The following is a 56,483-nucleotide window of genomic DNA, read 5'->3' as shown; positions in this document are numbered from 1 at the left end:
CACTTGCTGATCACTGGCGGCCACGGCGACGAGCATGAAGTGCACAATCGCCTGTACAGCCGCGACGGCACGCGCCAGACCTTTACCTGCCAGCGCCTGCCCGGCAGCTATCATGGTTCGGGCTGCACGCTGGCCAGCGCACTGGCCGGTCGCATCGCCCAGGGCGAAGGCCTGGTCAGTGCTGTGCAGTCGGCGCTCAACTACACTTGGCGCACCTTGCGTGACGCCGAACAACTCGGCCAGGGCCAGTTCGTGCCGCGCCGTTTGCCGCTGGATTTCTGCTCTTAAAGCACAAGAGGCCTGCCCGATGAAACTACGTGGCCTGTATGCCATTACCGACAGCCAACTGTTGGCCGGCAAATTTCTCGCCTACGTCGAAGCGGCATTGGACGGCGGCGTAACCCTGCTGCAGTACCGCGACAAAAGCAGCGACGAAGCCCGCCGCCTGCGAGAGGCGGAGAAACTGCGCGAGCTGTGCTCGCGCTACAAGACCCAGCTCATTATCAATGACGACGCCGAACTGGCCGCGCGCCTGGGCGTGGGCGTACACCTGGGCCAAACCGACGGCCCACTGACCCCGGCCCGAGCGTTGCTCGGTTCCAAAGCGATCATCGGCGCCACCTGCCACAGCCAGATCGAACTGGCCGAACAGGCCGCCAAGGAAGGCGCCAGCTACGTCGCCTTCGGCCGCTTCTTCAATTCCAACACCAAGCCCGGCGCACCCGCCGCCACCGTTGACATGCTGGCCCAGGCCCGCGCGCGCCTGCAGCTGCCGATCTGCGTGATCGGCGGCGTCACCCTGGAAAACGCCGAACCGCTGGTGGCCCACGGTGCCGACCTGCTCGCCGTGGTGCACGGCCTGTTCGGTGCCGACAGCACTCAGGAAGTCACGCGCCGCGCGCGCGCATTCAACGATCTTCTTAAAATTTCAGTTTAGAGAGCCCGACCATGTCCCGTTCCGAAACCCTGTTTGCCAATGCTCAGAAACACATTCCCGGCGGTGTGAACTCCCCCGTGCGTGCGTTCAAGAGCGTGGGCGGTACGCCGTTGTTCTTCAAGCATGCCGAAGGCGCCTACGTCACCGACGAAGATGACAAGCGCTACGTTGACTACGTGGGTTCCTGGGGCCCAATGATCCTCGGCCACAGCCACCCGGACGTGCTCGATGCGGTGCGCCAGCAGTTGCAACACGGCCTGTCCTACGGCGCTCCGACCGCCATGGAAACCGAGATGGCGGACTTGGTGTGCTCGATCGTGCCGTCGATGGAAATGGTGCGCATGGTCAGTTCAGGCACCGAGGCCACCATGAGCGCCATTCGCCTGGCCCGTGGTTTTACCGGCCGCGACAGCATCATCAAGTTCGAAGGCTGCTACCACGGCCACTCCGACAGCCTGCTGGTAAAAGCCGGTTCCGGCGCGCTGACCCAGGGCGTGCCGAGCTCGGCCGGTGTACCGGCGGCCTTCGCAAAGCACACCCTGACCTTGCCATTCAACGACATCGCCGCCGTCGAGCAGATGCTCAGCGAAGTGGGCCAAGAGGTGGCGTGCATCATCGTCGAGCCGGTCGCCGGCAACATGAACTGCGTACCGCCGGCGCCTGGTTTCCTTGAAGGCCTGCGCGAGCAGTGCGACAAGCACGGCGTAGTGCTGATTTTCGACGAAGTCATGACCGGTTTCCGTGTCGCCCTCGGCGGCGCCCAGGCTTACTACGGCGTCACGCCCGACCTGAGCACCTTCGGCAAGATCATCGGCGGCGGCATGCCGGTGGGTTGCTTCGGCGGCAAGCGCGAAATCATGCAGCACATCGCGCCACTGGGCCCGGTGTACCAGGCGGGCACCTTGTCAGGTAACCCATTGGCCATGGCGGCCGGCCTGACCACCTTGCGCCTGATCAGCCGCCCGGGCTTTCACGCCGAGCTGACCGACTACACCACGCGCCTGCTCGATGGCCTGCAACAGCGCGCCGATGCTGCCGGCATCCCGTTCGTCACCACGCAAGCCGGTGGCATGTTCGGCCTGTACTTCAGCGGTGCCGACGATATCGTCACCTTCGATGACGTGATGGGCAGCGATGCCGACCTGTTCAAGCGCTTCTTCCACTTGATGCTGGAAGGCGGCGTTTACCTGGCACCGAGCGCCTTCGAAGCGGGCTTCACCTCGATCGCCCATGGCGACGCAGAGTTGAAATTGACCCTGGATGCTGCCGAGCGCGCCTTCGCGGCCCTGAAATAAGAGGCCTATCAAGCTGACGTTGCCTTGGGTGACGTCAGAATTTGCTACTTTTCTTACAGCGCTTTCCTGCATTTTTCGAGAAATCACCTGCAATCCGGCAGATAACTTGCCCACGCAGCAGAAAAACGAGTAAAGACTTTGTAAGCAGAGGCCTGCTTATTTCATAATGCGCGCTTATTGGACCCGCGAGGGTCCGCGCGCCCCGTCAGAGGTAAGTCGATTCCCATGAAACGCACCGGCCGCACCCTGGTTCTGGGCTGCCTGTTGCTCCTTCAGCCGCTGCTGGCACATGCACAAGCAGGCGGCAACTCGTTGTTAATCCCAGCGATGGGTCGTTGCACCCTCAATACCCAGCCAGACAGCCAGGCCGAAGCCCTGAGCGCGTGCCAGAAACAGGCCGACGGCGGGGATGCGCAGGCGCAATACGAGTTGGGCGAGTACTACCACGACGACAAAAACCCCGCCCGCGACCTCAACAAGGCCTTGAGCTACTTCGAGAAAGCGTCGTTGCAGGGCCATGCCCAGTCGCAATTCGAACTGGGAAAAATGTTTTTCCATGGCGAAGGCGTGCCGGCCAATAACGTCCAGGCCTATATCGTGCTGAAAATGGCCGCGGTCAACGGCGCTGAAGACGCGCTGGACACCGCCGACGAAGTCGCCGAGCACATGCAGCGTGATGAGTTGGAAGTGGCGACCCAGGTGCTGGGCCAGATCTTCCGCAATTACTTGCAGGAATTGCAGAGTGCCGATGGGCGCTCGCCCTTCTCGCCCCTTCCCTGATTTCAGCTAAACCCTTCTACCGCTATTGCAGACAAGCCAGCTCCCACACTTGAACGCGCTCCAAGATTAGAATGCAGTCGAATCTGGGAGCTGGCTTGCCTGCGATGGGCACACCTCGGTCTAACGCGCTACTTCTCAGGCATCGGCATCGGAAACGGCATCACATTGCTGGTGCCACGCGCTTCGCTGATCTTTGGCGTGCCCAGGCGCTCGACTTCGTCGATGCGCACAATCGAATGCATCGGTACAAAGCTGCGTACCACGCCTTCAAACTGCGCTTTCAGCTTTTCCTCGCCCGGATCGACGACCAACTGGGTGCGCTCGCCAAAGACGAACTCTTCCACTTCCAGAAAGCCCCACAGATCACTTTGATAGATCTGCTTGGCGTACATTTCGAACACCTGGCCCTGGTTAAGGAAAATCACCTTATAGATTGGAGCTTCACGTTTGGTCATGGTGGGCGAATAACACATCGGGGATATAAAAGAGGGCGCGAACTATAGCATGGCACCCGATGCACAACGCTAGGAACCAATGGACATGCCCCCTATAATGCGCGGTTCTTTACCACCAGTTGACGATTCCCATGGCCAAGAAGCTTTACATCGAAACCCACGGTTGCCAGATGAACGAGTACGACAGCTCGCGCATGGTCGATCTGCTGGGCGAACATCAGGCCCTGGAAGTCACCGCCCGCGCCGAAGATGCTGACGTTATCCTGCTCAATACCTGCTCGATTCGTGAGCGCGCCCAGGACCGTGTGTATTCCCAGCTGGGCCGCTGGCGTGAGTTGAAACTGGCCAACCCGGACATGGTGATTGCCGTTGGCGGCTGCGTGGCCAGCCAGGAAGGCGCCGCGATCCGCGACCGCGCGCCCTATGTTGACGTGGTCTTCGGCCCGCAGACCCTGCACCGCCTGCCGGAAATGATCGACGCCGCGCGCATCACCAAGCTGCCGCAGGTGGACGTGTCGTTCCCGGAAATCGAAAAATTCGATCACTTGCCCGAGCCGCGCATCGACGGCCCGAGCGCCTATGTGTCGGTGATGGAAGGCTGCAGCAAGTACTGCACCTTCTGCGTGGTGCCCTACACCCGTGGTGAAGAAGTCAGCCGGCCGTTTGATGACGTGCTGGCAGAAATTATCCACCTGGCCGAAAACGGTGTGCGCGAAGTCACCCTGCTGGGCCAAAACGTCAACGGCTATCGCGGTCAGACCCACGATGGTCGCCTGGCCGACCTGGCAGAGTTGATCCGCGTAGTGGCAGCCGTCGATGGCATCGAGCGCATTCGCTACACCACCTCGCACCCGCTGGAGTTCTCCGACAGCCTGATCCAGGCCCATGCCGAAGTGCCGGAGTTGGTCAAACACCTGCACTTGCCGGTGCAATCGGGCTCGGACCGCATTCTGTCGGCGATGAAGCGCAACCACACGGCCCTGGAATACAAATCCAAGCTGCGCAAACTGCGCGCGGCGGTGCCGGGTATCTGCATCAGCTCGGACTTTATCGTCGGCTTCCCTGGGGAGACCGAGAAAGATTTCGAGCAGACCATGAAGCTGATCGAAGACGTCGGTTTCGACTTCTCCTACTCGTTCGTCTACAGCCAGCGACCGGGCACCCCGGCTGCCGACCTGGCGGATGAAACCCCGGAAGCGCTGAAAAAAGAGCGCTTGAACGCGCTGCAGCACCGTCTGAACCAGCAAGGTTTCGAGATCAGCCGACAAATGGTCGGCTCGATCCAGCGCATCCTGGTCACCGACTATTCGAAAAAAGACCCGGGCGAGCTGCAAGGCCGTACCGAGAACAACCGCATCGTCAACTTCCGCTGCGACAACCCGACCCTGATCGGCCAGTTTGCGGATGTGCACATTGATGCGGCGCAACCGCACTCGTTGCGCGGGTCGTTGGTTAACTGATCGCTCTGACCTGATGTAGATCAAAATGTGGGAGCTGGCTCGCCTGCGATAGCGGTGAGTCAGCCGATACAACTGGCGCTGATACACCGCTATCGCAGGCAAGCCAGCTCCCACATGGGAACCGTGCTGCACTTGGGCTAGATAAGTGCTTTCGCACGTCGACGGCTGGCGTTATCCTCTCTTTCACCTCAACAGCCAAAGGGCGGCTAAAAGCGACCTTGAACGCACCCATAGAACCCCATCGTTTTCTTCTCGAGCCTTTTGAGACTCGCCGTTTCGCCAACCTGTGCGGACAGTTCGACGAGCACCTGCGCCTGATCGAGCAACGCCTGAGCATCGAGATCCGCAACCGCGGCAATCAGTTCGAGCTTATTGGTGAACCCCAGCACACCACGTCTGCAGAAAACCTGCTCCGCCGCCTCTACCGCGAAACCAAGGGTAGTGAGCTGTCGCCGGAGACCGTGCACCTGTACCTGCAGGAATCTGCCGTGGAAGATTTGGCCAACAACCCGGTGGCCGAAGCCAGCGTGGCCCTGCGCACCAAAAAAGGCATGATTCGCCCACGCGGCTTGAATCAGCAGCGCTACGTCAAAGAAATCCTCGGTAACGACATTAATTTCGGCATCGGCCCCGCTGGTACCGGCAAGACCTACCTGGCCGTGGCCTGCGCGGTGGACGCCCTGGAGCGCGAGCAAGTGCGCCGCATTCTGTTGGTGCGTCCGGCGGTCGAGGCCGGCGAAAAGCTTGGCTTTCTGCCCGGCGACCTGGCCCAGAAGATCGACCCGTACCTGCGCCCGCTCTATGACGCGCTGTACGAGATGCTCGGCTTTGAATACGTGGCCAAACTGATCGAGCGCCAGGTGATCGAGATCGCCCCGCTGGCCTACATGCGTGGCCGTACGCTGAACAACAGCTTCATCATCCTCGACGAAAGCCAGAACACCACCGTCGAACAGATGAAGATGTTCCTGACCCGTATCGGTTTCGGCTCAACCGCTGTGATCACCGGTGACGTGACCCAGGTCGACCTGCCCAAGGGCACCAAGTCGGGCCTGGCCCAAGTCATCGAAGTGCTCAAGGACGTGCCGGGCATCAGCTTTACGCATTTCATGCCCAAAGACGTGGTGCGTCACCCGCTGGTGCAGCGCATCGTCGAAGCCTACGAGCGCTTCGACCACAAGGACGACGCACCCGCCAAGGACGTTCGCCGCGATGCTTGAGCTTGACCTGCAGCTGGCCACCGACGCGCCCGCCCCCAGCGAAGAACAGTTCCGCCAATGGTGCACGCTGGCCCTGCGCCAGCGCACCGCCGACTCAGAGCTGACCATCCGCCTGGTGGACGAGCCCGAAGGCCGCGAACTGAATCACACGTGGCGCCAAAAGGATTACGCGACCAACGTGCTGTCCTTCCCAGCCGACGTGCCGGATGAGTTACTGGATATTCCGCTGCTGGGCGACCTAGTGATCTGTGTCGAGGTGGTGGAACGCGAAGCCAAGGAGCAAGGCAAGGAACTTGAGGCCCATTGGGCCCATCTAGTGATCCACGGCTGCTTGCATCTCTTGGGTTACGACCATATAGACGATGACGAAGCGCTGGAGATGGAAACACTGGAACAAACGTTGCTTGCTGAATTGGGTCACCGCGACCCTTATGCAGACGACGAAATCGAAACTACACCTCACTGAAACAACAAAGGATTTAGAGTAATCGCTATGAGCGAAGACCGATCGAGCAACGGGCAGAAGTCATGGCTGGGTAAATTGACCCAGGCTTTTGCCCACGAGCCGAAAAACCGCCAGGAGCTGCTTGAGCTGCTGCGCGAGGCCCATCAGAACAAGTTGCTGGACAGCGAAGCGCTGGCCATCGTCGAAGGCGCCATCCAGGTGGCTGACCTGCAAGTCCGGGACATCATGGTCCCGCGTTCGCAGATGATCAGCATCAAGGCGACCCAGACCCCTCGGGAATTCCTCCCGGCCGTGATCGACTCGGCGCACTCGCGCTACCCGGTGATCGGTGAAAGCCATGACGACGTCATGGGTGTCCTGCTGGCCAAGGACCTGCTGCCGTTGATCCTCAAGGAGAACGGCGACAACTTCAACATCAAGGACCTGCTGCGTCCGGCCACCTTCGTGCCTGAATCCAAGCGCCTGAATGTGCTGTTGCGTGAATTTCGCGCCAACCACAATCACATGGCCATCGTGATCGACGAATACGGCGGCGTGGCGGGTCTGGTGACCATCGAAGACGTGCTGGAACAGATCGTTGGCGACATCGAAGACGAGCACGACGTCGAAGAAGACAGCTACATCAAGCCGCTGCCCAGCGGTGATTTCCTGGTCAAGGCGCTCACGCCGATCGAGAACTTCAACGAGTTCTTCGACAGCGAATTCTCCGACGACGAGTTCGACACCGTCGGCGGCCTGGTGATGAGCGCGTTCGGGCATCTGCCCAAGCGTAACGAGACCACCGAGATCGGCGCCTATCGCTTCCGCATCCTGAATGCCGACAGCCGCCGCATCCATTTGATTCGCCTGACACCTATTGCCCGCTAAGGATTGATATGCGCCGTCTGACCCGCCCCGGCTGGCCCGGTAACTTGCTGGCCGTGGTGGCCGGTGCCATCACCACCCTGGCGCTGGCGCCGTTCGATCTGTGGCCATTTGCACTGGTGGCGGTCGGGTTGTTCTATATCGGCCTGCGCGAGCTGACGCCACGTCAGGCCCTGGGCCGTGGCTGGTGCTTCGGCTTCGGCCTGTTTGGTGCCGGCACCAGCTGGATCTACTACAGCATTCACCATTTCGGCGGCGCTTCGGTGCTGCTGGCTGGCTTTTTGATGCTGCTGTTTACCGCCGCCATCGCCTGGTTTTTCGCCCTGCCCGCCTGGCTGTGGGCGCGCTGGCTGCGCCGTAATGAAGCACCGTTGGCCGACGCGCTGACGTTTGCTGCGTTGTGGGTCGGCCAAGAGGCCTTTCGCGGCTGGTTCCTCACCGGTTTCCCCTGGCTCTACTCTGGCTACAGTCAACTCGACGGCCCACTTACCGGCCTCGCGCCGCTGGGCGGGATGTGGCTGATTTCCTTCGCGCTGGCACTGACCGCTGCGGTGCTGTGCAACCTGCCACGCCTGCTGGCGAGCAAGCGCAACGGGTTCATCGGCGCAGGCCTGGTTCTGCTGGTTGCGCCCTGGGCCATAGGCCTGGCGCTCAAGCACCACGCCTGGACCACGCCCTCGGGCGCGCCCCTGACGGTGGCAGCGATCCAGGGCAACGTCGAACAAAGCATGAAGTGGGACCCCGAGCAGCTCAATGCGCAGTTGGCGCTGTACCGCGACATGAGCTTCAGCTCCAAGCGCGTCGACCTGCTGGTGTGGCCGGAAACCGCCGTGCCGGTGCTCAAGGATTCCGTCGAAGGCTATCTGGGCATGATGGGCAAGTTTGCTGCAGACCGGCACACGGCGCTGATCACCGGCGTGCCGATCCGCCAGGAAGTGCACCACCAGAAGCGTTTCTTCAATGGCATCACCGTGGTCGGCGAAGGCGAAGGCACTTACCTTAAGCAGAAACTGGTGCCGTTTGGCGAATACGTGCCGTTGCAAGACATGCTGCGCGGGCTGATTGCGTTCTTCGACCTGCCCATGTCGGACTTCGCTCGCGGCCCGTCTGACCAGGCGATGCTGCAGGCCAAGGGCTATCAGATTGCGCCCTTCATTTGCTATGAAGTGGTGTACCCGGAATTTGCTGCCGGCCTGTCGGCCCAGAGCGATCTGTTGCTGACCATCAGTAATGACACCTGGTTTGGCCGCTCCATCGGCCCGCTGCAACACCTGCAAATGGCGCAGATGCGCGCATTGGAAGCTGGTCGCTGGATGATTCGGGCGACCAACAACGGCGTTACCGGCCTGATCAACCCGTTCGGGCAGATCACCGCGCAGATCCCGCAGTTCGAGCGCGGGATCCTGTACGGCGAGGTGGTGCCGATGCACAACCTCACGCCGTACCTGCAATGGCGCTCATGGCCGTTGATCATCGTGTGCCTGGGGCTGTTTGGCTGGGCGTTGCTGGCGGGGCGGATGTCCAAGACGGTCTGACAGACAAACCCAAAATCAATGTGGGAGCTGGCTTGTGTGGGAGCGGGCTTGCTCGCGAATAGGGTGCATCAGCTAACGAACAGGCTGACTGACGCACCGCTTTCGCGAGCAAGCCCGCTCCCACATAGGCCCACCGCACCGTTGATTTACGGGGTTATCGATAAAACACCCGATACCCCACCTGCCCCACCGCCTCATTGATCAACTGCCCGCTGCGCCACACCGACACAAACTCGGGCATCCAGCCGCCGAGCGGCCGGGCATTGTCCACGCCCAAAAACCCCACCGGCGCCGGCACCACAGTGAAGCCGGCCTTCTCAAAACTCCACACTGCGCGCGGCATGTGCCAGGCCTGAGTCACCACCACTACGCGCTTGATGCCTTGGGGCAGCAGCATCTCGGCACTCATCTGCGCGTTTTCCCAGGTAGTACGGCTGCGTTCTTCCTTCCAGCGCACCGTCACGCCGAAGTCATCCTGCATCGACACGGCCATCAACTGCGCCTCACTGGGCGGCGTGCCGTAGTGCAAGCCGCCGCTGGTCAATACCGGCAACCCGGAGGCCTTGGCCAGTCGCGCGGCATACCGCTGGCGCTCAAGGCCGATGCCGGTGGGCTGATCACTGCCCCAGGCCGGATCACCGCGTTCGCGCCCGGAGCCCAGCACCACAATGGCATCGGCGCGCTGCGCCAATGTTGCCCACTCCTCACGCGCCAACGGTGGCTCGGTTTCCAGCGCATGCGCCCCCCCACTGCACCATCACCGGCAGGCTGATCAGCCACATCCCGCCCAACCCCACCACAAAGCAAAACCCGGCCAGGCGCGGACGGCTTTTACGAAACCACCAGGCAAACACCAGCAGCAGCAAAAAAATGCCGGGCGGCAAGAGCAATTGTTTAATGAAATAACGAAAAGGCATCGGGCATCTCCAAAGATGCCCGAAGCCTAGATGCAACGGGATTTAGCGACAATCTTTACCCACACATTTCGAGAAGGTCACTGGATAACGCGATGTTTCACCGAACGGCCCGAAACTTTTCGGGGCCGCGACCGGCCGCCACATCCTTCAACCAGATTACCTTGGCCGAACGTGATGGCGCCTGGGCTGGCGGGGAAGCCTGCCCTTGAGAGGCACGTTGGTGATTCAATTCCAGGTAAACCTTGATCAATTCAAGCTCAGCCTGGCTCAAGCCTCGCAACTCCAATTCCAGAGGCCGTTCATCACGCAATCGGCCTGCGGTTCTGGCGGCATCCAATGCCCGACCCAAACGGTCGATCAGTCCTTGGTACAACTGCGGTTTCTTTAAAGTTCGCTGCGATTCAACCATCCCCTCACCTCATTGAAGATAAGACTCACTCCCCAATAAACAGCGTAGTCCCCGTGGCTGCGCCTGCCCGGCGCCGCGACAGACGGCCCTGCCTGCGCAATCAGGGTTTCCCTCGATAGAGTGGGGTCATGTATGCTACGGCGCTTCCTGTAACTCCACTTCCCGCAGGGTTTGGGCACGGACGCGCCGCTTTTTGGTGTCGATCAACCTGAACGTTGCACCGAAGAGGATTAGGCCACCCCTATTCAGTTCAAAAGTAGCCATGCACGAACAATATCAGCCCCGTGAAATAGAAAATGCCGCCCAAACCTTCTGGGACGAGCAAAAGTCCTTTGAAGTCAGTGAACAGCCAGGCAAGGAGACTTACTACTGCCTATCGATGTTCCCTTACCCCAGCGGCAAGCTACACATGGGGCACGTGCGTAACTACACCATTGGCGACGTGATTTCGCGCTACCAGCGCATGCTCGGCAAGAACGTTCTGCAACCCATGGGTTGGGACGCCTTCGGCATGCCGGCGGAAAACGCCGCGATGAAAAACAACGTGGCGCCCGCCAAGTGGACCTACGAAAACATCGCCTACATGAAGACCCAGCTGCGCAGCCTGGGCCTGGCGGTGGACTGGTCGCGCGAGGTGACCACCTGCAAGCCCGATTACTACCGTTGGGAACAATGGCTGTTCACCCGCCTGTTCGAAAAAGGTGTGATCTACAAGAAAAGCGGCACCGTGAACTGGGACCCGGTCGACCAGACCGTACTGGCCAACGAGCAGGTCATCGACGGTCGCGGCTGGCGCTCCGGCGCGCTGATCGAAAAGCGCGAAATCCCGATGTACTACTTCAAGATCACCGCCTACGCGGATGAACTCTTGTCGAGCCTCGACGACCTGCCGGGCTGGCCTGAACAGGTCAAGACCATGCAGCGCAACTGGATCGGCAAGTCCAAGGGCATGGAAGTGCAGTTCCCGTACAACGTCGATTCCATTGGCGTTGCCGGCGCACTGAAAGTCTTCACCACCCGCCCAGACACCCTGATGGGCGCGACCTACGTCGCCGTGGCCGCTGAACACCCGCTGGCCACCCAGGCCGCACAGAACAACCCAGAGCTGCAGGCTTTCATCGCCGAATGCAAAGGCGGCAGCGTGGCCGAAGCCGACGTCGCCACCCAGGAGAAAAAAGGCCTGCCAACCGGCCTGTTCGTCGAGCACCCGCTGACCGGTGAAAAACTGCCGGTGTGGGTCGCCAACTACGTGCTGATGCACTACGGCGATGGCGCAGTAATGGCCGTGCCGGCTCACGACGAGCGCGATTTCGAATTCGCCACCCAGTACGACCTGCCGATCAAATCGGTCGTGCGTACCAGCTCGGGTGATACCAACCCGGCTCCGTGGCAAGACGCCTACGGCGAGCACGGCGAACTGATCAACTCCGGCGAGTTCGACGGCCTGGATTTCCAGGGTGCCTTCGACGCCATTGAAGTGGCACTGATCAAGAAAAACCTCGGTGCCTCGCGCACCCAGTTCCGCCTGCGCGACTGGGGCATCAGCCGCCAGCGCTACTGGGGCTGCCCGATTCCGATCATCCACTGCCAAACCTGCGGTGACGTGCCGGTGCCGGAAGACCAGTTGCCGGTGGTACTGCCCGAAGACGTAGTGCCCGATGGCGCCGGTTCGCCGTTGGCGCGCATGCCCGAGTTCTACGAGTGCGCCTGCCCGAAATGCGGTGCACCGGCCAAGCGTGAAACCGACACCATGGACACCTTCGTCGAGTCCTCGTGGTACTACGCTCGCTACGCCTCGCCGCACTATGAAGGCGGCCTGGTGGAAAAATCCGCGGCCGACCACTGGTTGCCGGTGGATCAGTACATCGGCGGCATCGAACACGCCATTCTTCACCTGCTGTACGCGCGCTTCTTCCACAAGCTGATGCGCGACGAAGGCCTGGTCAGCTCCGATGAGCCGTTCAAGAACCTGCTGACCCAGGGCATGGTGATCGCCGAGACTTACTATCGCCGCGAAGCCAATGGCGCCTACACCTGGTTCAACCCGGCGGACGTAGAGCTTGAGCGTGACAGCAAAGCCAAGGTGATCAGCGCCAAGCTGAAATCCGACGGCCTGCCGGTGGAAATCGGCGGCACCGAGAAGATGGCCAAGTCCAAGAACAACGGCGTCGACCCACAGTCGATGATCGATCAGTTCGGCGCCGACACCTGCCGCCTGTTCATGATGTTCGCCTCGCCGCCCGACATGAGCGCCGAATGGTCCGACTCCGGCGTCGAAGGCTCGCACCGTTTCCTCAAGCGCGTCTGGCGCCTGGCGCATGCCCATGTCAGCCAGGGCCTGCCGGGCAAGCTGGACGTGGCGTCCTTGAGCGATGAACAGAAAGCCATTCGCCGCAGCACTCACCTGGCCATTCGCCAGGCCAGCCAGGACGTGGGCCAGAACCACAAATTCAACACCGCCATCGCTCAGGTGATGACGCTGATGAACGTGCTGGAAAAAGCACCGCAGGCGACCGAACAAGACCGCGCGCTGGTCCAGGAAGGCCTGGAAACGGTCGTCCTGTTGCTGGCTCCAATCACGCCGCACATCAGCCACGACCTGTGGAGCCGCTTGGGCCACAGTGGCGCGGTGATCGACGCAGGCTGGCCGGTACAGGATGACAGCGCACTGGTGCAGGACACGCTGCAGCTGGTGATCCAGGTCAACGGCAAACTGCGTGGCCAGATTGATATGCCAGCCAGCGCCAGCCGTGAAGACGTCGAGGCGGCTGCACGGGTCAACGAGAACGTGCTGCGCTTTACCGAAGGCCTGACGATCCGCAAAGTGATCGTAGTGCCTGGCAAACTGGTCAACATCGTCGCCAGCTAATCGGATCGGGCGCAGGGCTTGGGCCCTGCGCCGAACCAAACCTTTAAGGCCTCGATAAGGCCCACATGGTTTCAAGGGGAGCAACAAAATGATCAAACGCAATTTGCTGGTGATGGGCCTCGCTGTGCTACTGAGCGCTTGCGGCTTCCAGCTGCGCGGCACCGGCACCAATGAACTGAGCATCAAGGAACTGGACGTCAGCGCCCGCAACGCCTACGGCGACACCGTGGTTCAGCTGCGCCAGACCCTGGAAAACAGCGGTGTGCACGTCTACACTGGTGCAACCTACAAACTGGTCCTGGTGGACGAGCAGGAATCCCAGCGTAGCCTGAGCTACGCCAGCGCCGGCCGCGCGTCGGACGTTGAGCTCAATACGGCCGTCAACTATGAAGTACAGGGCCGTGACCACCTGTCATTGATGGCCGACAAGCTCGAAGTCCAGAAAGTTGTGAGCCACGACGGCAACAACCTGGTGGGTTCGGACTCGGAGATCATTCAGGTTCGCAAGGAAATGCGTCGTGAGCTGATCCAGCGCCTGATGGTACGTCTGCAACAGCTGACGCCGGAAAAACTGGCCGCTCTGCAGCAAACCGCCGACAACAAGGCCAAGGCTGACGCCGACGCCCTGAAAGCCGCAAAAGAGTACGAAGACAACACGCCGAAACAATCGCCTGTTGAAGTCCCTGTCGAGTAAGCCAGACGGGGCGCCCCTGGCGCCCCGTTTGCCCCGCCTATGAAGCTCGCCCCCGCCCAACTCGCCAAACACCTGCAAGGTGGCCTCGCGCCTGTCTATATCGTCAGCGGTGATGACCCGCTGTTGTGCCAGGAAGCGGCAGACGCTATTCGCAGCGCCGCGCGCCAGCAGGGTTTCGATGAACGCCAGGTCTTCAGCGCCGACGCCAGTTTCGACTGGGGCACGCTGCTGCAAGCCGGTGCGAGCATGTCGCTGTTCGCCGAAAAACGCCTGCTGGAATTGCGCCTGCCCTCGGGCAAACCCGGGGACAAGGGCGCGGCGGCGTTGATGGAATACTGCTCGCGTCCCGCTGAAGACACGGTGCTGCTGGTCAGCTTGCCCAAGCTCGACGGCAGTGCGCAGAAAACCAAATGGGGCAAGGCGCTGGTAGAGGGACCACAGACCCAGTTCATCCAGATCTGGCCAGTGGACAGCAACCAGTTGCCGCAGTGGATTCGTCAGCGCCTGTCCCAGTCGGGGTTGTCAGCGACGCAAGACGCTGTTGAGCTGATCGCCGCCCGGGTCGAAGGCAACTTGCTTGCTGCCGCCCAGGAGATTGAAAAGCTCAAGTTGATGGCCGAAGACGGGCAAATCACCGTCGAAACCGTGCAAGGCGCAGTGGCCGACAGCGCTCGCTTTGACGTGTTCGGGCTGGTGGACGCGATTCTTAACGGTGAACCCGCCCACGCCCTGCGCATGCTCGAAGGGCTGCGCGGCGAAGGCGTGGAACCGCCGGTGATTCTATGGGCGCTGGCCCGTGAGTTGCGGGTGCTGGCCAATATTTCGCTGCAATACAGCCAGGGCACTCCGCTGGACAAATGCTTCAGCCAGGCGCGGCCACCGGTCTGGGACAAACGCAAACCCCTGATGAGCAAAGCCCTGCAACGGCACTCGGCGCAACGCTGGGCGCAATTGCTGCTGGAAGCGCAACGAATAGACGCGCAGATCAAGGGCCAGGCGGCCGGTTCGCCGTGGATGAGCCTGAGCCGTTTGTCACTTTTGATGTCTGGTCAGCGCCTGTCGTTGCCGGCTGAATAACACCGCTTTCAAAAACACCACAATCCCAATGTGGGAGCGGGCTTGCTCGCGAAGACGGTGTGTCAGTTTATAGATCAGGCGACTGGCCCACCGCATTCGCGAGCAAGCCCGCTCCCACATTTTGATCGTGTACCTTTCCTACACCGCGCCGGGCTTTACAGCGGCGTCACTTCGGCAGATGATTTGCACCGCTTCATCCCACCGACAGAGAGTATCGACATGAGCAAAAAGCCATCCAAGCATGGCCCCAACAAGGCCAAATCCATCATCGCCCAGCCACTGTTCCGCAGCCGTCAGGAACGCGCCGGCAAGGGCAAAGGCAGCTACCGCCGCGAAGCCTTCCAGTCTAATAGCTGGGAGGCTTCTTACTTTCTGGCTGCCTGAAGGCAAGCGCCCCTCCGGCATGATAAGGTCTGTACCTGATTTGTAATCCCTGGACCTGTGCATGCCCTCTAGCCTTTCCCGTCGTTGGCACCTTCGCCAATTGATCGCTGCCTCCAGCCTCATTCTGCTTGTCGCCTGCGCGGAAAAACCCACCGCCGCAGACGCGCAACCCCTGCCAAAACTGCAGACTGTGCCGGCCGTCGCGCCCGCCGTCGTTGCTCCGTTGGCCGTGGACAACCTCGATATCCAACCGACCCAGACCTTTGCCGAATGGCAGGCGGCCTTTCGCGTTGACGCGCTGAAAGCCGGGATCACGCCCGCGGTGTTCGACAACGCCTTTGCCGGCGTCACCCCCGACATGGCGGTGATTCGCGCTGACCGCAGCCAACCGGAATTTTCCCGCCCGGTTTGGGAATACCTCGACGGCGCACTCTCGCCGGTGCGCGTACGCAATGGCCAAGCGTTGCTGATCAAGTACGCCGACATCCTGCAAAGCATCGAACAACGCTATGGCGTCGACCGCCAGGCGCTGGTTTCGGTGTGGGGCATGGAAAGCAATTTTGGCCAGTTCCAGGGCAATAATTCGGTGATCCGCTCCCTGGCAACCCTGGCCTACGAAGGCCGTCGCCCGGCATTCGCCCAGGCGCAACTGCTGGCCGCGCTGCAGATCATCCAGCATGGCGACATCCAGGCCGACCAGATGAAAGGCTCCTGGGCCGGCGCGATGGGCCAGACGCAATTTATCCCGACCACCTACAACACCCACGCGGTCGACTTCGACGGTGACGGTCGCCGTGACATCTGGAACAGCCCAGCCGACGCCCTCGCCTCCACAGCGCACTACCTGCAAAGCTCTGGTTGGCAAAAAGGCCAGCCGTGGGGCTTTGAGGTGCAACAGCTGCCGGCCAGCTTTGATTACGCCCTGGCAGACGGCGGCGTGCGCAAGACCGTCGCCGAGTGGCTGAAACTCGGTATCCAGTTGCCACCTGGCGCGAGCATGCCGCCCAACGTCGACCAACTGTCCGCCGCCCTGTTGCTGCCGGCAGGCTACCGGGGCCCGGCGTTTCTGGTGCTGGACAACTTCCGCGCCATCCTCAAGTACAACAACTCGTCGTCCTACGCGTTGGCGGTTGGCCTGCTGTCAGAGCGGTTTGGTGGCGGTGGTGTGATTCGTGGCGATTGGCCCAAAGATGAGCTGCCACTGAGCCGCTCCCAGCGCATCGATTTGCAGACAGTGCTGAGCGCCAAAGGGTATGACGCGGGCAATGCAGACGGCATCATCGGCGCCAACACGCGCAAGGCGATCCGCGCAGCGCAGCAGTCGTTGGGCTGGCCGGCGGATGGGTATCCGACTGTGAAACTGCTGGAATCGTTGCAGAGCCGATAGACCTGCAATGGTGGCGAGCGGGCTTGCCCCGCGTGGGCCGCGAAGCGGCCCTGATCACGCAGAATACGGTGTATCAGCTGCGCCTGAGTGGCTGGTTTTGGGGCTGCTGCGCAGCCCGACGCGGGGCAAGCCCGCTCGCCACAAAAAAGGCCCGCGCGGTGGCTTTATCACCACGTCAGGGCTTGAACACTACATCCTGCTCCAACACCACCCGCTGCGCCCCCGCATCCAGCCGTACCAATGCGCCCATCGGCAGCGTCAGGTTCGGGTCGCAGTGCCCACTGCGCCAGCCGGACAACACCGGAATGCACAACGGTGCGAAGGTCTGCTTCAGCAGTCGCTCCAGCGCTGTTTTATCCACACCCGCCACATCGCCCACCAGCACACCGGCAATCTGCTCCAGCTTGCCCGCCAGGCGCAGGTGAGTCAGCAGGCGGTCGATACGGTAGATCGGCTCGTTGACGTCTTCGATCAGCAAAATGATGCCTTCAGCGTCAATCTCATAAGCCGTGCCCATCACAGCCGCGATCATCGACAGGTTGCCACCCAGCAAGCGTCCACAGGCGATACCTGGCTCAAGGGTGGTCAATGGGTAGGCCACCGGGTGCGCCACTACACTGCCGGCGCCAAGCTGGCCGCGCAGCATGCTGAACAGCGATGACTCCGTGGGCTGTTGCTTGTCGCCCAGCAAATCGGCGTTGAGCATCGGCCCGTGGAAAGTCACGAAGCCCGCGTAGCGGCTGATCGCCAGGTGCAACGCGGTGATGTCGCTGTAACCCACGAACGGCTTGGGGTTGGCGCGCAGCAGGTCGTAATCCAGGCGATCCAGCAAGCGTGGCGTGCCGTAGCCGCCGCGCAGGCAGAAGATGGCATCGATGTCGGGGTCGGCGAAGGCAGCATGAAGGTCACGCAGGCGCACGTCATCGCTGCCTGCGAGGTAACCGTCGCGTTCGTATACACCTGGGAAAATCCGCAGCTCATGGCCACGGGCGCGCATCCATTGCCCGGCTTTTTCAACGTCGAGGGCGGCAGGGCCGGCGGGGGCGATCAGGCCGATGATGCCTTCGGGGCGAAGTGCAGGTACCGCGGCCGCGAGTTGAGTTGTCATCCATGGGTCTCCCTGTATGACGCGGAACGAAATGTGGGAGCCGGACCCTGTGGGAGCGGGCTTGCCTGCGACGCAAACACCTCGGTTTTCAGTCAAACCGAGGCGATGCTATCGCGGGCAAGCCCACTCCTACATAAGCCCGCTCCCACATTGGATCTGCGGTGTTGCGCACATCGTTATTACGAAACCAGGCTGGCCTTGACCAGCTTGGCCTGCTCGTCAGCGTGGTACGAGGAACGCACCAACGGGCCGGACGCCACGTTCTTGAAGCCCATTTTGTAACCTTCCTCGGCGAACCAGGCGAAGGTGTCCGGGTGCACAAAACGCTGCACCGGCAAATGGCTGCGAGACGGCTGCAGGTACTGGCCGAGGGTCAGCATGTCGATGTCGTGTTCGCGCATGCGCTTCATGACTTCGATCACTTCCTCATCGGTCTCGCCCAGGCCCAGCATCAGGCCGGATTTGGTCGGAATGTGCGGCATCATCTGCTTGAATTTCTGCAGCAGGGTCAGCGACCACTGGTAGTCCGAGCCTGGACGCGCGGCCTTGTACAGGCGTGGCACGGTTTCCAGGTTGTGGTTGAACACATCCGGTGGCTCGGCCGCGGTGATTTCCAGCGCGACGTCCATACGGCCACGGTAGTCCGGCACCAGGGTTTCGAGCATCACGTTCGGCGACAACTTGCGGATCTCGCGAATGCAGTCGGCAAAGTGCTGGGCACCGCCGTCACGCAGGTCGTCGCGGTCTACCGAGGTGATTACCACGTATTTGAGTTTCAGGTCGGCGATGGCGATGGCCAGGCTTTCCGGCTCGTTGACGTCCAGAGGCTTCGGCCGGCCGTGGCCAACGTCGCAGAACGGGCAACGACGGGTACAGATGTCACCCATGATCATGAAGGTGGCGGTGCCGCCGGAGAAGCATTCGCCCAGGTTCGGGCAGGATGCCTCTTCGCACACACTGTGCAGCTTGTGTTTGCGCAGCAGGGCCTTGATACGGTCGACTTCCGGCGAAACCGGGATGCGCACGCGGATCCAGTCAGGTTTTTTCGGCAGTTCGGTGGTCGGGATGATCTTGACCGGGATGCGTGCAACCTTCTCGGCGCCGCGCAGCTTGACGCCGGCTTCCACCTTGGCACGCGGGGCCGGACGCTCGGTGATGTCCAGCGTCGGGATCATGGTTTGCACTGCATCAGTAGTCATAATCAGTCGATTCCGCCCGTAAGGGTCGTCTGCTCAGCATAGTCGAGGTGTTTGACGAGCTGCGCACGCAGCCGGGCACTTACCTCGGCAAATTTAATCGGTGTGGCGTGATCGCTCAGTTGGGTCATCGCCAACCCTGCATAACCGCACGGGTTGATGCGCCCGAATGGCGCCAGGTCCATGTCCACGTTCAAGGCCAGGCCATGAAAGGAACAACCGTGGCGGATCCGTAAACCGAGGGAGGCGATTTTCGCGCCGTCCACATACACACCGGGTGCATCGGGCTTGGCCGCGGCGCTCACGCCGTAACTGGCCAACAGCTCGATCAGGCAAGCTTCCATGCGGCTCACCAGGTCACGTACGCCAAAACCCAGCTTGCGCACGTCCAGCAAGAGATAAGCAACAAGCTGACCCGGCCCATGGTAAGTCACTTGACCACCTCGGTCGACCTGCACCACCGGAATATCCCCCGGCAGCAGCAGATGCTCGGCCTTGCCAGCCTGGCCCTGGGTGAATACCGGCGGATGTTCCACCAGCCAGATTTCATCCGGGGCCGAGCTGCCGCGCTCGTTGGTGAAGCGCTGCATGGCATGCCAGACCGGCTCGTAGGCCATCTGGCCGAGCTCGCGAAAGCCCAGGACCTGAGACATCACAGCACCATGTGCACGAAGCCGGTGGCCCGCAGTTCGCTGTTGATGTCGTAGAGCTGGTCTTGACCGGTCGCAACGATGTGCAACTGGATCGTGGTGTACTTGCCGTTGGAGCTCAAACGCTCGTCCACACGGTTGTCGTTGATCGTCGCGTGTTTACGCACGATCTCCAGAATCTTGTCTTTGTTGCCCACACCCGTATCGCTGATCACCTTGACGGGATAGTCCACGTTAGGGAATTCGATCTTTGGCGCCTTTACTTCTACTTCTTTATCGGTCATGGCGTAACGGCCTCGTAAGCGTAAGCCGTGGCGACGGGCAAAGCCCCGCGTCAGGTCGACGCGGGGCTTTGCAGGTGCACACTTATCAGTTGAACAAGCTGTAGAAGAATAGACGGATGCTATCCCACACGCGGCGGAAGATACCACCTTCGTCGACGGCGTCCAGCGCGATCAGGTCGGCGCTGTGCACCACCTTGTCGTCCAGCTTCACTTCGACTTTACCGATAACGTCACCCTTGGCGATTGGCGCAACCAATTGCGGGTTCATGGTCATGCTGGCAGCGAGCTTTTTCAGCTGGCCTTTAGGCATGGTCAACGTCAGGTCATCAGCCAGGCCGGCTTTGACTTGGTGGGTAGCGCCTTTCCATACCGGGGCTTGAGCCAGCTCAGCACCCTTCTGGTAGAAGGTCTGGGTTTCGAAGAAGCGGAAACCGTAGGTCAGCAGCTTTTGCGTCTCGGCCGCACGGGCCTGCTCGCTGTTAGTACCGAAGACCACGGCGATCAGGCGCTGGCCGTCACGTACAGCAGACGACACCATGCAGTAGCCGGCTTCGTCGGTGTGGCCGGTTTTCAGGCCATCGACGGTCTTGTCGCGCCACAGCAGCAGGTTGCGGTTAGGCTGCTTGATGTTGTTCCAGAAGAACTCCTTCTGGGAGTAGATCGCATAGTGCACCGGGTCGACGCGGATGATCGCGCGGGCCAGCAGCGCCATGTCGTGAGCCGACGAGTAGTGCTCCGGGTTCGGCAGACCGGTCGGGTTCATGAAGTGGCTGTTGGTCATGCCCAGGTCGCCGGCCGTCTTGTTCATCATGTCGGCAAAGGCGTCTTCGCTGCCGGCGATGTGCTCGGACAAGGCCACGCTGGCGTCGTTACCGGACTGGATGATGATGCCGTGCAGCAGGTCGCTGACAGTCACCTGCGAACCCACCTTGATGAACATCCGCGAACCGCCGGTACGCCAGGCGTTTTCGCTGACGGTAACCGGGTCGTTTTCGCCGATCTGGCCGCGACGGATTTCCAGGGTCGCGATGTACGCCGTCATCAGCTTGGTCAGGCTCGCGGGTGGCAGGCGCTGGTCACCGTTGTTCTCGACCAGCACGTTGCCGCTGGCGGCATCCATGAGGACCCAGGCCTTGGCGGCCAGTTGCGGGGAAGCCGGCACCATTTCAACCGCCCAGGCGGCCGGGGTGATGATCAGCGAAAGAAGCAGGCACGTGCGTTTGGCTAAGGTGGTGATGTTCATCCGTCTCTCGAAATTGCTTATGGAAACTTGCCCTCGCGGGCAAAACTATTCAGACAGCCCGCTGCCAGACTGTCACGTGTTCGGTTGCCCGCTCACCCCTTGCCCCTGGGTTTTTATTGTTCAACGAGCCAACAACCAGGGCCCAGACCCGCGCACGCGCCTGAGCCATCAATCTTTCTTATTCGGCGGTGACCACGCTGGGTTGCCCCAGGTTGGCCAGGCGCACGCTGTTCTGTACTTGCGCCACTTCACTTGGCGAACCAATTGGCCCCATGCGCACACGGTGCAGGGTCTGCTGGTTACGCACGATGGAGCTGATGAAAACCGGCGCATTGACCATGCTGCTCAGCTTGGACCTTAACAGTTCTGCCGCATCCGGGTTGGCGAAAGCGCCGACCTGCAGGTACTGACCGCCCACCGTGGAAGCGCCCGGTGCTGCGTGCGGCACGACCACCGTGTCCGGTGCGTGCTGCGCCGGTGGCGGTGTCCACTGTTCGATCTTGCCGGTTGACGCGGTCACTTGCGGCTGTGGCGTTTGCGGCTCGTTGAGCATCAACGGCGCTGGTTTGCCACGCTGGGCCCAGTACTGCGCCGGGTCGATGCCTTCGACTTTGACGCGCGCGGTGCCGATTTCGGCGTAACCGAGTTTCTTCGCGGCGGCGTAGGACAAGTCGATGATCCGGTCCGAATAGAACGGCCCACGGTCGTTGACCCGCAGGATCACCGTGCGGTTGTTGTCCAGGTTGGTCACGCGTACGTAGCTGGGCAGCGGCAGGGTCTTGTGGGCCGCGCTCATGCCGTACAGGTCATACACTTCGCCGTTGGCGGTGTTCTGGCCATGGAACTTGGTGCCGTACCAGGACGCCGTGCCCGATTGGACGTAGGTCTTGGAATCCTGCAGCGGGAAGTAATTCTTGCCCAACACGGTATACGGGTTGGCCTTGTAAGGCCCGGTGTGCAGGGTCGGCGTGGCATCCGGGATTTTCGACACGTCGACATCCCACCACGGCGCGCCGTCTTTGTGCGCGCGGTTGATGTCCAGGCCCGGCTGGGCGCGGACGATACCGCCACCGCTCTTCTGGGCCGGCGCGCGGCTTTTGGTGGTGGTGGAAGAGCAACTGACAACCAGCAAGGACAACGCGGCAAACGCCACCAGCTTGAGCGGTTTATTGAACGGCGATGCCCGCATTACTTGTTGCCCCGTGCTTGGACCAGCATGTCTGACAGCTGATGCACGGCCATGGCGTACATCACACTGCGGTTATAACGCGTGATTGCGTAAAAATTCTTCAGGCCCATCCAGTATTCCGGGCCGTTTTCGCCTTCCAGGCGGAACGCCGTCACCGGCATATCATCGCGTGGCGCATTCTGACTCGACCAGCCCAGGGCTCGCAACTCCCCGACGGTCTTGAGCGGCTCGATTCCCTGGGTCAAACCTTCGTCGGCGCGCTCCCCGGTAACATCGGCCCGGATCACCACCGGCTCGCCGGACACCCAGCCATGGCGCTTGAAGTAGCTGGCCACGCTGCCAATGGCGTCATCCGGATTGCTCCAGATATTGATGTGGCCGTCGCCGTCGAAATCCACCGCGTAAGCACGGAAGCTGCTCGGCATGAACTGCGGCAAGCCCATCGCACCGGCGTAGGAGCCCTTGAGGGTCAGCGGGTCGACTTGTTCTTCGCGGGCCAGCAGCAGGAATTCGCGCAGCTCCTTGCGGAAGAACTCGGCGCGCGGCGGGTAATCGAAGCCCAGAGTCGACAAGGCGTCGATCACCCGGTAACTGCCGGTATTGCGCCCGTAAAAGGTTTCAATGCCGATGATCGCGACGATAACCTGGGCCGGCACGCCGTATTCCTGCTCGGCGCGGGCCAGCACGGCTTCATGCTGGCGCCAGAAGTCCACACCCCGCGCCACGCGGGCGTCGGTGAGGAACATCGGGCGGTATTCTTTCCACTGTTTGACGCGCTCGGCGGGACGCGAGATCGCATCAAGGATCGCCTGCTTGCGCTGGGCTTCGCGGAACACGCCCATCAGCTGTTCACCAGCGAAACCGTAGTCGCGGGTCATTTCACCGACAAATTCGGCGACCTGGGGTGAGCCATCGTAGTCACCGGCCTGCGCCTCTTGCGTCGCGCCCAGCAGCCCAATCAGGCTCATCCAGGACGCATGCCGAGTCGCCCAGCCGCGCATTACTTGCATTGACATCTTCACCTTATTCAAACCTGTGCGATCCACTTGCGATGCGTGTGAATCGACATCAAAACCCCAAACGCTGACAGCAATGTCACCAGCGAAGTTCCGCCGTAGCTAATGAACGGCAACGGCACCCCAACCACCGGCAGCAGGCCACTGACCATACCGATGTTGACGAAAACGTAAACAAAAAAAGTCATGGTCAGGCTGCCGGCGAGCAGTTTGCCGAACAGCGTCTGCGCCTGCGCGGTGATCACCAACCCGCGACCAATCAACAGCAGATAAATCAGCAACAGCGCGCAAATGCCTACCAGGCCGAACTCTTCGCCCATCACGGCAATGATGAAGTCGGTGTGGCTTTCGGGCAAAAAGTCCAGGTGCGACTGCGTGCCCAGTAACCAGCCCTTACCAAATACTCCGCCGGAACCGATCGCGGCCTTGGACTGGATGATGTTCCAGCCAGTGCCCAGCGGGTCACTCTCCGGGTCGAGGAACGTCAGGATCCGCTGCTTCTGGTAGTCGTGCATAAAGAAGAACCACATGGCCACGGCCACGGGGATGGCGGCCGCGAGCACGCTGAGGATCCAGCGCCAGCGCAAGCCGCCCATAAACAGTACGAACGCGCCACCCGCGAGGATCAGCAACGAGGTGCCGAGGTCGGGCTGGCGCACGATCAGGATGAACGGCACGCCAATCAAGATCAGGCTGATGCCCACGTGCTTGAGCTGCGGCGGCAAGGTGCGCTTGGACAAATACCAGGCGATGGTTGCCGGCATCAAAATCTTCATGAATTCCGACGGCTGGAAGCGAATCACCCCTGGAATGTTGATCCAGCGCGTCGCGCCCATGGCGTTGTGGCCCATCACGTCCACCACCACCAGCAGCAATACGCCAGCAACATAACCAAGCGGCACCCAGCGCGCCATGAAACGCGGTTCGAGCTGGGCGATCACCACCATCGACAACAGGCCCAGGCCGAACGACGACGCCTGCTTGATCAGCAGGTCCCAGTTCTTGCCGCTGGCCGAATACAGCACGAACAGGCTGCCGGCCGCCAGGGTCAGCAGCAGGATCAGCAACGGGCCATCAATGTGCATGCGCTGCAATAACGTCGCGCGGCGACGCATCACATCCTCGCTGGAGAGGATGCGGTCAAAATTACTCTTCACGGGCCGTAACCTCGGTGCTTGAAGGGGGGCCGCCATATTCGGGCTTGAGCCGGCCGTCGTCGGCCAACAGCCAGGCGTCCATGATCTGGCGCACCACGGGCGCAGCCACGCCGGAGCCGGACTCGCCGTTTTCAACCATCACCGCCACGACGATTTTCGGGTCGTCTGCCGGGGCAAAACCGACGAACAAGGCGTGGTCGCGGTGGCGTTCCTGAACCTTGGAGCGGTCGTATTTTTCGCCCTGCTTGATCGCCACCACCTGCGCGGTACCACTCTTGCCGGCAATGCGGTATTGCGCGCCGGCCGCCGCTTTGCGCGCGGTGCCACGAGCGCCGTGCATCACTTGCTGCATGCCGTGGTTGACCTTGGTCCAGTCGGACGGGTCACGCAGCACGATGTCGGGAATCGGGTTTTCATCCACAGGCTTTTCGCCTTCGATGGTCTTGGCCAGGTGCGGACGGTTCCAGATGCCTTTGTTGGCAACCAGCGCCGTGGCCTGCGCCAGCTGCAAAGGCGTTGCCTGCATGTAACCCTGGCCGATACCAAGAATCAGGGTTTCGCCCGGGAACCAGGCCTGGCGACGGGTTGCGCGTTTCCACTCCCGCGACGGCATCAGGCCGGGGGATTCTTCGAACATGTCCAGGGAGACTTTCTGACCCAGGCCAAACTTGCCCATGTAGGCAGACAGCCGGTCGATGCCCAGCTTGTGGGCCAGGTCGTAAAAATAGGTGTCGTTGGAGCGCATGATCGCGGTGTCCAGGTCGACATAGCCGTCACCGGTGCGGTTCCAGTTACGGTATTTGTGATCGTAGTTGGGCAGCATGTAGTAGCCCGGGTCGAACACACGGCTTGACGCGGTGACCACGCCCGAATCCAGGCCGGCAATCGCCACCGCCGGCTTGATGGTCGAGCCCGGCGGATACAGCCCGCGCAGCACGCGGTTGAACAGCGGCCGGTCGATGGAATCACGCAGCTCGGCATAGGCCTTGAAGCTGATGCCGGTAACGAACAGGTTGGGGTCGAAGCTTGGCTGACTGACCATCGCCAGCACTTCGCCGGTTCTCGGGTCCAGCGCCACCACCGCGCCACGCCGGCCGCCGAGGGCCATTTCGGCCGCTTCCTGCAACTTGATGTCCAGGCTCAACACGATGTCTTTGCCCGGCACCGGGTCGGTGCGCTTGAGCACGCGCAGCACGCGGCCGCGGGCGTTGGTCTCGACTTCCTCGTAACCCACCTGGCCATGCAGCTCCGGCTCGTAGAAACGCTCGATGCCGGTTTTACCAATATGGTGGGTGCCGCTGTAATTCACCGGATCGAGGCTTTTCAGCTCTTTCTCGTTGATGCGCCCCATGTAACCGACGGAGTGGGCAAAATGCGGCCCCTGCGGGTAATGCCGCACCAACTGCGCCACCACTTCCACACCAGGCAGGCGGAACTGGTTCACGGCGATTCGCGCGATCTGCTCTTCGGTCAGCTCGAACAGGATCGGCACCGGCTCGAATGGCCGGCGCCCCTGCTTCATGCGTTTTTCGAAGATCACCCGGTCTTCCGGCGTCAGTTGCAGCACCTCGACGATCACGTCGAGGATTTGCTGCCAGTCACCGGAACGCTCGCGGGTCATGCTCAGGCTGAAGCTGGGCCGGTTATCGGCCACCACCACGCCATTGCGGTCGAAAATCAGCCCACGGGTCGGCGGAATCGGCTGCACATGCACCCGGTTATTTTCCGACAGCGTGGAGTGATAGTCGTACTGGATCACCTGCAGGAAATACAGGCGCGCAATCAGCACACCGATCAGCCCCACCACCAGAAAGGCGCCGAACACGACCCGCGCGCGTACCAGACGTGCGTCTTTCTCGTGGTCCTTGATGCGGATCGGCTGGGTCATCGGCAGGGGCGCAGATTATTTGTGGTAAGGGTGCCCGGACAGAACTGTCCAGGCGCGATACAGCTGTTCACCGATCAGAATCCTTACCAACGGGTGCGGCAGCGTCAGCGCTGACAGCGACCAGCGCTGGTCCGCCCGCGCACAGACTTCCGGCGCCAGCCCTTCGGGGCCGCCGACCATGAAATTGACCGTGCGCGAATCCAGGCGCCAGCGATCCAGCTCCACCGCCAATTGCTCGGTGCTCCAGGGTTTGCCGTGCACCTCGAGGGTGACGATGCGCTCGTTGGGGCCGACCTTGGCCAGCATGGCTTCGCCTTCCTGACGGATAAAGCGCGCCACGTCGGCATTCTTGCCCCGGGTGTTGAGCGGTATTTCCACCAGTTCCAGCGACAGCTCAGCGGGCAGACGCTTGGCATATTCGTGCCAACCTTCTTCCACCCACTTGGGCATGCGTGAACCGACAGCGATCAGACGCAGGCGCACAGCCGTTCCTTATTCCTGGTCTTTGTTGAGCTTGTCGAAGTGCGCGTGGCCCACTTCCGGGCTGTGGTGCTTGCCATCAGCAGCACGGCTCTGCTCGGCGCCTTTCCACAGACGCTCCAGGTCGTAGAACTGACGGGCGTTGGACGTCATCATGTGAACGATCACGTCGTCCATGTCCAGCAGCACCCAGTCGCTGTTGCCCTTGCCTTCTTCACCCAGCGGCTTCACGCCTTGGGCTTTGACGGCTTCGCGAACCTTGTCCAGCATCGCGCCGATCTGGCGGTTGGAGGTACCGGTGGCGATGATCATGAAGTCGGTGATGCTTTGCTTGTCGCGCACGTCCAGCACCTGAATGTCCTGGGCCTTAACGTCTTCCAGGGCAGCCACGGCGACTTTTACCAGCTCTTCGCCAGCCAGCTCAGGGCCGGTGTGCGCTTCAACTGGCAGCGGGGCGCTTTTGAAAGTGCCTTTGCGCTTAACTTTGCTTACGTCTTTGTTCGTCATATAAAACTCGTTTTGCTCGTATGTTCGGGCGCTTGCTGCACGACTGTGCGTGCGATCAAGCGCGCCTTTTCAGTTCGACGCACGGTAAAGCCCGTGCGCATCGATGTAGGCCAGGACCGCGTCAGGCACCAGGAAACGTACCGACTTCCCGCTGGCCAGCAGTTGACGGATCTGGGTGGCGGACACCGCAAGCGGGGTCTGCCAGACGAATGCAATATTCCCGTTCGGCCCGGTCAGGGCCAAGGGGTCACTTACCGACCGCGCGGCCAGCAGGTTGCGCAAGGCATCCGGCGGTTCGCTGTCGGCATCCGGGCGTTGCAAAACCAGGATGTGGCAATGCTGGAGGAGTTCCTCCCAGCGATGCCAAGAGGGCAGGCCGCAAAATGCGTCCCAGCCCAAAAGCAGAAACAACTGGTCGTCTGCGGCCAACTCGGCACGCATCAGTTCCAGGGTATCGACAGTGTAGGACGGTTTATCGCGCTTGAGCTCGTGGTCGTCCACCACCAGCGGCGCAATGCCGTCTACCGCCAGGCGCACCATCTCCAGGCGTTGTTGCGGTGATACCTGCGGCGTATCGCGATGCGGCGGCCGCGCGTTGGGCATCACCCGCAGCTCATCCAGCGCGAGGGCGTCCGCCACTTCCAGGGCACTGCGCAAATGGCCGATGTGCACGGGGTCGAAGGTACCGCCGAGCAGCCCGATGCGTTTAGCCATCAAGTGCGCACGTGACCGTCGCCGAACACCACGTACTTCTCGCTGGTCAGGCCTTCAAGGCCAACCGGGCCGCGTGCATGGAGCTTGTCGGTGGAGATGCCGATTTCCGCCCCCAGGCCATATTCGAAGCCGTCGGCAAAACGCGTCGAGGCGTTGACCATCACCGAAGCGGAATCCACTTCGTTGAGGAAACGCCGGGCATCGCTGAAATGCTCGGAAACAATGGCATCGGTGTGCTTGGAGCCGTATTTATTGATGTGCTCGATGGCCTGGTCCAGGTCGTCGACGATGCGGATCGACAGGATCGGCGCCGTGTATTCGGTGTACCAGTCCTGCTCTGTCGCCTCGATCACGTCCGCGCCCAACAGCGCACGGGTACGCTCACAACCGCGCAGTTCCACGCCCTTGTCACGGTAGATGGCAGCCAGCGGCGGCAGCACGCGATCGGCAATGCCGACGTGCACCAGCAGGGTTTCCATGGTGTTGCAAGGGGCATAGCGGTGTGTCTTGGCGTTGTCGGCGATGCGGATCGCCTTGTCGATGTCGGCGGCGATGTCGATGTACACGTGGCACACGCCGTCCAGGTGCTTGATCACTGGCACCTTGGCATCGTGGCTCACGCGCTCGATCAGGCTCTTGCCACCGCGCGGCACGATCACGTCGACAAATTCCGGCATGGTGATCAGCGCGCCAACGGCGGCACGGTCGGTGGTTTCCACCACTTGCACCACTTCGGCCGGCAACTCGGCCACGGCCAGGCCCTGCTGAATGCAGGCGGCGATGGCGCGGTTGGAATTAATCGCCTCGGAACCGCCACGCAGGATCGTAGCGTTGCCCGACTTGAGGCACAGGCTCGCGGCGTCGATGGTCACGTTCGGGCGCGACTCATAGATGATGCCGATCACGCCCAGCGGCACGCGCATTTTGCCGACCTGGATACCGGACGGCAGGTAACGCATATCGCGGATTTCACCGATGGGGTCAGGCAACTTGGCCACCTGACGCAGGCCTTCGATCATGTCGTCGATACGTGCCGGGGTCAGCGCCAGGCGGTCGAGCAGGGCTGGCTCCAGGCCATTGGCGCGGCCATTGGCCAGGTCCTGTTCATTGGCGGCGGCCAGCTCGGAGCGCGAAGCATCCAGAGCATCGGCGGCAGCCAACAGGGCACGATTCTTCTGCGCAGTGCTCGCACGGGCGATCAACCGCGAGGCCCGCCGGGCAGCGCGACCCAGGCGGGTCATGTAGTCAAGAACGGACTCAGTCATGGTCAGGGAGTCTTGGCAAAGAGGAAAGCGGCAGATTATAGCTGTGACGTCGCCCGACTGACAGCGGTGAGGGGCGGATGGTCGAAATGAACTGTAAAAACTTGGGGTTCAGCGGTAATTAAGGTGGGAGTTGTTATTATTCCGTCACATTTAGCCGCATTAACCCTGATCGCCATGTCCAGTTTTGCCCCTCTGCTCCCCGCCAGCGCCCTGCCCGACAGCTTCTTCGACCGCGACGCGCAACTACTCGCGCGCGAATTACTCGGAAAAGTCATACGCCACCGCGTGGGCGATATCTGGCTTTCAGCGCGAATTATTGAAACCGAAGCCTATTACGTGGCCGAAAAAGGCAGTCACGCGTCGCTCGGCTACACAGAAAAGCGTAAGGCTTTGTTTCTGGATGGCGGGCACATCTACATGTACTACGCCCGTGGCGGCGATTCGCTGAACTTCAGCGCCCAGGGCCCAGGCAATGCCGTGCTGATCAAATCGGCGTATCCGTGGGTCGATGACATCTCCGGCCCGGCGAGCCTGGCGCAGATGCTGCTCAACAACCCCGACGCCAACGGCCACCCTCGCCCCGCGCAGAAACTCTGTGCGGGCCAGACGCTGCTGTGCAAAGCCTTGGGATTGAAAGTGCCGATGTGGGATGCCAAGCGCTTTGACCAGGAACTGCTCTACGTTGAAGACGTCGGCCAGGCGCCGTCGCAGATCATCCAGACCACGCGCCTGGGCATCCCCAGCGGGCGCGATGAACATTTGATGTACCGCTTTGTAGACGCGGGCTATGCACCGTATTGCACCCGGAACCCGCTGCGCCGGGGCCAGGTCGAAGGCCGCGATTACTTTTTGATTTGAACAGACTGAGACTGCTGCTCGCGCGGGTCATTGATACCAGCCACACAGCAGATCCAATGTGGGAGCGGGCTTGCTCGCGAATGCGGTGTGTCAGCGGCGGATTCCTTCACTGAGACACCGCATTCGCGAGCAAGCCCGCTCCCACAATTGATCTTCACTGTCTCAGGTTTCGCAATACAAATATGGAGTTGATTGTATGGGCCAATGGCTCGATAGCATTACCGGCTGGCTGACCCTGAACCCGCAATGGCTGGCCGTCGCGGTGTTTATCGTCGCGTGCGTGGAGTGCCTGGCCATCGCCGGGCTGATCGTGCCGGGCACGGTGTTGCTGTTTGCCATTGCGGCGCTGGCCGGCAGTGGCGCGCTGTCCTTGAGTGAAACCCTGTTGTTGGGTTTCCTCGGCGGCTTGCTGGGCGACGGGGTTTCCTACTACCTGGGCCGACATTTCCATCAGAACATCCGACGCTTGCCCGGCCTGCGCCACCATCCTGAATGGATGAACGGCGCAGAAACCTACTTCCACAAGTACGGCATCGCCAGCCTGTTGGTAGGACGTTTCATCGGCCCGTTGCGCCCGATGCTGCCGATGGTGGCCGGGATGTGCGACATGCCCTTCCCGCGCTTTGCCGCCGTGAGCGTGTTGGCGGCGGCCGGCTGGTCGGTGGCCTATCTGCTGCCGGGCTGGGCCACCGGCGCGGCCTTTCGCCTGCCACTGCCAGCCGCTTTCTGGCCGCAGGCAGGTATCGTCGCGGCCTGCCTGGCGGTGTTGCTGGGCCTGAGCTTGAACAGCAGCCTGCGCGGCCATCGTCGCGCCACTTTGTGGATGGGTTGCGCCAGCCTGACGCTATTGATCGCCCTGTTCATTGGCTACCCGCACCTCAATGACTTTGATCAAGGGTTGAGCGCACTGGTGCAGGAGCACCGTAGCCCATGGCTGGACGAGGTGATGGTGCGGATTACCCAGCTGGGTGAGTTCAGGAAGATGTTTGTCGCCAGCGCCATCTTCACCGGTTTGTTGCTGCTGGCGCGGCAGTGGCGTCATGCGGTGTTCGTCGGCGCGACGCTGGCCGGCGCGGCGGTGATCAACACCGGCACCAAGCTGTTTTTCGCCCGTGGCCGGCCGGAAATCCTCACCGACCCGCTGACCAGTTTCAGCATGCCCAGCGGCCACGCCTCCGGCGCATTTGCGTTTTTCCTGGCGCTGGCGGTACTGGCCGGTCGCGGCCAACCCACAAGATTGCGCCTGACCTGGATGCTGCTGGGCTGTATTCCGGCGGCCTTCATTGCGCTGTCGCGCGTCTATCTCGGCGCGCATTGGCCCACGGACATCCTGGCCGGCACGTTGCTGGCGATGACGGTGTGTGCGTTCAGCCTGACCGTCACCCAGTATCAAAGCCCGCTGCCGGCCATGCCGCGCAAGACCTGGTGGCTGCTGCTGCCGGTGCTGGTGGCGCTCATGAGTTTTATCGCCCTGACCGGCACCCCGCACGCCCTGCTGCGCTACGCCTACTGAGTGAAGAGCTCGCCCTGCAACTCGTCGAGCAACATCTGGATGGCATCCAGGCGTTGCTGCGGGTCGTCGAGTTGCAGCAGGTCGATCTTGTCGGCCTCGGTGAACGGCAGCAGATAGGCCAGCTGGTTACCCAAGGCTTGCTGGCCATCGGCGTGGGTGCCCATGTCCAGCGAGGCAACCATCGGATGCTCAGCCAGCGCCTGGAGCAATGCCAGCAGGTCGGCGTCCTCTTCTTCCAGCGGTTGATCCGGCAGCTCTTCGAGCCACTGCACCTCGGCGACCAGTAGCTGGTCCTTCTGCACGCCGGTATCACGCACGCGGAACCTGCGCCCGCCTTCGACGCGAATCCCCAGCAGGCCGTTGTCCTGTTGCTTGAAGTCGCGAATCAGCGCTTCACAGCCGATCAGCGCGTAGCCGTCCGGGGCCATGCCCACTTCCCTGCCGCTTAAGATGCACACCACGCCGAAGCTTTCGCCCTTTTTCATGCAGCGGCTGATCATGTCCAGGTAGCGCGCCTCGAACAGTTGCAAATCGAGGGTGCAGCCAGGGAACAGCACGGTATTGAGCGGGAACAGCGCCAGACTCATAGAGGTTTCCTTCAAACCCGGTTTAAACGATCACGGACACGGCCAGCGGCAGGAACACCGCCGTGGCCACGCCCATCAGACTCATGGCCAACGCCGCGAAGGCGCCGCACTCTTCGCTTTCCTGCAGCGCGACCGAGGTGCCGACCGCATGGGCGGTCATGCCCAGGGCCATGCCGCGCGCTTCGGGGCTGTGCACGCCCAGGCGCGACAGGTACGCCGGGCCGATCATCGCGCCGACCACCCCGGTGATCAACACAAACACCGCCGCCAGGGCCGCCACGCCACCGATCTGCTCGGCCACCAGCATGGCAATCGGCGAGGTCACCGACTTGGGCGCCATGGTCATCAGCATCCTATGCTCAGCGCCAAACCACCAGCCCAGCAGCACACACAGACCAGTGGCCAACACGCCACCTACCACCAGCGTAGTAAAAATCGGCCAGAACAATTGGCGGATCCGCCGCAGGTTCAGAAACAGCGGCACCGCCAGGGCCACGGTCGCCGGGCCGAGCAGGATGCCCATGATCTCGGTGCTTTTGCGGTACTCGACGTAAGTCAGGCCACAACTGAGCAATACGCCGATCACCATCAGCATGGACACCAGCACCGGCTGCAGGAAAATCCAGCGGGTTTTCTCGAAAGCCGCCAACACCAGTTGATAGGCACCAAGGGTGATACCGATGCCGAACAGAGGGTGATGAATGACCGCCGTCCATGCGCCTTGCCAGTCGAAGGTCATTGATCCTTCTCCTTGCGCTTGACCATCTGCTGCATCAGCACGCCGACAAAGCCCATGGCGATCACCAGCGACAACACCAGTGCGCCGACGATAGCCCAAAAGTCGGCGGCGATGTCCCTGGCGTACACCATCACGCCCACGGCCGGCGGCACCAGCAGCAATGGCAAATAACGCAACAGGCTGCTGGCGGCCAGGCTCAAGGGCTCGCCGACTTCACCGCGCCAGATCAGAAAGCCCAGCATCAGCAGCAAGCCGATGATCGGCCCAGGCAGCACCGGCACCAGCAAATGGTTGATCGCGGTGCCGATCAATTGAAACAGCACCAGCCATGTCAGGCCCCTTAACAGCATCGGTTATCTCCCCCTCAAAACCCGCCCGCATTATAAGCACGCCGGCTCTATGCTTCGGCATTCGCCAAAAGCATGGAGGGTTGACCGGGTGGGTTGCCCATGATGATCTACCCTGGATTTGGCCCACCTATAAAAACGATGAACCAAGGAGAGTCGCAATGCCCTATGTACCCGTAGCGCAGCTCAAAGATTATGTCGGCAAGGAACTGGGACGTTCCGAATGGCTCACCATCGACCAGGCGCGTATCAACCTGTTTGCGGAGGCCACCGGCGATCATCAGTTCATCCACGTCGACCCGGTCAAGGCCGCGCAGACCCCGTTCGGCGGCACCATCGCCCACGGTTTCCTGTCGCTGTCGCTGATACCCAAGCTGATGGAAGACCTTCTGATCGTGCCTGAGGGCCTGAAGATGGCGGTCAACTATGGCCTGGACAGCGTGCGCTTCATCCAACCGGTCAAGGTCAACTCCAAGGTGCGCCTGAACGTGACGCTCAATGACGTCACCGAGAAAAAGCCTGGCCAATGGCTACTCAAAGCCACCGCCACCCTGGAAATCGACGGGCAGGAAAAACCGGCTTACGTCGCCGAGTCGTTGTCGCTCTACTTCGTGTAAGCCCGCGCCTGTGGTGGGGATATAAACCTCACCACAGCGTATGTAAATTTATGTATGAAACTCGCAGCTGCGGCATACTCGGCGCTCAATTATCCGGATCCCGCTATGCGCCCACTCGCTCCCCTTGCCCTTGCCCTGTTGCTCACCGCTTGCGGAGACGGCGAATCGCTGTTGCCGCCCGATGCGCGCCTGCCCGACGGCGGCCGTTACCGGGGCGATGTGGTCAATGGTTTGCTGCAAGGTCAAGGCCGGGTCGACTACCCCAACGGCAGTTGGTACGCCGGCCAGTTCGACAAAGGCCAATGGCACGGCCAGGGTGAATGGCATGGCAGTAACGGCGAGGTCTATAAAGGTCAGTTCAAGCAAGGCCTGTTCGATGGCCAGGGCAGCCTGACCACGGCGGGCAGCAGTTACGTCGGTGGTTTCAAAAATGGCCGGCGCAACGGCGAGGGCACCCTCAAAGAGGGGCAAATGACCTATCGCGGCGAATTCAAGGACGATCAATATTCCGGCCTTGGCCGCCTCGAGCTGGCCGACGGCAGCCAATACCAGGGCCAGTTCGCCCACGGCAAACCGAATGGCGAAGGCCAGCGTAACGACGACAGTGGCAACCAGTTCAGCGGCCACTTTGTCGATGGCCAACTCGAAGGCAATGGCACGTTCAACAGCGCCGACGGCGACATCTATGTCGGCCAGTTCAAACAGAACCAGCTCAACGGCAAAGGCCGCTATGAAAACGCCGACGGCGACGTGTGGATCGGCCAGTTCAAGGAAGGCGCCCTCAGCGGCAAAGGCGAGCTGATCGGCGTGGACGGCAGCCACTATGTCGGCCAGTTCAGCGACTGGCGCTTCACCGGCGAAGGCCGCTTGAACCTCACCGACGGCAGCTTCTATATCGGGGGTTTCGACAGCGACAGCTATCAAGGCAAGGGCACCCTCGTGCTCACCGATGGCACCGTAGAGGCCGGCACCTGGGTCAATGGCATGCGCGTGCGCGATGCCGACGGCAAGCTGCTGCCCGACCCGCTGGAAATCGGCATACTGGCCCAAGGCCGCTTGCTCGATGCCGCCCTCGCCGCCGTACCCGCCTCCACCCCCGCCGTCGAGCTGTACACCCTGGTGCTGGCCGGCGACGGCAAGCAAAGCGTGTTCCTGCGCGAAGCCGATTACGTGAGCAACATGCTCGCTACCCGTTTCGGCGCGCGCGGGCAGATTCGCCTGGTCAACCACCGTGACCATATTGCCGACCGCCCTCTGGCCACGCGCGAAAGCCTGCGCCGCGCCGTGCAAACCCTTGCCGAGCGCACGGGGCCGGAGGACCTGGTGTTTATCTACATGACCAGCCATGGCACCCACGAACACGAACTGGTGCTCGACCAACCGCGCATGGAACTGGCCGACCTGCCGGCCGATGAACTCGCCGCAGTGCTCGCCCCGCTAAAAAACCGCGACAAGGTCATCGTGATTTCCGCCTGCTACTCCGGTGGGTTTATCCCGGCGCTCAAAGATGAGCGCACGCTGATCATGACCGCCTCGCGTGCCGATCGCGTGTCCTTTGGCTGCTCCGAGGAAGCGGACTTCACCTACTTTGGCGATGCCCTTTTCGCACAAGCTTTAAACCAGACAGATGACTTACAGCAGGCTTTCAAACTGGCACAAATGCACGTGGCCGAGCGCGAACAGGCGGACAACTTCGAAGCGTCCGAACCGCAGATCTGGGCGCCCAAAGGCGTGATCGCCCATTGGCAGTTATTACGTAAACAGCAGGCACGAAAGGCGCTCGAAAGCGTCTCAATGAATAGCAAGGAAGCCAAAGGCAACTAAGCTGTAACGTGTTACAAGGGGGAAACACCATGTACCTGACACCACAACATATCTTGCTCGCCGGGGCCTCGGGCCTCACCGGCGAACACCTGCTCGACCGCCTGCTCAACGAACCTACCGTGACCCGCGTACTGGCGCCTAGCCGCAAGCCGCTGGCTGAACACCCGCACCTGGAAAACCCGGTGGGTGATCCAGTGGCGTTGCTGCCGCAACTGAGCGGCCAGGTCGATATCGCCTTCTGCTGCCTGGGCACCACAATCAAACAGGCTGGCTCCGAAGCGGCCTTTCGCGCCGTCGATCTGGACATGGTCGTGGCCTTCGCCAAGCGCGCTCGGGAAATGGGCGCGCGGCACCTGATCGTGATCAGTGCAATTGGCGCCGACCCGAAATCCTCGATCTTCTACAACCGCGTCAAAGGCGAAATGGAGCAGGCGTTGAAGGCTCAGGACTGGCCGCAACTGACCATCGCACGCCCTTCGCTGCTGCTGGGAGAGCGCCTGGAACCTCGCCTGGCTGAACAGCTCGCCGGGCCGTTGTCGCGGTTGATTCCAGGCAAGTACCACGGCATTGAAGTCTGCGAGCTGGCCCGGGCCATGTGGCGCCTGGCGCTGGAAGAGCAGGACGGGGTGCGGGTGGTCGAGTCGGATGAGCTACGCAAACTCGGCAAGTAACGTCATTGAGCTCTGGCACGCAACAAACGGTGGGAGCGGACTTGCTCGCGAAGGCGGTGGATCAGTCAACTTAGGCATCGACTGACACGCCGCCTTCGCGAGCAAGCCCGCTCCCACATTGGTTTTGTGTTGCCTGCGAGGTCGGTGCTACAGACCACCGGTTGCATTGAAACCCACGCCCAATACCGTCAACGCCGACAACGGCAACAGCAGCGTGTCGAGCAACGCACTGGCCGGCAGGTCGATGTGCGGATAGCTCGGCGCTTCAGCGCCAAACCGGTCCTTGGCGCAACAGCCGCCGTTAATCGCATACAAATCCAGCCGTGTGCCGGCGTACACCACCGGCGCGCCAGGCTGCGCGGCGTCGAGCGTGCGCGCGGTGGCGCAGCCCGTCAGTTGCAGCGCCAGCATCACCAGCAGCGCCTTATTCATCGCTGCTCAAATGGTGCTCGCCCCAACGCGGCAGCATGTCTTGGGGAATATTCAGCAGGTTGAGAATCCGCGCGACCACGAAATCCACCAAGTCATCAATGGTCTGTGGCTGGTGATAGAAGCCAGGCGAAGCCGGCAAGATGGTTACACCCATGTTCGACAACTTGAGCATGTGCTCCAGATGGATACTCGAATACGGCGCCTCGCGCGGCACCAGAATCAGCTGGCGGCGCTCCTTCAAGGTCACGTCCGCCGCGCGCTCGATCAAGTTGTTGCAGGCGCCCGTCGCAATCGCCGACAAGGTGCCGGTCGAGCACGGCACCACCACCATCGCCGCCGGCGCTCCGGAGCCTGAGGCCACGGGCGACATCCAATCCTCTTTGCCGTAAACCTTGATCTGCCCTGCCGCCGCCCCCGTGTATTCGGTGAGGAAGGCTTGCATCATCTGCACTTTGGGCGGCAGCGCGACATCAGTTTCGGTGGCCAACACCAACTGCGCGGCCTTGGAGATCAAAAAATGCACCTCGCGGTCTTCGCGCACCAGGCAATCGAGCAGGCGCAGGCCATAGGGCGCGCCGGAGGCACCGGTCATCGCCAGCGTGACGCGTTCCGGGCCGCTCATTTCAGCGCCTCGGCCAGCTTGCCATGCAGACCGCCGAAGCCGCCGTTGCTCATCACCACGATGTGGGTGCCCGGCGTGGCTTGATGCTTGACGTGCTCAATGATGCCCTCGATGGAATCGCAGACGGTTGAGGGCACGGTGCACAGCGCTGCAATGCCCGGCAGGTCCCAGCCAAGGTTGGGCGGCGCATACCAGACCACTTGGTCGGCGTCGTTGACGCTTTCCGGCAGGCCATCGCGGTGCGCGCCCAGCTTCATGGAATTGGAGCGCGGCTCGACAATGGCAATGATCGGCGCATCGCCGACCTGCTTGCGCAGGCCATCCAGCGTGGTGGCAATGGCCGTCGGGTGGTGGGCAAAGTCGTCGTAGATGGTAATGCCGTTGACGTCGGCGACTTTCTCCATGCGGCGTTTCACGCTTTTGAAGGCACTCAACGCGGCGATGCCCATGGCGGGCACCACGCCCACGTGTCGCGCGGCCGCCAGGGTGACCAAGGCGTTGGCGACGTTGTGCTGGCCAGTCATGCCCCACTCGACGATGCCTTGGGCTTGCCCTTCAAACAGCACTTCAAATCTGGAACCGTCTTCGCTGAGCAGCTTGACCTGCCACTGCCCGCCCGCGCCGGTGGTTTGCACCGGGGTCCAGCAACCCATGTCGATCACGCGCTGCAACGCCGGCTCGGTGGTCGGATGGATGACCAGGCCTTCGCTCGGAATGGTGCGCACCAAGTGGTGAAACTGGCGCTCGATGGCCGGCAGATCGGGGAAGATGTCGGCGTGATCGAACTCAAGGTTGTTCAGGATCGCCGTGCGCGGGCGGTAATGAACGAACTTGGAGCGTTTGTCGAAGAACGCGCTGTCGTATTCATCCGCCTCGATCACAAAGAACGGCGTGTCACCCAGGCGCGCCGATACCGCGAAGTTCTGCGGCACACCGCCAATCAAAAAGCCTGGGCTCATGCCCGCGTGTTCCAACACCCAGGCGAGCATGCTGCTGGTGGTGGTCTTGCCGTGAGTGCCGGCCACCGCGAGTACCCAGCGACCTTGCAGCACGTGGTCCGCCAGCCACTGCGGGCCGGAGACATAAGGCAAACCTTTATTGAGTACGTACTCGACCGCCGGGTTGCCACGCACCATGGCGTTGCCGATCACTACCAGGTCTGGAACCGGGTCGAATTGCGACGGATCGTAGCCTTGGGTCAACTCGATACCCTGGGCCTGCAGTTGCGTGCTCATGGGCGGGTAAACGTTGGCGTCGGAGCCGGTGACGTGGTGGCCCAGTTCTTTGGCCAGAACCGCCATCGAGCCCATGAAGGTGCCGCAAATACCGAGAATATGAATGTGCATGGTTGACCTCGTAAAACATCGAGGCAGGTTAGCGCAGGGAGGGGAAAATCGCACTCTTTAGCTGTCGCCGTGCAGCGCTGACGGGGGTCAATCCCGACGTGCGTTTACCGAAAAAGAAGTGCCGCCGCATACGCTGTGGTTGCCAGTACGCAACCCATCGAACACAACAGCACTTCTTTCATTGCTGGCTCCGTGGCTCGGAGCCTGGAACGTCGGCGCTCACCTAGGCGGCGCTGGCCCTATGCTTGACTTTCATTGCCCCCATCAATGCGGCAAGGGCCGCCATCCTGGACTCCAAGCCAAGCGCCCGGCTTTTGATGTCGTCTTTTGCGGCACCGGTTGAGGCGGCCTGAAAGGAAATACTCAGCTTCTGCGCTTCGTTGGCAAATGCCGGCTCAATGTAATCAAGCATCTCCTCGAGATAATCCATTCGCTCTTCATGTGTTTTCGCTACCCATTCCAAGCCTGGCTGTACATGCGGCTCGGAACGAAGATCCGCCAAGGTATTCGCCAACAGGAATACGCTCTTCTGACTATGATCCACCAAACGCCCATCCTGAACACTTTGCTCGGTGGCGGCCGTCTGCGTCGAACTGATGAGGGGTTTTACGACCTCCAGAATGGCTCCGCTGACGACCACGCCGACCGTCGACAGCGGTACTGTGACCGCGGCCGTGATGCTGGCGACTTTTGCAATGTCCTTGCGCTGAAGTGGAAGCGCGCGGTCCGCTTTCGCACTGCTGGCTTTCACCAACTCTACTGCGTTGTCTTCCAGGCCCTGTGCAGAAAACGGTTCGACTTCCTGGCCCTCTACTCGACCGGGCGTCGGTTGCGCAAACAACTTATCTCGCAATCCAGCATCTTTCTGGGCTTGCCATTCTTTTTGATGCTTGGCGTGATAATCAGCCATTTCCGGTGTGTCAGGCGTATCAGGTGCCTCTCCCGGCGTGCGGGTACCGCTCGCATGGCCTGGCGCGCTGAAGCCATTCACGTGTGCGTCCACGAACTGCTGATCATAGGCCTGATTGCCAGCCCCGGGTTTACTGCCTGCCCCGCCTTCCAGTTTCGGCGCGTCAATCACTCGCGTAGAACCGGAAGGAACACCCGAGACATCCACCCTGTTGAAACCCGTGGAGAAAAGATCGCCGATCTTTGAGAATGCCAATGGCCGCGAGATTGAGTTTGAAAACATCATAATGATTTACCTAATGGTTGATTAACATTAGAAAGTCATCCATTTCCTTCATTTAATACGTGGCAAAACAATCAATAACGTTCCGACCAGAGCCTATAAATATACAACCGATTAATTAGCATACCACTTACCCACAGCCATAACTTCTCAAATACCAAGAGACCGTCACATAGCACAATGTAACTACTTGCCAAATTATTTGGCCGCAGGAGCTATCGCACTTACTACACCGAACTGCAGCAACTGAGGCCCAAACGGCGTATTAGTGAGAATATTGTAGGCGTACCATGCACCTTTCTTGAAAACTGCAACCACGGGCACCCACAAACTATTGCTTTGCGCGCGATGAAACCCCTTAACGATATCATCGTCTTTATAAACTTTTGTCACATCATAGCTGCGCCAGCGCCCTCTTAATCGGGACAACACCTCGTCGCCATGTTCAAGCACGTACTTGATATCTTTATACCCAGCGCTCGCGCCTCGATTAAGGTTTTTTGCAATATCGGCCGCATCGGTATAGCCCACCGAAGCGCCGACACCGGAAAAGACCGAACTCTTGATGACATTGCCGAGCGACTGACCGCCCTTGACTGCTTTTCGAGCCGTGTTAAGCGCCGGAAGCGCAAAGCCTAAAATATCGAAGCCGATATTAAAGATCGCGCCCGATACGTCACCCTTAATCGCGTCCTGAATACCGTCGTAGAAAGGGATAAGCCCAAGAAAAAAATCCTTCAACTGTTTGTCGTAGCGCTTTCCTTTTTCTATCGCTGTCATGCCGGCCGCTTTGGACTTTAGCGCCTCATAGTCACGGGTAAAAAAGCTGGCTGCGGTGATACCAAGGGCACCGCTTTTGGCGGAAAAATACGTCCCGTGTAATGTACCGGGGCGTTCAAGGGGATCAGGCCCGTGGTGGGTCGCGCCGTATTGCGTATAGACGTTGTACGTGCCCGGAACACGGCCTTGGGTGCTCCCGCCAAAATAAGCGCGATCGTTAGCATTGGTGTGTTCACCCGGAAACCCGCTTTCCTTGACGAACCGCCCCAATGCCGGGAAGTAACTGTAGTAGCTGGCCTGGCCCGCACTCCCCGCTACTTTCATGAGCAAACCATGCCGGCCCTTGAGTGCCTCTATCTCCTGTGCAGTCGGCGTGCGGGGCTTGATATCGGCGTGCAAGGAGAGTCCTGATACAGGCTCTACACTGTTCCAGGACAACCACGGTGCGGGCGCTGTATTGAGAAAGGGGCGAGACACCTCGATAAAACTGACCGCGGACTGTTCAATACGCGCTTGATCCTCCCTGGGTAAAAGCGAAAGCTGATACTTAAACTGAATGGCCCAGGCACTGTCGTGCGCCACTTTATAGTTCTCAAACGTTGTAGAAAATACCTGATTGATATCGGGAACAAGTTGAGTAAGGCGTGGCGTTATTGCCGCCCAAGGCAGCGCCTTGTTATTCAGCGACCGCCAGCGCTCTGGCTTGATCGGCCCGCTCATATAGACATCAAGCAGCGAAACAGGGTCATGTTTGACCCACGGTGCCTGCAATACTTTTTGGGTGGGGTCCAACTCAGGAAACACCCGCTTCAACTCGGCCGCCGCCAACTGCTCTCGTGTCGTCGCAGGCGCTGACAAGGTATCACGCGCCCACGCCAGCTCTTTTTGTTGTTTATTCAATGCCTCTTGGGAACGCTTGACGTCTGTGTACGTATAGTTGTGGTCAGGTTTATGCGCGATAACGCCGTTGGCCAGGCCCCAGGTAATAATCGCAATGCCTGACGCAGCGCTCAGCTGATCCTCGCTTTCCAGGGACGTAAGCGGCGCTTCACCAAACGCCATGACCTGGCTGAACGTCATGTTCCCCGAAGCGCCAGGCACTTGTTGTTCTATACGTGAAACTTCGATGGAAAAGTTCGCCCATGTATGAGAGCCGTAAACAAGGTTAGGCGGGATGTCTTTTACCAGGAACTCCGGGGCGGCTGCCGCTAATAACAGCTGCGCAGCAAGAGGCGCCGCTTCAACCCCGACCTTACGCTCAAGGTGAGTGATGAAACTTTTGACGATGGTTGCCGGTGAGTAACCTGCGTTGTCCCTTTGATACAGGTTGTAGCCCGCCAAGTTGAAGCAGGACTTGCCCATTCCAGGATCAAGCTCTTGCACCAGGGCGACACTTACACTCTCAATGACACTGGTGGGCGTCTCGATCACCTTGATCTTTTTTTGTATCTCCTGACCCAGGGCCCGCGCCTTGGGTGATCGAATCAATTGGTCCAATGCCGACGCAGGGTTGCTCGCTATCGTCGCCCTGGTGGCCTGCGGAAGCTCACTGATCAACCCCAGTAACAAGCTGCCCGCACCGGCACCCGCTTGAGGATTTGAACGATGGGTTACTTGGGCCTTGTGCCATTGAACTACCGTTGCGCGGACCTTGCGCAGTGAGGTTGCGCTCAATAAACCCGCGATCGGCCTTGCCCCGCCAGCGTTCGCCCGCGGCGCCCGATGGGCAAGGTCAAAGGATAACGCCAGCGCCAAACCCTGGGCCTGCTGACTATTGACGGGCACTTTATGCCCATCCTGGCTGAGCATTTGCGCCACGCTCATCTGGCGGCGCTGCTCGCTGGCAAATCGGCTGGAACGCGGGTCGATCTGGAGCATGACCTGGTTCAGGTCGATGCTCCCGCTGGCGTCGTCTGCCTGAGACCTCAGCGCAGTCATGAGCGCATGACGGTCAGCGTCATCACCCAGCGCCGTCTGCTGCTGGGCCAACGCCTCTGCAGACCGCAGCGATGCATAAGCCGAGGGCGCGAATTCAAACAGCGCCTTATTCGCCAGCTTCTTGCGGTGCAAGGCCGCTTGCGCCGGCGTGAGGTCTATCGGCTGGTTGTAAAACCGGCCCACTGTGTACAACGGCACTTTGCCTTCCGGCCAGGGGTAACTGAACCCATGCCCGGGTTGAGGTGCGATCACCCTGGCAATCGACAACAGTGTTCGGGACACATCGGACCACCCCGAATCGTCCCGCAGCGTAAAAGTCTGCACCTTGCCGTCGACGATGCCGGCAAGCTCCCCGCGCGCCGGGTCCAGTTGCATGCCCGCCGTATCAAGCCCCTGCCCTTTTGCCCAAGCGAGGAACCCAGGGGCTTTGAACGCGCTGTCCAGCTGGGCGCGCCAACGCCCAAGCGTGGACCCCGCGGGCACTTGAACATCAGGCGACATCCCCGACGTCTGGTAGGAACGCATGGCCAATGCGCTTGCGAAGAACCTCGCCAATTGGGCATCACCCGTAGCACGGCACTCGGTGCTGTCCGGCAACGCGGTATTGCGCGCCTGTCCAATGACAGGGTTATCGGCAGGCGCCGGGGCGGACTTCACGACCGGCGCCGCTGCATGAGTTGCAAAGATTGGCTGTGGACTAAACTTCGAAACATTAGTCATTCAACACCTCGCAGGCAAAACAGTCTGGCTGACTGTTCACGCACTGAGTGGTGCAACCGCCTACAAACATCACAACAAACTGCCGAAAAGTCTGCGTTCGGATATGTCAATTACTGGTTGTTTCTCTCTCTACATTACGCAACACATAACCGGCGTTAATGGCCTGACTAAGCTCAAGAACTTCGTTCAATCCCGTGTTTGCGCAACTTTCTGTAAAGCGTATTTCGGCTCACCCCCAAATGCTCAGCGGTGTGGGTCATGTGCCAATGGTGTTGCTGCAACGCTTCAAGCAAGGCCACGCGCTCCGCATCGTTCAAGGCAAGACCGGGAACGGGTTCAGAGGCCACGGCGGGGCGGGCCCGGCGAATGATTGGCGGCAAGTCGTCAAACCTGATGCGCCCATCCTCGGACAACGCCGCCAAGGTGCGTAATACGTTGCGCAACTGCCGCACGTTGCCCGGCCAGGCAAAGTCCAGCAGCGCCTGACGCGCTATCTGGTCGAGCAACACGACCTGCCCTGGCGCCTCATCGGCGAGCAAAAAGTCCAGCAATTGGGCTTTGTCGCTGCGCTCACGCAAAGGCGGTACATCAATTTCAAGGCCATTGAGGCGGTAGTACAAATCTTCGCGAAAGCTGCCGCTGGCTACGCGCGCCAACAAATCACGGTGGGTTGCGCTGATGATCCGCACATTGATTGCTTGCGGCTCACCGCCGATGGGCACGACCAGACGGTCTTCCAACACCCTCAGCAGGCGGGTTTGCAATGCGAGGGGCATGTCGCCGATCTCGTCGAGAAACAAGGTACCGCCGTCGGCCTGCTGTAACTTGCCGCGCATGCCTTCCTTGAGCGCGCCGGTAAAACTGCCGCCGCGATACCCGAACAGCTCGCTTTCGATCAGGCTTTCAGGGATGGCGGCACAGTTGAGCGCAACAAACGCCTTGTCAGCCCGCTGACTGGCCTGATGCACGGCCTTGGCGAAGGCTTCCTTGCCCGAACCGGTTTCTCCGTTGATCAGCAACGGCACGTCGCGTTCGAACACCCGCAGCGCCTTGCGAAACTCATTCTGCAGCACCGGGTCGCCCAGGCAGATGCCCGCCAGGCGCGGGGCCTCGGGCTTGGCCAGCGGTGCCGGTACGCTGCGCGCCTGGCCGCGCAATGCGGCGAATAGATGCCGGCCATCACGGGTACGCAGTGGCCAACTGGCTGTCGCATTGGCGCTGGCACGGCCGAGCAGCTGATCAAGGGAACACTCGAAAAACGCCTCCACCGGTTGCCCCAGCAAACCGCCACGAGCCTGTGCCAGCAGGTTCAGCGCGCTTTGGTTGACGGCGCAGATCCGCCCTTCGCCATCGAACGCCAGCAACCCTTCACTGAACAGCCCCACGGATTCGGCCTGCAGGTGAAAACGCAGCAACCACTGGTTTTCAAAATGACGCAGGAAGTAACAACTCTCGATCATCTTCGCTGACAGGTTCACCAGCGCCATGGTGTGGAATTGGCTCTGACGCGACACGGCTTCACGCGCCGACGACACGTCCAGCACGGCCAACAGCTCACCCTGAGGGTCGAACACCGGGCTTGCCGAACAGGTCAGGCCGGTGTGGCGGCCGCGAAAATGTTCATCACGGTGAATGGTCAGGGACTGGCGCTCCACCAGGCAGGTGCCGATGCCGTTGGTGCCTTCGCACGCTTCGCTCCAGTCGGCGCCCAGCCACAGCCCGGCGCGCTCGAAAATCTTGCGTTCCGAAGGTGCTGTCACACAGTTGAGAATCACCCCACGCGCATCGGTGAGCAATACCGCATGGCCGGCGCCGGAAAGCTGCTGATGCAGGCTGTTCATTTCGCTGCCGGCGATGTGCAGCACCTGCTGCAGGCGTTCGCGGCTTTCCAGCAGGCGGCCATGTTCGAGCACGGTGGGGGCGATGCTCAACGCGGGGTCGAGGTGATAATCCTCCAGGCAACGCAGCCAGGAGCGGGCGATGGACGGGTCGCTGCCGGGGCCTTGGGCAAGGTCCTGCCCACGGGTGACGGTGAGGACTTGCTGGGCATGGCGACTGAAATGATCGTTTTGCATGTTCTTATTATTCTCTCTGCGGGAGAACAGCCAGCATCCCCCAGCCATCCAGGCATTGCAATCCCGGGCAGACCCGCCGGTCACAGGCTGTACCGTTTGTGGCACACACTGTCACCCTGCCTGTACCAGCCCTGTCACAGCAACGCTTTGCAATAAACCTCAAGCCCTTGATTTACCTGGCCTGCAAAGCAGTGGCCCGACCTTTGCTCTACGCTTTATCAAGCGCAACACCGCTGAACTCCAATAAACATAAAAGTCAGGAGATACCCACCATGCGTTATGCACATCCCGGTACTGAAGGCGCGATCGTTTCGTTCAAGGCCAAGTACGGTAACTACATCGGCGGCGAATTCGTCGCGCCGGTGGATGGCAACTACTTCACCAACACCTCGCCGGTCAACGGCAAGCCTATCGCCGACTTCCCGCGCTCCACGGCCAAAGACATCGACAAAGCCCTCGACGCCGCCCACGCCGCCGCAGATGCCTGGGGCAAGACCTCGGCTCAGGACCGCTCGCTGGTGCTGCTGAAAATCGCCGACCGCATCGAACAGAACCTCGAACTGCTGGCCATCACCGAAACCTGGGACAACGGCAAAGCCGTGCGTGAAACCCTTAACGCCGACATCCCACTGGCGGCCGACCACTTCCGCTACTTCGCCGGCTGCATCCGCGCGCAGGAAGGCACCAGCGCTGAAATCAACGAACTGACCGCCTCGTATCACTTCCACGAGCCGCTGGGCGTGGTCGGCCAGATCATCCCGTGGAACTTCCCGCTGCTGATGGCCGCGTGGAAACTCGCCCCGGCCCTGGCTGCCGGTAACTGCGTGGTGCTCAAGCCCGCCGAGCAAACGCCGCTGGGCATCAACGTGCTGATGGAGCTGATCGGCGACCTGCTGCCGCCAGGCGTGCTGAACGTGGTACACGGTTACGGCAAAGAAGCCGGCGAAGCCCTGGCCACCAGCAAGCGCATCGCCAAGATCGCCTTTACCGGCTCCACACCGGTGGGCTCGCACATCATGCACGCGGCGGCCGAGAACATTATTCCGTCCACCGTTGAGCTGGGCGGCAAGTCGCCGAACATCTTCTTCGCCGACATCATGAAAGCCGAACCGTCGTTTATCGAAAAGGCCGCCGAAGGCCTGGTGCTGGCGTTCTTCAACCAGGGCGAGGTGTGCACCTGCCCATCGCGCGCGCTGGTGGAAGAGTCGATCTACGACGACTTCATGAAAGTGGTGATGAAAAAGATCGAGCAGATCAAACGCGGCGACCCGCTGGACACCGACACCATGGTCGGCGCCCAGGCGTCCGAGCAGCAGTTCGACAAGATCCTCTCCTACTTGGAAATCGCCAAGGGCGAAGGCGCGCAACTGCTCACCGGCGGTAAGGTCGAGAAGCTCAGCGGCGACATGGCCGGCGGGTATTACATCCAGCCGACCCTGCTCAAGGGCACCAACGAAATGCGCGTGTTCCAGGAAGAAATCTTCGGCCCGGTGGTGAGCATCACCACCTTCAAGGACGAAGCCGAAGCCCTGGCAATTGCCAACGACACTGAGTTCGGCCTGGGCGCCGGTGTATGGACCCGCGACATCAACCGCGCCTACCGCATGGGCCGCGCGATCAAGGCCGGCCGCGTGTGGACCAACTGCTACCACCTGTACCCGGCGCACGCCGCGTTCGGCGGTTACAAGAAGTCCGGTGTGGGCCGTGAGACGCACAAGATGATGTTGGATCACTACCAGCAGACCAAGAACTTGCTGGTGAGCTACGACATTAATCCGTTGGGTTTCTTCTAACTTAAACCTGTAACAGGCGACCAGTTCTCAACTTGAAATGCAATCAAGTGTGGGAGCTGGCTTGCCTGCGATGGCGGTGTATCAACTAAGCGTGTGGTGGCTGACACACTGCTTTCGCAGGCAAGCCAGCGCCCACATTAGCTCTTCGCAAGTACTCGCAACTCGCATTCGGCACAAAGAGGCCGAGTTAAAAACAATAAGAATGGACGGTACTTTCCCATGCCTAGCGAACCTACTGGCTCTTCCGTCGACTTCGAAAAAGTCGGCACCGACTACTTCCAACAACGCGAACTTAAAAAAGGCGCCGCCGGCTGGGTGCTCTTGGCCGGCCTTGGCGTTGCCTATGTGATCTCCGGCGACTACGCCGGTTGGAACTTCGGCCTGGCCCAAGGTGGCTGGGGCGGCATGTTCCTCGCCACCTTGCTGATGGCCACCATGTACCTGTGCATGTGCTTCTCCCTGGCCGAACTGTCTTCCATGATCCCCACCGCTGGCGGCGGCTACGGCTTTGCCCGCAGCGCCTTTGGCCCCTGGGGCGGCTTCCTCACCGGCACTGCGATCCTGATCGAATACGCCATCGCCCCCGCCGCCATTGCGGTGTTTATCGGCGCTTATTGCGAGTCGCTTTTCGGCATTGGCGGCTGGATGATTTACCTGGCGTTCTACATCATCTTTATCGGCATCCACATCTTCGGCGTGGGCGAAGCCTTGAAGCTGATGTTTGTGATTACCGCCGTTGCGGCGATTGCCTTGGGCGTGTTCCTGGTGTCGATGGTGCCGCACTTCAACGTTGCGAACCTGCTGGACATCCCCGTGACCGAGGCCAAGGGCGCCAGCACGTTCTTGCCGTTCGGCTACGTCGGCGTATGGGCGGCGATTCCCTATGCAATCTGGTTTTTCCTCGCCGTCGAAGGCGTGCCGTTGGCTGCCGAAGAAACCAAGAACCCCAAGCGTGACCTACCTCGTGGCCTGATCGGCGCCATTGTGGTGCTGACCAGTTTTGCCTTGTTGATTCTGGTCATCGCCCCCGGCGGCGCGGGCACTTACGCGTTGATCAAGTCGGGCAACCCGTTGGTTGAGGCGCTGGCACTGTCCTACGGCGGTTCGACCTGGATGGGCAGCTTCGTCAACCTGGTCGGCTTGGCAGGCTTGATCGCGAGCTTTTTTTCGATTATTTACGCGTATTCGCGGCAGATCTTCGCCTTGTCCCGCGCCGGTTACTTGCCGCGCAAGCTGTCGCAGACCAACAAAAGCAAGGCGCCGGTGCTGGCGCTGGTGATCCCGGGCATCATCGGTTTTGGCCTGTCGCTGACCGGCCAGGGTGATTTGCTGATCCTGGTGGCGGTGTTTGGCGCGACCATTTCCTACGTACTGATGATGGCCGCGCACATCACCCTGCGCATCCGCCGCCCCAAAATGGACCGTCCGTACCGCACGCCGGGCGGCATTTTCACCTCAGGTGTCGCGCTGGTACTGGCCTGCGTAGCGGTAGTGGCGGGCTTTCTGGTGGATCCACGGGTGGTGATTGGCGCCGCGATCATCTATGGAGTATTAATTGCTTACTTTGCTTTCTACAGCCGGCATCACTTGGTAGCAGGCACGCCCGAAGAAGAATTCGCCGCGATCCAGGCCGCAGAGGCCGCCTTGCACTGAATGCCGTAAACCTCGACGCGGGCAGTTGGCCCGCGTCGCCAAGGAGACACTGTATGGCAAGCTTTTCCCACGCGGTGGGTGCACAGACCTACCGCTTCGACAGCCTCAAGGACGTGATGGCCAAGGCCAGCCCGGCGCGTTCCGGGGACTTCCTGGCCGGCTTGGCCGCGCAGAACGACGGCGAACGCGTGGCCGCGCAAATGGCGCTGGCAAACATCCCGCTGAAACACTTCCTTGAAGAAGTGCTGATCCCCTACGAAAGCGACGAAGTCACCCGGCTGATCATCGACACCCACGATAAACAGGCGTTTAGCGTGGTCAGCCACCTCACCGTCGGCGGCCTGCGCGACTGGCTGCTCAGTGACGCGGCCGACGAACACGCCCTACGCGCATTGGCGCCGGGGCTGACACCGGAAATGGCCGCCGCCGTCTCCAAGATCATGCGCGTGCAGGACCTGGTGCTGGTCGCGCAGAAGATCCGCGTGGTCACCCAGTTTCGCGGCACCATGGGCCTGCGCGGGCGCCTGTCGACGCGCCTGCAGCCCAACCATCCTACAGACGAACCGGCGGGCATCGCCGCGAGCATTCTCGACGGCCTGCTCTACGGCAACGGCGACGCCATGATCGGCATCAACCCGGCCACCGACAGCATCGCCTCGATCTGCGCCATGCTCGAGATGCTCGATGCGATCATCCAGCGCTACGAAATCCCCACCCAAGCGTGCGTGCTGACCCACGTGACCACGTCCATCGAGGCCATCAACCGAGGTGTACCGCTGGACCTGGTGTTTCAGTCGATTGCCGGCACCGAAGCGGCCAACGCCAGTTTCGGCATCAGCCTAAGCGTGCTGCAGGAAGGTTACGAGGCGGGTTTGAGCCTGAACCGCGGCACCTTGGGCCAGAACCTGATGTACTTCGAAACCGGCCAGGGCAGCGCCTTGTCGGCCAACGCGCACTTTGGCGTCGACCAGCAAACCTGCGAAACCCGCGCCTACGCCGTTGCGCGGCATTTCAAGCCGTTTTTGGTCAACACCGTTGTAGGTTTTATCGGCCCCGAGTACCTGTACAACGGCAAGCAGATCATCCGCGCCGGCCTTGAAGATCACTTCTGCGGCAAGCTGCTCGGCGTGCCGATGGGCTGCGACATCTGCTACACCAACCACGCCGAAGCCGACCAGGATGACATGGACACCCTGCTGACACTGCTGGGCGTGGCCGGGATCAACTTCATCATGGGCATCCCCGGCTCCGATGACATCATGCTCAACTACCAGACCACCTCGTTTCACGACGCGTTATACGCCCGGCAAACATTGGGTTTAAAACCAGCGCCGGAGTTTGAACAGTGGCTGGCCAAGATGGGCATCTTCACGCAAGCCGACGGCAAGGTGCATTTCGGCAACAGCCTGCCACCGGCATTTCGCCACGCCTTGAAGCAATTGGGATGAAGGAGCCGCCTGTGCAAGTAGAACTGCCTGACAACCCGTGGCTGGAACTGCGCCGCCTCACGCCTGCGCGCATCGCCCTGGGCCGCACCGGCACCAGCATTCCCACCAGCGCGCAGCTGGACTTCCAATTCGCCCACGCCCAGGCGCGCGATGCGGTGCACCTGCCTTTTGACCATGAAGGCCTGAGCAGCCAAATGGCCGAGCGCGGCCGTGACAGCCTGTTGCTGCACAGTGCCGCCGTTGACCGACATATGTATTTGCAACGCCCGGACCTGGGGCGACGCCTGAGTGATGAGTCGGCGCAGAGCTTGCGCGACTACGCCGCCGCGAACCCTGGCGGTGTGGACCTGGCCGTGGTGGTGGCCGATGGGCTGTCGGCGCTGGCCGTGCATAAACACACGCTGCCGTTTCTGACACGCATGGAAGAACAGACTCACGCCGAAGGGTGGTCCTTGTCGCCAGTTATCCTGGTGGAACAGGGCCGCGTGGCGGTGGCCGATGAAGTTGGCCAATTGCTGGGCGCCAAGATGGTGGTGATCCTGATCGGCGAGCGGCCGGGGCTCAGCTCGCCAGACAGCCTGGGGCTGTATTTCACCTACAACCCCAAGGTCGGGCTCACCGATGCATATCGCAACTGCATTTCCAACGTGCGCCTGGAAGGCCTGAGCTACGGCATGGCCGCGCACCGCCTGCTTTACTTGATGAAAGAGGCGTGTCGCCGGCAGCTGTCGGGGGTCAATCTCAAGGACGAGGCACAGGTGCAGACCCTCGAGTCGGATGATCCTGACCTGATGAAAGGCAATTTCCTGCTCAGCCCGCCGGAATGAACGATAGCCGCACGATTGCGCTTTTTCGCGCCATTAGGCAGCATCCGGTCACGGCCGCTTGTGTGGTCATCCCCCCTTTGGAAGTTGAGGCCTGGCATGCGGATTACTCAAGCGACCCTGGAACACTTGGACCTGTTGACCCCGTTGTTCGTCAAATACCGCGAGTTCTATGGCGCGCTGCCGTTTCCGGACTCATCGCGGGCGTTTCTGGAAAAACGCCTGCGCCGCAAGGAGTCGGTGATCTACCTGGCCCTGGCCGACGATGATGACAAGCGGTTGCTGGGCTTTTGTCAGCTGTACCCGAGCTTTTCATCGCTGTCGCTTAAACGCGTGTGGATCCTCAACGACATCTACGTGGCCGAAGATGCGCGCCGGCAATTGGTGGCGGACAACCTGATGCGCACGGCCAAGAAAATGGCCAAGGAAACCCAGGCGGTGCGGCTGCGGGTGTCGACCAGCAGTGATAACGAGGTGGCGCAGAAGACTTATGAGTCGATCGGCTTTCGCGAAGATACGGAGTTCAAGAACTACGTGTTGCCGATCAGCGAAAACTGATAACGCCGAATGGCTTCGGCTTCCCATTGTGGTGAACGGCCTTACAGTGGCGAGCGGGCTGAGTGTGGCGAGCGGGCTTGCCCCGCGTTGGGCTGCGCAGCAGCCCCAAAACCAAGCGCCGAGTTATAACTGAAGGAATGCAGAACTTCTCGGGGGGCTGCTTCGCAGCCCAACGCGGGGCAAGCCCGCTCGCCACAGAAGACCCGCTCCCCTATTTGGATCAATGTAGATCGGACATACCCACGACATGCCCCGCTACAAAACCCACACGCTTTTCACCTCTCAATACGTATAATGCGGACCTTTCAGGGTTGTAAGAAATACGGCATACACTTGTAGCCTTACTTACCCGTAGACCCCGCACTGGCCTGCTGAGCCGGGCCATTCACACAGGTGCCATCCATGGATTTCAACCCGCTCGACCTTATCCTGCATCTCGACGTGTACCTCGACATGCTGGTGAGAAACTACGGAGTGTGGATCTACGCCATTCTGTTCCTGGTTATCTTTTGCGAAACCGGCTTGGTGGTCATGCCATTCCTGCCCGGTGATTCCTTGCTGTTCATCGCTGGCGCTATCGCGGCAGGCGGCGGCATGGACCCGATCCTGTTGGGCGGCTTGCTGATGCTGGCGGCCATCCTGGGTGACAGCACCAACTACGTGATCGGGCGAACAGTGGGCGAACGCTTGTTCAGCAACCCGAACTCGAAAATCTTCCGCCGCGACTACCTGCAAAAAACCCACGAGTTCTACGACAAGCACGGCGGCAAAACCGTGACCCTGGCGCGTTTCCTGCCGATCCTGCGCACCTTCGCACCCTTCGTCGCCGGCATCGCCAAAATGCCTTACCCGCGCTTCTTTGGGTTCAGCGTGTTCGGCACCGTCCTGTGGGTCGGCGGCCTGGTGACCCTGGGTTACTTCTTCGGCAATGTGCCGTTCATCAAGAAGAACCTGTCGCTGCTGGTGGTGTTTATCATCCTGCTGTCGCTGATCCCGATGATCATCGGTGTGTTCCGCAGCCGCTTTGGCCGCTCGTCCTCCGAAGCCAAACCGCAGTAACCTGCGATGTGGTCCCTCAGCGCCTGGCGTCGCCGGCGCCTGCTGGCCAAGCACCCGATTGCCGATGACACCTGGCAACGGGTGCGCCACCACCTGAGCTTTCTCGACGGCATCAGCGCCGAGCAAGACCAGTGGCTGCGCGAAGCCTGCGTAGTCTTCCTCGCCGAAAAACACCTCACCGCCCTGCCCGGCGTCGAGCTGCACCAGGAACAGCGCCTGCTGCTCGCCGCCCAGGCGCAGTTGCCGCTGATGAACCTCGGCGACCTCGACTGGTATCAGGGTTTCCACGAAATCGTGCTGTACCCCGACGACTTCATCAGCCCTCAGCGCCATCGCGATGTCAGCGGCGTCGAACACGAGTGGGACGGCGAACACAGCGGCGAAGCCTGGCAGCAAGGCCCGGTGATTCTCGCCTGGCCCGGCGTGTTGGCCAGCGGCCAGTGGGAAGGCTACAACCTGGTGATCCACGAACTGGCGCACAAACTCGACATGCTCAACGGCGACGCCAACGGCCTGCCGCCGCTGCACCACGACATGCGCGTGCAGGACTGGGCCAGCGTGATGCAAAGCGCCTTTGATGACCTCAATCGCCAGTTGGACACCAACCCGGACGCCGACACCGAGATCGACCCCTACGCCGCCGAAAACCCGGCGGAGTTCTTTGCCGTCACCAGCGAATATTTTTTCAGCGCCCCGGATTTACTGGTCAGCACTTATCCACAGGTGTACGCGCAACTGAGCCGCTTCTATCGCCAGGATCCCCTGGCCCGCCTGCACCAACTGCAAGCCAGCGACGCGCGCTATCAGACGGAACGCCACGCGCCGTACGACGTCTGACGCATGGCATCGGCGTCAGAATATGCCTATAATCGCCGCCACTTTTAGGCCAATCCGGCCATGTTCCATGGCCAACTACGGGGGCATCGCCCAATGAGCTACAGCAAGATTCCGGCTGGCAAAGACCTGCCGAACGACATCTACGTCGCCATCGAAATTCCGGCCAACCACGCGCCGATCAAATACGAAATCGACAAAGACAGCGACTGCCTGTTCGTTGACCGTTTCATGGCCACCCCAATGTTCTACCCGGCCAACTACGGTTTCATCCCCAACACCCTGGCTGACGACGGTGACCCCCTCGACGTGCTGGTTGTAACCCCTTACCCGGTTACCCCAGGCTCGGTTATCCGCGCGCGCCCAGTCGGCATCCTGAACATGACCGACGACGGCGGCGGCGATGCCAAAGTTATCGCAGTGCCCCACGACAAGCTGTCCCAGCTGTACGTGGACGTGAAGGAATACACTGACCTGCCGCCACTGCTGCTGGAACAGATCAAGCACTTCTTCGAGAACTACAAAGACCTCGAAAAAGGCAAATGGGTGAAGATCGACGGTTGGGGCAACGCAGACGCCGCCCGCGCCGAGATCATGAAGTCGGTGGCTGCCTACAAAGGCTGATACCCGCTCCTCATTGCCCCGGCAATCAAAAAAGCCCCGACTATTCGGGGCTTTTTTTGTGGGAAAAATTAAACTCCAAGTGCAATGTTTAATGCGCCATGTTTAACAGCGTTAAGACACTGACATATCAACCTACAACTAAGTAAATCCCTACACACGCAATTCAACGCATAGTTTATTTGATGTCTTTTTCCGGCCAGTAAACTCTGCGTTTATGAATACATCAGGTGATCGACTAAAAGCGTTATTACGGGAAGTTCATCTTTCCGCCTCCGACTTCGCCAAGAACCGCGGCGTCACGCCTCAACACGTGAACAACTGGTTCAAACGCGGCGTGCCCATGGGCCGACTCAACGAGATCGCAGAACTGCTCTGCGTCTCCAGCCGTTGGCTACGCACCGGCGAAGGCCTCAAACACCCACCGGCCAACTTCCTGCTGGAAGGCCCCGGCACCACCAAAGGACTGCCCACCCGCGAAGAAAGCGGTAAATACCTCACAGGCCCCGCCTGCCTCCCGGAAAAAATCGACGTGGAGATCGCCCTCCACCCCACCTTCACCTCAAGCGAACGCATCCGCGTCTCGCTGCATACTCTGGAAACCCTCAACGTAAACCCCGACCGTGCCATAGGCGCCTACATGGTCGACAACAGCATGATCGACATCATCCAACAAGGCGCCACCCTCGCCATCGACCGCGGCCGCAGCCAAATCACCGACGGCGAAATCTACGCCGTCGAACACGACGGCATGCTGCGCATCAAATACCTCTACAACCGCCCCGGCGGCGGCCTACGCATGCGTAGCCACAACGCCAGCGAACACCCGGACGAATACCTCACCCACGAGCAGCGCTTTGAACAGAACTTTCAGATCGTGGGCTGGGTGTTCTGGTGGTCCACCCTCAACAACCGCCGACCGGTGCCGCTGGACGAACACCTGCTGGGCTGGGAAGGCTCTAAATCGGACCCGGAGGTAGGCATTTGAGGTGAATGTGGGTATCATCCGCCGCACATTTGGCAGGGGGTGGCTTTGCGCTATCCATCCTGCCTGGCGATGCGGAGGAGTTCCCGCGGATGCCCCTACTATTCAGTCAGACGGTAAGTTGGCTGAGCGATTTGAAGGCTGGTGAGGTTTGTCAAAAACAAGCTGAGGCAGTCCCCGAGAAGCCGGCCACAAGCCGGCTTTTTAATTGTCCGAAATAATCCTACCTTGTCTTTTAGATCTCCTGATAGCTTAGCTACGTCGGGGGTTTCCGCTATTCCTTTGTCCGATGCTGCTCGATCAGATTCGACTTCATCCGACAATTACGTGGGGGGACAGGTGGGGGGACAGCGGGCGTCTACAGGAGAAGAACATGGGTAAGCTTAATCCGAAACAGGTCGAAAACCTGACCGAGCCTGGCACCTACGAAGACGGCGACGGATTGCGCCTTGTTGTGAAAGCAACAGGACGAAAATCGTGGCTACTGCGTTTCCAGCTGGCAGGTCGTCGACGGGAAATGGGGCTCGGCGCATTCCCCGAAGTCAGCCTCAAGAAAGCCAGGCTCAATGCCAGTGCTAAGCGCACCCAACTAAGCGATGGCATCGATCCGCTCGCAGCTCGCGACATCGAGCGCGCAACGCAACGCGAAGCACAGCGCGCCAGCGAAGCGAAAAAACTCACATTTGAGATGCTTGCGACTGAGTATCGCGATGCTCACGGTGCCGCATGGTCTGATAAATGGCGCAAGGGCTGGCTTCGTAAGCTGGAGCTGTATGCGTTTGGTCATATCGGCAAACTCGCAACTGAACACATCGACACAGCTCAAATTCTCAAGGTGCTGCAACCCATCTGGGGAATCAAGACCCGAACCGCTGATGAAGTCCGTGGGCAGATCGAGCAAGTCTTAGATGCCGCTAAATCTCAGGGACTGAGAACGGGCGAGAACCCTGCTCGATGGCGTGGACATCTTGAAAATCTCTTGAGCCGGGCCGAGAAGAGGA

53 protein-coding genes and 1 pseudogene (1 of these 54 running past the window's edge) are annotated in these 56,483 nt (G+C 60.8%); 29 read left to right on the top strand and 25 right to left on the bottom strand.

Annotated features, from left to right (window positions below; translation table 11 throughout):
- The 4 genes from L8K08_RS29150 to L8K08_RS29135 form a co-directional block, all read left to right on the top strand.
- On the top strand, positions 1 to 288 hold the 3' end of the coding sequence (locus L8K08_RS29150; protein WP_124418525.1) for a hydroxymethylpyrimidine/phosphomethylpyrimidine kinase. 510 nt of this gene lie to the left of the window's left edge; only the last 288 of its 798 coding nucleotides appear in the window; its start codon lies off the left edge, out of view; the stop codon is at positions 286 to 288.
- Positions 289 to 307: 19 nt separating this feature from the next.
- Entirely contained in the window at positions 308 to 937 is a 630-nt protein-coding gene (gene thiE / locus L8K08_RS29145) for a thiamine phosphate synthase (RefSeq protein ID WP_145162429.1), read from the top strand.
- Between the two features lie 11 nt (positions 938 to 948).
- Positions 949 to 2,232, top strand: a complete 1,284-nt coding sequence (hemL, locus tag L8K08_RS29140) for a glutamate-1-semialdehyde 2,1-aminomutase (RefSeq protein WP_063026923.1) — start codon at positions 949 to 951, stop codon at positions 2,230 to 2,232.
- Between the two features lie 225 nt (positions 2,233 to 2,457).
- Entirely contained in the window at positions 2,458 to 3,012 is a 555-nt protein-coding gene (locus L8K08_RS29135; RefSeq protein WP_145162432.1) for a tetratricopeptide repeat protein, read from the top strand.
- 128 nt (positions 3,013 to 3,140) lie between these two features.
- On the opposite strand, the gene L8K08_RS29130 is transcribed toward L8K08_RS29135, so the two are convergent.
- Positions 3,141 to 3,467, bottom strand: a complete 327-nt coding sequence (locus L8K08_RS29130; RefSeq protein WP_003194436.1) for a DUF1820 family protein — start codon at positions 3,465 to 3,467, stop codon at positions 3,141 to 3,143.
- 131 nt (positions 3,468 to 3,598) lie between these two features.
- On the opposite strand from L8K08_RS29130, the gene miaB reads away from it, so the two are divergent.
- The 5 genes from miaB to lnt all read left to right on the top strand — a co-directional run bounded on the left by miaB (position 3,599) and on the right by lnt (position 9,012).
- Positions 3,599 to 4,927: a tRNA (N6-isopentenyl adenosine(37)-C2)-methylthiotransferase MiaB gene (gene miaB / locus L8K08_RS29125; protein WP_145162435.1), complete on the top strand. Its 1,329-nt coding sequence runs from the start codon at positions 3,599 to 3,601 to the stop codon at positions 4,925 to 4,927.
- 218 nt (positions 4,928 to 5,145) lie between these two features.
- Positions 5,146 to 6,147, top strand: coding sequence for a PhoH family protein (locus L8K08_RS29120; RefSeq protein WP_242201796.1), 1,002 nt, complete (start codon positions 5,146 to 5,148; stop codon positions 6,145 to 6,147).
- On the top strand, positions 6,140 to 6,613 hold the full coding sequence (ybeY, locus tag L8K08_RS29115; protein WP_145162441.1) for an rRNA maturation RNase YbeY: 474 nt from the start codon (positions 6,140 to 6,142) through the stop codon (positions 6,611 to 6,613). The genes L8K08_RS29120 and ybeY overlap by 8 nt, the downstream gene beginning before the upstream one ends.
- 27 nt (positions 6,614 to 6,640) lie before the next feature.
- Positions 6,641 to 7,480, top strand: coding sequence for an HlyC/CorC family transporter (locus L8K08_RS29110; protein ID WP_015373027.1), 840 nt, complete (start codon positions 6,641 to 6,643; stop codon positions 7,478 to 7,480).
- Between the two features lie 8 nt (positions 7,481 to 7,488).
- Positions 7,489 to 9,012: an apolipoprotein N-acyltransferase gene (gene lnt / locus L8K08_RS29105; protein ID WP_145162444.1), complete on the top strand. Its 1,524-nt coding sequence runs from the start codon at positions 7,489 to 7,491 to the stop codon at positions 9,010 to 9,012.
- A gap of 154 nt (positions 9,013 to 9,166) precedes the next feature.
- Here the strand turns inward: lnt and L8K08_RS29100 are convergent.
- Together L8K08_RS29100 and L8K08_RS29095 are read right to left on the bottom strand one after the other, a co-directional pair.
- Positions 9,167 to 9,929, bottom strand: a pseudogene (locus tag L8K08_RS29100) (YdcF family protein).
- A 97-nt stretch (positions 9,930 to 10,026) separates the two neighbouring features.
- The gene (locus tag L8K08_RS29095) at positions 10,027 to 10,338 is read right to left on the bottom strand and encodes a hypothetical protein (protein WP_242201795.1); all 312 of its coding nucleotides are present in this window, start codon (positions 10,336 to 10,338) and stop codon (positions 10,027 to 10,029) included.
- 262 nt (positions 10,339 to 10,600) lie between these two features.
- On the opposite strand from L8K08_RS29095, the gene leuS reads away from it, so the two are divergent.
- The 5 genes from leuS (at position 10,601) to L8K08_RS29070 (ending at position 16,749) form a co-directional block, all read left to right on the top strand.
- Positions 10,601 to 13,207, top strand: a complete 2,607-nt coding sequence (leuS, locus tag L8K08_RS29090) for a leucine--tRNA ligase (RefSeq protein ID WP_145162457.1) — start codon at positions 10,601 to 10,603, stop codon at positions 13,205 to 13,207.
- Positions 13,208 to 13,295: 88 nt separating this feature from the next.
- The gene (gene lptE, locus L8K08_RS29085) at positions 13,296 to 13,901 is read left to right on the top strand and encodes an LPS assembly lipoprotein LptE (RefSeq protein ID WP_145162460.1); all 606 of its coding nucleotides are present in this window, start codon (positions 13,296 to 13,298) and stop codon (positions 13,899 to 13,901) included.
- Between the two features lie 39 nt (positions 13,902 to 13,940).
- Positions 13,941 to 14,978 carry a DNA polymerase III subunit delta gene (holA, locus tag L8K08_RS29080; RefSeq protein ID WP_242201793.1) on the top strand — a complete coding sequence of 346 codons (1,038 nt, stop codon included), beginning with the start codon at positions 13,941 to 13,943 and terminating at the stop codon, positions 14,976 to 14,978.
- A 219-nt stretch (positions 14,979 to 15,197) separates the two neighbouring features.
- Positions 15,198 to 15,362, top strand: coding sequence for an alternative ribosome rescue factor ArfA (gene arfA, locus L8K08_RS29075; RefSeq protein WP_003176285.1), 165 nt, complete (start codon positions 15,198 to 15,200; stop codon positions 15,360 to 15,362).
- Between the two features lie 61 nt (positions 15,363 to 15,423).
- Positions 15,424 to 16,749 carry a lytic murein transglycosylase gene (locus L8K08_RS29070; RefSeq protein ID WP_242201791.1) on the top strand — a complete coding sequence of 442 codons (1,326 nt, stop codon included), beginning with the start codon at positions 15,424 to 15,426 and terminating at the stop codon, positions 16,747 to 16,749.
- 175 nt (positions 16,750 to 16,924) lie between these two features.
- Here the strand turns inward: L8K08_RS29070 and L8K08_RS29065 are convergent, their stop codons facing one another.
- The 13 genes from L8K08_RS29065 to L8K08_RS29005 form a co-directional block, all read right to left on the bottom strand.
- Positions 16,925 to 17,857 (bottom strand): LD-carboxypeptidase, encoded by a 933-nt coding sequence (locus L8K08_RS29065; protein ID WP_242201790.1) that lies wholly within the window; start codon positions 17,855 to 17,857, stop codon positions 16,925 to 16,927.
- A 179-nt stretch (positions 17,858 to 18,036) separates the two neighbouring features.
- The gene (gene lipA / locus L8K08_RS29060; protein WP_164488001.1) at positions 18,037 to 19,032 is read right to left on the bottom strand and encodes a lipoyl synthase; all 996 of its coding nucleotides are present in this window, start codon (positions 19,030 to 19,032) and stop codon (positions 18,037 to 18,039) included.
- Between the two features lie 26 nt (positions 19,033 to 19,058).
- Entirely contained in the window at positions 19,059 to 19,706 is a 648-nt protein-coding gene (gene lipB, locus L8K08_RS29055) for a lipoyl(octanoyl) transferase LipB (protein ID WP_106579371.1), read from the bottom strand.
- Positions 19,706 to 19,987, bottom strand: a complete 282-nt coding sequence (locus L8K08_RS29050) for a DUF493 domain-containing protein (protein ID WP_017136054.1) — start codon at positions 19,985 to 19,987, stop codon at positions 19,706 to 19,708. Before L8K08_RS29050 ends, lipB begins: the two co-directional genes overlap by 1 nt.
- Positions 19,988 to 20,072: 85 nt before the next feature.
- Positions 20,073 to 21,230, bottom strand: coding sequence for a D-alanyl-D-alanine carboxypeptidase family protein (locus L8K08_RS29045; protein ID WP_106579372.1), 1,158 nt, complete (start codon positions 21,228 to 21,230; stop codon positions 20,073 to 20,075).
- A 178-nt stretch (positions 21,231 to 21,408) separates the two neighbouring features.
- Complete coding sequence (locus L8K08_RS29040; protein ID WP_145162474.1) at positions 21,409 to 22,419, bottom strand: septal ring lytic transglycosylase RlpA family protein; 1,011 nt, start codon at positions 22,417 to 22,419, stop codon at positions 21,409 to 21,411.
- On the bottom strand, positions 22,419 to 23,429 hold the full coding sequence (mltB, locus tag L8K08_RS29035; protein WP_242201788.1) for a lytic murein transglycosylase B: 1,011 nt from the start codon (positions 23,427 to 23,429) through the stop codon (positions 22,419 to 22,421). Before mltB ends, L8K08_RS29040 begins: the two co-directional genes overlap by 1 nt.
- A 17-nt stretch (positions 23,430 to 23,446) precedes the next feature.
- On the bottom strand, positions 23,447 to 24,550 hold the full coding sequence (gene rodA / locus L8K08_RS29030) for a rod shape-determining protein RodA (protein WP_057703348.1): 1,104 nt from the start codon (positions 24,548 to 24,550) through the stop codon (positions 23,447 to 23,449).
- Positions 24,551 to 24,581: 31 nt separating this feature from the next.
- Complete coding sequence (mrdA, locus tag L8K08_RS29025) at positions 24,582 to 26,480, bottom strand: penicillin-binding protein 2 (RefSeq protein WP_242201786.1); 1,899 nt, start codon at positions 26,478 to 26,480, stop codon at positions 24,582 to 24,584.
- Positions 26,481 to 26,495: 15 nt separating this feature from the next.
- Positions 26,496 to 26,963, bottom strand: coding sequence for a 23S rRNA (pseudouridine(1915)-N(3))-methyltransferase RlmH (gene rlmH / locus L8K08_RS29020; protein WP_003176297.1), 468 nt, complete (start codon positions 26,961 to 26,963; stop codon positions 26,496 to 26,498).
- Between the two features lie 9 nt (positions 26,964 to 26,972).
- Positions 26,973 to 27,467: a ribosome silencing factor gene (gene rsfS, locus L8K08_RS29015; protein ID WP_242201784.1), complete on the bottom strand. Its 495-nt coding sequence runs from the start codon at positions 27,465 to 27,467 to the stop codon at positions 26,973 to 26,975.
- A 69-nt stretch (positions 27,468 to 27,536) separates the two neighbouring features.
- Positions 27,537 to 28,181 (bottom strand): nicotinate-nucleotide adenylyltransferase, encoded by a 645-nt coding sequence (gene nadD, locus L8K08_RS29010; protein WP_106579377.1) that lies wholly within the window; start codon positions 28,179 to 28,181, stop codon positions 27,537 to 27,539.
- Positions 28,181 to 29,446 (bottom strand): glutamate-5-semialdehyde dehydrogenase, encoded by a 1,266-nt coding sequence (locus tag L8K08_RS29005; RefSeq protein WP_242201782.1) that lies wholly within the window; start codon positions 29,444 to 29,446, stop codon positions 28,181 to 28,183. The genes nadD and L8K08_RS29005 overlap by 1 nt, the downstream gene beginning before the upstream one ends.
- A 174-nt stretch (positions 29,447 to 29,620) precedes the next feature.
- On the opposite strand from L8K08_RS29005, the gene L8K08_RS29000 reads away from it, so the two are divergent.
- Both L8K08_RS29000 and L8K08_RS28995 read left to right on the top strand, forming a co-directional pair.
- The gene (locus L8K08_RS29000; protein ID WP_242201781.1) at positions 29,621 to 30,304 is read left to right on the top strand and encodes a DNA-3-methyladenine glycosylase; all 684 of its coding nucleotides are present in this window, start codon (positions 29,621 to 29,623) and stop codon (positions 30,302 to 30,304) included.
- Between the two features lie 196 nt (positions 30,305 to 30,500).
- Entirely contained in the window at positions 30,501 to 31,817 is a 1,317-nt protein-coding gene (locus tag L8K08_RS28995; protein WP_242201779.1) for a bifunctional DedA family/phosphatase PAP2 family protein, read from the top strand.
- Here the strand turns inward: L8K08_RS28995 and L8K08_RS28990 are convergent.
- The 3 genes from L8K08_RS28990 to L8K08_RS28980 are packed head-to-tail and all read right to left on the bottom strand — an operon-like array spanning position 31,811 to position 33,493.
- Positions 31,811 to 32,404 carry an LON peptidase substrate-binding domain-containing protein gene (locus tag L8K08_RS28990; RefSeq protein WP_145162492.1) on the bottom strand — a complete coding sequence of 198 codons (594 nt, stop codon included), beginning with the start codon at positions 32,402 to 32,404 and terminating at the stop codon, positions 31,811 to 31,813. The two genes, L8K08_RS28995 and L8K08_RS28990, sit on opposite strands and share 7 nt — an antisense overlap.
- A 22-nt stretch (positions 32,405 to 32,426) precedes the next feature.
- Complete coding sequence (locus tag L8K08_RS28985; protein WP_242201777.1) at positions 32,427 to 33,143, bottom strand: LrgB family protein; 717 nt, start codon at positions 33,141 to 33,143, stop codon at positions 32,427 to 32,429.
- The gene (locus L8K08_RS28980; protein WP_145162495.1) at positions 33,140 to 33,493 is read right to left on the bottom strand and encodes a CidA/LrgA family protein; all 354 of its coding nucleotides are present in this window, start codon (positions 33,491 to 33,493) and stop codon (positions 33,140 to 33,142) included. The genes L8K08_RS28985 and L8K08_RS28980 overlap by 4 nt, the downstream gene beginning before the upstream one ends.
- Before the next feature lie 158 nt (positions 33,494 to 33,651).
- Here L8K08_RS28980 and L8K08_RS28975 point away from each other — a divergent pair, with 158 nt between their 5' ends.
- From L8K08_RS28975 to L8K08_RS28965, 3 genes are all read left to right on the top strand, one after another.
- Positions 33,652 to 34,107, top strand: a complete 456-nt coding sequence (locus L8K08_RS28975) for a MaoC family dehydratase (protein ID WP_145162498.1) — start codon at positions 33,652 to 33,654, stop codon at positions 34,105 to 34,107.
- Positions 34,108 to 34,212: 105 nt separating this feature from the next.
- Positions 34,213 to 35,931 carry a C13 family peptidase gene (locus tag L8K08_RS28970; protein ID WP_145162501.1) on the top strand — a complete coding sequence of 573 codons (1,719 nt, stop codon included), beginning with the start codon at positions 34,213 to 34,215 and terminating at the stop codon, positions 35,929 to 35,931.
- A 29-nt stretch (positions 35,932 to 35,960) separates the two neighbouring features.
- The gene (locus L8K08_RS28965) at positions 35,961 to 36,602 is read left to right on the top strand and encodes an oxidoreductase (protein WP_106579386.1); all 642 of its coding nucleotides are present in this window, start codon (positions 35,961 to 35,963) and stop codon (positions 36,600 to 36,602) included.
- A 147-nt stretch (positions 36,603 to 36,749) separates the two neighbouring features.
- On the opposite strand, the gene L8K08_RS28960 is transcribed toward L8K08_RS28965, so the two are convergent.
- The 6 genes from L8K08_RS28960 to L8K08_RS28935 form a co-directional block, all read right to left on the bottom strand.
- On the bottom strand, positions 36,750 to 37,034 hold the full coding sequence (locus L8K08_RS28960; RefSeq protein ID WP_145162504.1) for a YceK/YidQ family lipoprotein: 285 nt from the start codon (positions 37,032 to 37,034) through the stop codon (positions 36,750 to 36,752).
- Entirely contained in the window at positions 37,027 to 37,656 is a 630-nt protein-coding gene (ubiX, locus tag L8K08_RS28955) for a flavin prenyltransferase UbiX (RefSeq protein WP_003219402.1), read from the bottom strand. Before ubiX ends, L8K08_RS28960 begins: the two co-directional genes overlap by 8 nt.
- Positions 37,653 to 39,002 carry a UDP-N-acetylmuramate:L-alanyl-gamma-D-glutamyl-meso-diaminopimelate ligase gene (gene mpl / locus L8K08_RS28950; protein WP_145162507.1) on the bottom strand — a complete coding sequence of 450 codons (1,350 nt, stop codon included), beginning with the start codon at positions 39,000 to 39,002 and terminating at the stop codon, positions 37,653 to 37,655. The genes ubiX and mpl overlap by 4 nt, the downstream gene beginning before the upstream one ends.
- A gap of 223 nt (positions 39,003 to 39,225) precedes the next feature.
- Entirely contained in the window at positions 39,226 to 40,197 is a 972-nt protein-coding gene (locus L8K08_RS28945) for a hypothetical protein (protein ID WP_242201775.1), read from the bottom strand.
- Positions 40,198 to 40,392: 195 nt separating this feature from the next.
- Positions 40,393 to 43,632, bottom strand: a complete 3,240-nt coding sequence (locus tag L8K08_RS28940; protein WP_242201773.1) for a hypothetical protein — start codon at positions 43,630 to 43,632, stop codon at positions 40,393 to 40,395.
- A gap of 173 nt (positions 43,633 to 43,805) precedes the next feature.
- Positions 43,806 to 45,707 carry a sigma-54-dependent Fis family transcriptional regulator gene (locus tag L8K08_RS28935; RefSeq protein ID WP_242201772.1) on the bottom strand — a complete coding sequence of 634 codons (1,902 nt, stop codon included), beginning with the start codon at positions 45,705 to 45,707 and terminating at the stop codon, positions 43,806 to 43,808.
- A gap of 272 nt (positions 45,708 to 45,979) precedes the next feature.
- Here L8K08_RS28935 and L8K08_RS28930 point away from each other — a divergent pair, with 272 nt between their 5' ends.
- The 10 genes from L8K08_RS28930 to L8K08_RS28885 all read left to right on the top strand — a co-directional run.
- Positions 45,980 to 47,500, top strand: coding sequence for an aldehyde dehydrogenase family protein (locus tag L8K08_RS28930; protein ID WP_106579392.1), 1,521 nt, complete (start codon positions 45,980 to 45,982; stop codon positions 47,498 to 47,500).
- Positions 47,501 to 47,719: 219 nt separating this feature from the next.
- The gene (eat, locus tag L8K08_RS28925) at positions 47,720 to 49,153 is read left to right on the top strand and encodes an ethanolamine permease (protein ID WP_242201770.1); all 1,434 of its coding nucleotides are present in this window, start codon (positions 47,720 to 47,722) and stop codon (positions 49,151 to 49,153) included.
- A gap of 53 nt (positions 49,154 to 49,206) precedes the next feature.
- Positions 49,207 to 50,601: an ethanolamine ammonia-lyase subunit EutB gene (locus L8K08_RS28920; RefSeq protein ID WP_242201769.1), complete on the top strand. Its 1,395-nt coding sequence runs from the start codon at positions 49,207 to 49,209 to the stop codon at positions 50,599 to 50,601.
- Positions 50,598 to 51,428 (top strand): ethanolamine ammonia-lyase subunit EutC, encoded by an 831-nt coding sequence (gene eutC, locus L8K08_RS28915; protein ID WP_242201767.1) that lies wholly within the window; start codon positions 50,598 to 50,600, stop codon positions 51,426 to 51,428. The genes L8K08_RS28920 and eutC overlap by 4 nt, the downstream gene beginning before the upstream one ends.
- 96 nt (positions 51,429 to 51,524) lie before the next feature.
- A complete protein-coding gene (locus L8K08_RS28910; protein WP_145162530.1) occupies positions 51,525 to 51,983 on the top strand; it encodes a GNAT family N-acetyltransferase in 459 nt (152 codons plus the stop codon).
- 402 nt (positions 51,984 to 52,385) lie between these two features.
- The gene (locus L8K08_RS28905) at positions 52,386 to 53,042 is read left to right on the top strand and encodes a DedA family protein (RefSeq protein WP_106579396.1); all 657 of its coding nucleotides are present in this window, start codon (positions 52,386 to 52,388) and stop codon (positions 53,040 to 53,042) included.
- 6 nt (positions 53,043 to 53,048) lie between these two features.
- Complete coding sequence (locus L8K08_RS28900) at positions 53,049 to 53,879, top strand: M90 family metallopeptidase (protein ID WP_242201766.1); 831 nt, start codon at positions 53,049 to 53,051, stop codon at positions 53,877 to 53,879.
- A gap of 93 nt (positions 53,880 to 53,972) precedes the next feature.
- On the top strand, positions 53,973 to 54,500 hold the full coding sequence (gene ppa, locus L8K08_RS28895; RefSeq protein WP_003176323.1) for an inorganic diphosphatase: 528 nt from the start codon (positions 53,973 to 53,975) through the stop codon (positions 54,498 to 54,500).
- Positions 54,501 to 54,714: 214 nt separating this feature from the next.
- Entirely contained in the window at positions 54,715 to 55,485 is a 771-nt protein-coding gene (locus L8K08_RS28890) for a S24 family peptidase (protein ID WP_242201764.1), read from the top strand.
- A gap of 370 nt (positions 55,486 to 55,855) precedes the next feature.
- The coding region (locus L8K08_RS28885; RefSeq protein ID WP_242201762.1) for an integrase arm-type DNA-binding domain-containing protein at positions 55,856 to 56,483 on the top strand (628 nt) is incomplete at its 3' end.

It is taken from the genome of Pseudomonas sp. TREG-RG-20F-10-E-6-01, from assembly GCF_022662455.1.
Classification (GTDB): Bacteria; Pseudomonadota; Gammaproteobacteria; order Pseudomonadales; family Pseudomonadaceae; genus Aquipseudomonas.
The sequence above is the reverse complement of the archived record's forward strand: the minus strand, read 5'-3'. Positions and strand labels throughout refer to the sequence as shown.

Excerpts from the sequence above, each read along its gene's own strand:
- L8K08_RS28920 (WP_242201769.1), top strand. The coding sequence starts at position 49,207 with ATGGCAAGCTTTTCCCACGCGGTGGGTGCACAGACCTACCGCTTCGAC.
- L8K08_RS28980 (WP_145162495.1), bottom strand. The coding sequence starts at position 33,493 with ATGCTGTTAAGGGGCCTGACATGGCTGGTGCTGTTTCAATTGATCGGC.
- ubiX (WP_003219402.1), bottom strand. The coding sequence starts at position 37,656 with ATGAGCGGCCCGGAACGCGTCACGCTGGCGATGACCGGTGCCTCCGGC.
- leuS (WP_145162457.1), top strand. The coding sequence starts at position 10,601 with ATGCACGAACAATATCAGCCCCGTGAAATAGAAAATGCCGCCCAAACC.
- L8K08_RS29135 (WP_145162432.1), top strand. The coding sequence starts at position 2,458 with ATGAAACGCACCGGCCGCACCCTGGTTCTGGGCTGCCTGTTGCTCCTT.
- L8K08_RS28995 (WP_242201779.1), top strand. The coding sequence starts at position 30,501 with ATGGGCCAATGGCTCGATAGCATTACCGGCTGGCTGACCCTGAACCCG.
- L8K08_RS29065 (WP_242201790.1), bottom strand. The coding sequence starts at position 17,857 with ATGACAACTCAACTCGCGGCCGCGGTACCTGCACTTCGCCCCGAAGGC.
- rsfS (WP_242201784.1), bottom strand. The coding sequence starts at position 27,467 with ATGACGAACAAAGACGTAAGCAAAGTTAAGCGCAAAGGCACTTTCAAA.
- arfA (WP_003176285.1), top strand. The coding sequence starts at position 15,198 with ATGAGCAAAAAGCCATCCAAGCATGGCCCCAACAAGGCCAAATCCATC.
- lipA (WP_164488001.1), bottom strand. The coding sequence starts at position 19,032 with ATGATCCCGACGCTGGACATCACCGAGCGTCCGGCCCCGCGTGCCAAG.
- L8K08_RS28970 (WP_145162501.1), top strand. The coding sequence starts at position 34,213 with ATGCGCCCACTCGCTCCCCTTGCCCTTGCCCTGTTGCTCACCGCTTGC.
- rodA (WP_057703348.1), bottom strand. The coding sequence starts at position 24,550 with ATGCGTCGCCGCGCGACGTTATTGCAGCGCATGCACATTGATGGCCCG.
- L8K08_RS29040 (WP_145162474.1), bottom strand. The coding sequence starts at position 22,419 with ATGCGGGCATCGCCGTTCAATAAACCGCTCAAGCTGGTGGCGTTTGCC.
- L8K08_RS28960 (WP_145162504.1), bottom strand. The coding sequence starts at position 37,034 with ATGAATAAGGCGCTGCTGGTGATGCTGGCGCTGCAACTGACGGGCTGC.
- holA (WP_242201793.1), top strand. The coding sequence starts at position 13,941 with ATGAAGCTCGCCCCCGCCCAACTCGCCAAACACCTGCAAGGTGGCCTC.
- L8K08_RS29130 (WP_003194436.1), bottom strand. The coding sequence starts at position 3,467 with ATGACCAAACGTGAAGCTCCAATCTATAAGGTGATTTTCCTTAACCAG.
- lptE (WP_145162460.1), top strand. The coding sequence starts at position 13,296 with ATGATCAAACGCAATTTGCTGGTGATGGGCCTCGCTGTGCTACTGAGC.
- L8K08_RS28940 (WP_242201773.1), bottom strand. The coding sequence starts at position 43,632 with ATGACTAATGTTTCGAAGTTTAGTCCACAGCCAATCTTTGCAACTCAT.
- mrdA (WP_242201786.1), bottom strand. The coding sequence starts at position 26,480 with ATGACCCAGCCGATCCGCATCAAGGACCACGAGAAAGACGCACGTCTG.
- L8K08_RS29005 (WP_242201782.1), bottom strand. The coding sequence starts at position 29,446 with ATGACTGAGTCCGTTCTTGACTACATGACCCGCCTGGGTCGCGCTGCC.
- L8K08_RS29110 (WP_015373027.1), top strand. The coding sequence starts at position 6,641 with ATGAGCGAAGACCGATCGAGCAACGGGCAGAAGTCATGGCTGGGTAAA.
- L8K08_RS29045 (WP_106579372.1), bottom strand. The coding sequence starts at position 21,230 with ATGAACATCACCACCTTAGCCAAACGCACGTGCCTGCTTCTTTCGCTG.
- L8K08_RS29070 (WP_242201791.1), top strand. The coding sequence starts at position 15,424 with ATGCCCTCTAGCCTTTCCCGTCGTTGGCACCTTCGCCAATTGATCGCT.
- L8K08_RS28945 (WP_242201775.1), bottom strand. The coding sequence starts at position 40,197 with ATGATGTTTTCAAACTCAATCTCGCGGCCATTGGCATTCTCAAAGATC.
- L8K08_RS28975 (WP_145162498.1), top strand. The coding sequence starts at position 33,652 with ATGCCCTATGTACCCGTAGCGCAGCTCAAAGATTATGTCGGCAAGGAA.
- L8K08_RS29095 (WP_242201795.1), bottom strand. The coding sequence starts at position 10,338 with ATGGTTGAATCGCAGCGAACTTTAAAGAAACCGCAGTTGTACCAAGGA.
- mpl (WP_145162507.1), bottom strand. The coding sequence starts at position 39,002 with ATGCACATTCATATTCTCGGTATTTGCGGCACCTTCATGGGCTCGATG.
- lipB (WP_106579371.1), bottom strand. The coding sequence starts at position 19,706 with ATGTCTCAGGTCCTGGGCTTTCGCGAGCTCGGCCAGATGGCCTACGAG.
- ppa (WP_003176323.1), top strand. The coding sequence starts at position 53,973 with ATGAGCTACAGCAAGATTCCGGCTGGCAAAGACCTGCCGAACGACATC.
- mltB (WP_242201788.1), bottom strand. The coding sequence starts at position 23,429 with ATGCAAGTAATGCGCGGCTGGGCGACTCGGCATGCGTCCTGGATGAGC.
- ybeY (WP_145162441.1), top strand. The coding sequence starts at position 6,140 with ATGCTTGAGCTTGACCTGCAGCTGGCCACCGACGCGCCCGCCCCCAGC.
- L8K08_RS29000 (WP_242201781.1), top strand. The coding sequence starts at position 29,621 with ATGTCCAGTTTTGCCCCTCTGCTCCCCGCCAGCGCCCTGCCCGACAGC.
- L8K08_RS28985 (WP_242201777.1), bottom strand. The coding sequence starts at position 33,143 with ATGACCTTCGACTGGCAAGGCGCATGGACGGCGGTCATTCATCACCCT.
- L8K08_RS28890 (WP_242201764.1), top strand. The coding sequence starts at position 54,715 with ATGAATACATCAGGTGATCGACTAAAAGCGTTATTACGGGAAGTTCAT.
- eat (WP_242201770.1), top strand. The coding sequence starts at position 47,720 with ATGCCTAGCGAACCTACTGGCTCTTCCGTCGACTTCGAAAAAGTCGGC.
- L8K08_RS28935 (WP_242201772.1), bottom strand. The coding sequence starts at position 45,707 with ATGCAAAACGATCATTTCAGTCGCCATGCCCAGCAAGTCCTCACCGTC.
- eutC (WP_242201767.1), top strand. The coding sequence starts at position 50,598 with ATGAAGGAGCCGCCTGTGCAAGTAGAACTGCCTGACAACCCGTGGCTG.
- L8K08_RS28965 (WP_106579386.1), top strand. The coding sequence starts at position 35,961 with ATGTACCTGACACCACAACATATCTTGCTCGCCGGGGCCTCGGGCCTC.
- hemL (WP_063026923.1), top strand. The coding sequence starts at position 949 with ATGTCCCGTTCCGAAACCCTGTTTGCCAATGCTCAGAAACACATTCCC.
- L8K08_RS28990 (WP_145162492.1), bottom strand. The coding sequence starts at position 32,404 with ATGAGTCTGGCGCTGTTCCCGCTCAATACCGTGCTGTTCCCTGGCTGC.
- L8K08_RS28910 (WP_145162530.1), top strand. The coding sequence starts at position 51,525 with ATGCGGATTACTCAAGCGACCCTGGAACACTTGGACCTGTTGACCCCG.
- nadD (WP_106579377.1), bottom strand. The coding sequence starts at position 28,181 with ATGGCTAAACGCATCGGGCTGCTCGGCGGTACCTTCGACCCCGTGCAC.
- miaB (WP_145162435.1), top strand. The coding sequence starts at position 3,599 with ATGGCCAAGAAGCTTTACATCGAAACCCACGGTTGCCAGATGAACGAG.
- L8K08_RS28900 (WP_242201766.1), top strand. The coding sequence starts at position 53,049 with ATGTGGTCCCTCAGCGCCTGGCGTCGCCGGCGCCTGCTGGCCAAGCAC.
- L8K08_RS28905 (WP_106579396.1), top strand. The coding sequence starts at position 52,386 with ATGGATTTCAACCCGCTCGACCTTATCCTGCATCTCGACGTGTACCTC.
- lnt (WP_145162444.1), top strand. The coding sequence starts at position 7,489 with ATGCGCCGTCTGACCCGCCCCGGCTGGCCCGGTAACTTGCTGGCCGTG.
- L8K08_RS29050 (WP_017136054.1), bottom strand. The coding sequence starts at position 19,987 with ATGACCGATAAAGAAGTAGAAGTAAAGGCGCCAAAGATCGAATTCCCT.
- thiE (WP_145162429.1), top strand. The coding sequence starts at position 308 with ATGAAACTACGTGGCCTGTATGCCATTACCGACAGCCAACTGTTGGCC.
- L8K08_RS28930 (WP_106579392.1), top strand. The coding sequence starts at position 45,980 with ATGCGTTATGCACATCCCGGTACTGAAGGCGCGATCGTTTCGTTCAAG.